Here is a 57671-nt window from a genome sequence, read left to right as displayed (position 1 = left end):
GCAGTGCCGATCACCAATCCATTCGAAACGATCATCCCTGGTCTGGACGCGAAAAAATACGACGCTGTCATTGGAAGCTTGACCGTCACACCTGAACGTCAAAAAGCTGTTTTGTTCACCAATCCATACTACCGTTCCGGTTCGCAAATCTTCGTGCAAGAGGGCAATACAACGATCAAGAGCAAAGAAGATTTGAAAGGCAAAAAGATCGGCGTAGTGAAAGCATCCAACTACTTGGATTGGGCGAAAAAGCTGACCGATGAAGACAAAATCACGCAATATGATAGCGATATCACCGCTTTGCTCGACCTGCCGACAGGACGTCTCGATGCAGTGATTACCGACCAGGTAGTAGGCTTGCGATTCATTAAAGAAGGCGGCGGAAAAGTGATAGACGTAGGCGAACCGCTCAGCTTTGACGAGCAAGCAATCGCTGTGCGCTTGGGTGACCAGGAGGCAGTAGATCGGCTCAACAAGGCGTTGGACGAGATCGTCAAAGACGGCACCTATGAAAAAATCAGCCAAAAATGGTTTGGCCGCAACATCCTGCAAAAACAGTAAGTGGGCAACGGGGTGTCCGGGATGGACGCCCCCCTTTTAACGCTTCATGTGAGGAGGATTGAACGTGATTATTGATATTTTTCTATCCAGTTATCCCCTTTTTCTAAAAGCGACATGGCTCACGGTTCAGTTGACGGCAGTTGCCCTGATGCTCGGTTGTGTGGTAGGTCTTGTCATCGCCTTTTTCCGGATATCCGATAACAAAGCATTGAACTACATCGCGCACACCTACATTACCGTCATTCGCGGAACGCCATTGATCGTACAAATTTGTATTCTGTACTTCGGCTTGGCAAATCTGGTCACGCTCTCGCAGTTTTGGGCAGGGGCCATCGCGCTGGCAGTTCATAACGGTGCGTATATTGCGGAAATCTTCCGAGGCTCCATCCAGTCAATCGACCGCGGGCAGATGGAGGCCTCCCGATCACTCGGAATGTCGTACCCGTTGGCGATGCGCAGAATCATTTTGCCGCAGGCGTTCCGTCGGGCGATTCCATCGCTTGGCAATCAGTTTATTATCGGATTGAAGGATTCGTCGTTGGTCGCCTACGTTGGAATGCAAGATTTATGGGGAACTGGTCTCGGTGAAGCAGCTTCCAACTACAAGCAACTGGAGACGTACATGGTCGTAGGCTTGTACTATCTGGTATTGATCATGATCTTCTCGTATTTTGTAAACAAATTGGAAGCACGATTAGCCAGAGGCAAAGCCCCCAATAAACAAGCGAAAGATAACACAAGTGTGGCAGCGTAACTCTTAGTCATGGAGGAATAAAGAAAGATGGTTCAATCAGTCGAACGGGCGATGAAAATTATTCGGGTGCTGATTTCAGACGAAAAACCTGCTTGGCCTATTTCGGAGCTAGCGAGTGCAACGGGTCTACCAATCAGCACGCTCCACCGTTTTCTCGAATCGATGATCCAGTTCGGATTGGTTGAGCAGGAGCCAGTCACCAAGCATTACAAGCCGGGCTATACATGGATGGAAATCGGTTTTATCCTGCATGAAAAGCTGAACCTGCGGGCTGTGGCGAGACCCTTCATGGAGGAGCTGGCGAATGAAGTCGAGGAGAGTATCTTCCTCAACGTATTGGCAGGGACGGATTCGATGCCGATCGAAAAAGTAGAAAGTCCACTGAAAATACGCATAGACGAGAACCTGGGGGAGCGGATACCTCTCACAATCGGCGCCCCTAGCAAAATCATTCTCGCGTATTTGAAGCAGGATGCGATCACGAAAGTCGTTTCAGCCCAGCTTTCGCTAGACAAGCAGCCGTCATTTTTGGAGCAGCTGAGTGAAGCCAAGAAAAGTGGCTATGCGATCAGCTACGAGGAGAAGACGGAAGGCACCATGGCAGTCGCCGCTCCGATTATCGGCTACGGAAATCAACTCGTCGGAGCGCTCTCGATCAACGCTCCGTGCTTTCGAGTAACCGAAGACCGATTGCCCCTACTCATCGAAAAAGTGAAACGCCAGGCTACGACGATTTCGGCAAGAATCGGCGGAGCATAAGCAAACCCTCCATTCCAGCATTTGTTGGTGGAGGGTTTGCTTTTTTTAATATTAACCATTGGATCTTTCAATTTTTTCGCCCTGAAAAACTGTGTTAGTGTGAAAGAAACAGTGGGGAGGGAAGATAGTGTTTCCATTTCGCGTGATTAATCAGGAAACCACGGAAGATGTGCTGGATATGGCCAGCGTGATTGAAGTGGTCGAGCAAGCCTATCAAATGAAATCGAGTCAGCAGGCGACGCTGTTTCCGCTTATTTTTCATGAGTTCGTAGAGGGTAGAGCTGACATGGATATCAAATCCGGTCATTTGCCGCAAGCCGATATATTTGGACTCAAGCTCGTCTCGTGGTTCGGTGACAATGACAAGAAAGGCCTGCCACAATTAGTTGGAACTGTGATGGTATTGGACAGCCAAACCGGCGTACCGCAGGGGATTTTGAGTGGTGAGCACATTACTTGCATGCGTACGGGAGCTGCGGGTGGAATCGGTGCAAAGTATTTGGCACGTCCCGAATCGGAGAACCTGCTGATTGTCGGGACGGGACACCAGGCTCCTTTTCAAATCATGGCGACACTGATGACGATGACAGAGATCAAGCGGGTGTACATCTGCAATCCACGATCACCAGAAAAGGCGCAAAGCTTTGCCGCCAAAATCAAAGAAAACCTCTTGACCAGATTCGTTTCCAAATATGCAGGAGAAGAGTACGAGCGGTATGCCAGTCGTTGTGACGTGCAGTTCATTGCAGTGGATAACCTCGAAGAAGCGACTAGACAAGCAGATATTATCATCACCGCAACCCCTTCACGTGAACCGATGATCCAAGCGGAGTGGGTGAAGCCGGGGACGCATATTACCTGCATAGGGGCAGATATGGAAGGAAAACAGGAAATCGATGAACGGCTTTTTGCAAAAGCCCGCGTCTGCGTTGATGATGTAGGACAGGCTGTACGCGTGGGAGAGACGCAGGTAGCTGTAAAAAAGGGGCTGATAACAGAAAGCGATATCGCAGCAGAGATCGGCAATGTCATCCCCGGTCATGCCCAAGGACGACAACATGTAGAAGAAATTACGATTTTTGATAGCACCGGGATCGCGTTCCAAGATTTACTGACAGCTGCACACATTTTGAAAGTAGCGGATAAGCGCGGTGTAGGAACGATAGTTGATCTGTAAGGGTGAAAGGATAGTATAAGGAGGGGAACGACAATGAGAATTGCGCCTTTTAAAGTAGAAGAATGGATGAACGCCTACGAGATGGAGGCTGTTTACAATATTGCCGAAACATGCGTCGATTCGCTGACGGTAGAAGAGTTGATCCGCCTTTCCGATGAGCCGGAAGAGTTTTTCCGCGAGATGGCCCAGAAAAAGCTGACGTACGGTCATATCGAGGGTTCGCCGGAATTCCGCAGCCTCGTCGCGAGTATGTATCATACGATGAAGCCGGAGAACATTTTGGCGATGAACGGGGCGATCGGAGCGAATTTTCTCACCTTGTTCTCGCTCGTTGCGCCTGGTGACGAAGTAATTACCGTTCATCCGACTTATCAGCAAATTTATTCGGTACCGGAGTCGTTCGGAGCGCAGGTCAAGCTGCTCAGACTTTTGCCTGAAAATGATTTTCTGCCTGATCTGGATGAGCTGCGCTCGCTCGTTACAGACAAGACCAAGCTGATTTGTATCAACAATCCGAACAATCCATCCGGAGCTTTGATGGGTGAAGGGTTGCTGCGAGAAATCGTAGAGATTGCCCGCTCCGTAGATGCTTACTTGCTGTGTGACGAGGTGTATCGAAACTTGCACCAAGACCCGGAGGTTGTGGTACCATCTATCGTCGACTTGTACGAAAAAGGGATTGCGACAAGCAGCATGTCCAAAGTGTTTTCATTGGCGGGCTTGCGTCTGGGATGGATTGCAGCACCTCAGGATGTGATCAAAAGCTGCTTTACGCACCGCGATTACACGACGATCAGCTGCGGGATGCTGGATGATATGCTGGCTGTCCATGCACTGAAAAACCGCGACAAAATCATGGAGCGCAACCTAAAAATCGTGCGGGACAACTTGCAGATTCTCGATGAGTGGGTAGCAAGGGAGCCGTTGGTCTCTTACGTCAAGCCGCAGGCAGGAACCACCGCAATGCTCAAGTACGAGCTGGATATTCCTTCGGAAACGTTTTGCATTGACCTGTTTAAAACTACAGGGGCGTTTTTGACACCAGGCAGTTGCTTCGACATGGAAGGGTGGTTACGAATCGGGTACGCCTGCTCGACGGAAGTGCTTCAAGTAGGTCTATCAAAAGTATCGGAGTTTTTGGAGTCGCGCAAATAAGGGATAAAGTAGGAGAGGGAGTGTCTCTTCGGTGGAAGAAAAGAGACACTCTTATCCAGAAATTCTAGCATACAGGCATTTCTGATCACGATACCTAACTGGGGGGATATCATGAGTCAGCCTAATGTAGATTTGCAACCGAAAAAACAGAGGAAGCTGTGGGAAGTGAATGTGTTCGCATTACTTTTTGCCGTGATTGCGATTGCGGTTATCCTGACGTATATTTTGCCTGCTGGGGAATACGGACGAGTCGAGGTAAACGGCAGGAGTGTCATTGATCCACAGTCGTTTCAGTGGATTGAATCATCTCCAGTCAAGCCGCTTGGACTGGTAAACAGCGTACATACCGGTTTGGTGGAAGCCTCAGGCATTATCTTTTTTGTATTGATAATTGGCGGAACATTCGGTATTTTAACGGCTACTGGCGCGATTGAAGCTCTCATAGTCACACTATCGCGTCTACTCAGGAATCAAGAGAAGTGGCTGATTCCCATTATGATGCTGTTTTTTGCGACAGGCGGCTCGCTCATGGGAATGGCTGAAGAAACATTGCCCTACATCGCGATCATGATTCCGCTGGCGATTGCTCTTGGTTTTGATGCAATAACTGGAGCTGCCATTGTGCTGGTAGGAGCGTCGGTCGGTTTTACATCTGCACTTATGAATCCGTTTACAGTGGGGGTTGCCCAAGGCATCGCCGAGCTTCCCACTTTTTCGGGAATGGGTTATCGAATTGCTGTTTTTGTCGTGATGTACTTCGTATCGACTACATTCGTCCTGCGGTATGCGTCGAAAGTCAAAAAAGACCGTTCGCAGGGCTTCTTCGGATTGTTTGAAGGGAAAAACACGGCTGAGCTTTTGCGTGAAGATTTGAAGTTGACGGCCAGACATAAAGGAATCTTGGCTTGCTTTGTTCTCAACTTTGTCGTGTTGGTCTTTGGCGTCATTCAATATGGCTGGTATCTCACCGAGCTATCCGGAATCTTTCTGTTGCTGGGCATCATCATCGGAATCGTGGGAAGACTCGGCATCAACGAAATGGTAGACAACTTCATGAAAGGTGCTGCTGGCCTGATAGCCGGGGCCTTGGTCATTGGCGTTGCACGGGCAGTTGTTGTGGTACTTAATGACGGTCATATACTAGATACGATTCTTTACTATTCTGCTGGTGTCTTAAATCAATTGCCTAGTGCACTTACAGCGTTTGGCATGCTCGTCCTCCAAACCGTGATCAGCTTCATTGTTCCGTCCGGCAGTGGAATGGCTGCATTGACGATGCCGATCATGGCGCCTTTGGCAGAATTAGTTGGCGTCACGCGTCAAACCGCGGTTCTTGCTTATCAGTTCGGAGATGGCATATCCAATATCTTCATTCCGACCTCCGGCTATTTCATGGCTGGTTTGGCTTTGGCTGGCATCCCGTGGTTACGCTGGATGAAATGGATTATGCCGCTGATCCTGATGCAGTACGGGATTGCAACAGTCGCTGTCGTTGTCGCGCATCTGATTGGTTATGGACCATATTGACGGGAGGAGATTATGAATGGCACTTTGCACACCAACTCTTGCACAATGGGCCATCAGTGAACGGCGATACTTGCATCAATATCCAGAGCTGTCTAGTCAGGAGTATCAGACAGCGGCCTATATTCGGAAGTATTTGCAGGAATGGAAAATTGAACTGATCCCATGTGAACCGCCGAATGTGGTCGGGATTTTGCGGGGGACGGATGGCAAGAAAACCATTGCGTTAAGGGCGGATATGGATGCACTACCGATAGTTGAAGAGGGAGAGAAGCCCTATCTCTCGAAAAATGAAGGTGTCGCTCATGTATGCGGTCACGATGGACATACGGCCATTTTGCTAGCAGCAGCCAAATGGCTCTCGGAAAACCGCGCAGACGTAGCACCAAATGTGCTTTTTCTATTTCAATCCTCAGAAGAAATGCTCCCTAGTGGAGCGCAAGCTATCGTCCGTCAAGGTGCGATTGATGATGTGGACGCTGTCTTTGGCCTGCATCTATGGCAGCCTCTTGAGAAAGGAAAGATCGGAATCAGTATGGGCGCGATGATGGCGTCTGCTGATGACCTGCGCATCGTCATAACCGGACGTGGAGGACACGGCTCGATGCCGCACGAAACAGTCGATCCGATCTATGTGGCCAGTCAGGTGATTAACGCGGTACAAGGAATCGTGGCGCGCTGCGTCAATCCGATCGAACCTGCGGTCATTTCCATCTGTCGGATGGAAGCTGGTTCTACCTATAACATCATCCCGAATCAGGCCGTTTTATATGGAACACTGCGGGCACAGTCGGAAAAAACGAGGCAGATCTTGGCTCGCGAGCTGAAGCAGACGATTGAGGCATTGTGTTCGGCATGGGGCGCAGATGGTGAAGTCATGGTAGATTGGGGGACCCCGCCTGTTGTCAACGATGAGCGAATGAGTCGATTTGTTGCTGATGTCGTAACCGATCAATTTGGCGAGAGCTGTCTTGCTATTGTGGAGCCGGTTATGGGTGGCGAGGACTTTTCTTATTATTTGGAGCGCAAGCCTGGTAGTTTTATTTTTATAGGAATGCGTGGAGAAAAGAGCAGCTATCCGCACCATCATCCGCGTTTTGACATTGATGAAGATGTCATTCCGACTGCTGTTGAACTATTGATTCAATTAGTGAAAAGATTTTGACAAGGAGGAGTAGTTCATGTCATTGTCCGTGTCCTTTCTCGATATTGTAAAAGCTCACAAGAATCTAAAGGGGAAGGTTATCCATACCCCGTTAATTTCATCACCCGCACTGTCTGCCATCGCGGATGCCGATGTCTGGATGAAGCTGGAATGCCATCAGAAAACGGGTTCATTCAAGGCGCGCGGTGCGCTTAACAAAATCGCATCCTTGACGGAAGAGGAGCTAGCTCGGGGTGTTATTACCGCTTCAGCAGGCAACCATGCGCAAGGGGTCGCGTATGCGGCATCGCTTCGAGGGATGTCGGCCTTGATCGTCGTACCCAATACCGCACCAGAGACCAAAAAAGCGGGGATCAAGCGCTACGGTGCGGAGTTGGTCGTGCATGGAGACAGCTATGATGACGCAGAAAGATATGCCTATGAGCTGGCAAAAGAAACAGGGCGGACATTCGTCCATGCCTTTGAAGACAACGAGATCATAGCAGGGCAGGGCACGGCGGCACTGGAGGCTCTTTTGGAAGAGCCGGATTTTGACGTCATTCTCGTACCTGCTGGCGGCGGAGGGTTAATTTGCGGAGTAGCGCTCGCAGCAAAGGCAATCAATCCGGATGTGCAGGTGATTGGGATTCAGACACATGCGTCTCCGCCATGGTACTACTCGTTCCGCGAAAAGCGGTTGGCTGAGGTGGTATACAGCGATTCACTCGCAGATGGTCTTCATGGGGGTATTACACAAGGCAATCTGGACTTGGCCCTGCAGATCGTCGATGACTTCCTGCTCGTAGAGGAAGAACATGTTGCCCAAGCCATGAGCTGGCTGGCAAAGGAGCATCATCTGATGGTGGAAGGCTCAGGGGCGGTAGGTATTGCTGCACTCATGCAGGGAACGGTACCCGATCTGGCAGGGAAAAAGGTACTGACGATCGTGAGCGGCAGTAATGTAGATGCTCGCAAGCTGGCGGAGATTATAGGGAAGCACGCATAGGGTATCGGTTGAACATAGAGCCACTCTCGGCTACACTTTTTCTAACAGAGGTTGTTCAAAAAGCCGACTTTTTGGACACGCACTTACACGAAGAATGGGTGTCGTTCGGTGAGGGAGTGGATAATCAATCATGGAGTTACGCAATCTGAAGACATTTCAGGTCGTTGCCGAGCATTTGAACTTGACGAAGGCTGCAGAGCAACTCGGATACAGCCAGCCTACAATTACACTCCAGATTCAAGCATTGGAGCGGGAGCTGGGACATCCCTTGCTCAATCGGGTAGGCAAGCGCACGTTTTTGACACCGGCCGGAAAAATAGTGAAACAACATACGGATCAGCTTTTCTACGTTCTCCAGCACATGGCGGAGGGACTTAATCACTTGGACATGCCTGTAGGACCGCTGGTCGTGGCGGCCCCGGAGTTTTATTGCATCCAATACATGCCACAAATTCTGAAAGCATATGTAGAGACACATCCACAGGTCAATCTGCAGGTGATTTCATGCACCAGTCAGGAGACTTTGAAAAAAATCCAAGCCCACGAGGCGGATATTGGGATCATTGCGGGCACCACCTCGCAACCAGGTATTCATTCCAGTGTCGTGGACTTAGAACAATTCACCTTGATTGCTTCTCCTGATTTGATGAAGGACAAGACACTGGCAGATGCACTCGTGACCTTTCCTTTTTTGTCTTATCAGGAGGGGTGCAATCTCGATGAATTTATTACCCAATGCCTGTTGGAGTTAAACTACATCCCACCCTCTGTCATTAAATGTAGCAGCGAAGAAACTATCAAACGGTCAGTCCTGAATCAAACAGGCATAGCCCTGCTCAGTAAGGTTCTCGTGGAAAAAGAACTGCGAACAGGCGAACTGATCGAGCTGTTCCGCTTTTCCAAGAAAGCAGAAACATCGCTAGTCTGTTTGGAACGCCGAAGAGAAGAGCCTGCGATCCAGACCTTCATGGAGCTGGTCAAAGACGTCTGGTTATCGGTAAGAGAAGAGTAGTCATGGCAAGGGGCTGTCCGCTACTTTCAACAAGTTATGTGCGATTACCGAATTCCCAACTCGACATAAGGGCAAATTATCTCTTGGAAACAATACTTGCACCTCCTAGAGCGAGGGTTGTTTGCGTGATATAATTTTGATTTCTTTCATTTGGAACGGCAATGATAGTGTAAAATGACAGAAGGTGAGAAAAATAGGAGATGACAACAAATGAGTAAGCAAGTAAACGAAACCGAACTCGTTTCGCATGTAGCTACGAAAACAAAAGTAGACCCGGAAAAAATCAGGATCGTACTCAAGCATGAGCAAGCGTACATGAACAGTGCGAAGGCAGATGCAAAAGGTGATGTCGACGTTGATTTTGATGATCTCGTAGATTACGTCATGGGTAAGTCAGATGTGAAGCTGGATGAGATCACCGTCGAGAAGATCCTGGATGTAGAGATGGAATACTTGATTAAAAAAGGAGTCGCTGGATACATAGACTAATAGAGGACGTTTGGTTATCAGGAAAAGAAGAGTAGTGTTCCAAGCACATTCCCCTGTAGAGGGTGATGTGCTTTTTTATTCCCACAACGCAAAAGAGTAATCATGGAAAATAATCTAAAAACCATCTGAAAGACGGTGGCTGCGGTGGGGAGAAGAATATTTCCAGTCTAGGCTCCAGGCTCCGTCCCGCTGAGGGTTGAGACTGTCCGCTCCGAAGGGATTCGCGGGGAAACGCAAAAGTGGTAGCCGCTACGTCGCATGGGCACGGTTGCGTTTCTTTTACCCGCGAATCCCTTCTCCGCTCGGTAGGACTCCACAAGTCGCTACGTCTGGAAATATTCTTCTCTGTCGTAACTGATGGTATTTCTTCGTTCTTTTAAATCCTTAAAAGCTCATTTAAACACGGGAAAGCTCGTAGAGGAAACAGGAGAAATAAGCGAAGATCTTTGGTACACCGGCCGAGACGGAATGCAAAAAGCGAAACACGCTCTTAAGCGTCCACCTCTGAAACACATCCTGAATGGACCACTTTGGACGCGGTTTCGCTTTTTGCATGGAGGCGGGCAGTGAATCCCCCAGCGGGTGGGACAAGAAGCTGAGCGTTTTCTCCTGTTTCCTCCCCACCACAACAGCGTAACAACCACATTTTTTAGTATTTTTTAACAATGGGTATATACACTAAAAAACCAAAAAATATATGAAAGACAAATGTAAATTGTTTGACTATTGATGGTCGTCGTGTCTATAATTTGGTTATCTTTGTTAGTAATGTTAACTAACTGTGTGGCGGTGATCGATGAAGCGTGCAAGCTCCCAAAAAAACAGGTAACAGCAAACTCGTGAAAAAACTGAATAAAGAAGAAGTATTGCAACAGGTCGTCTTGCACGGGCAAATTTCCCGCGCGGATATCTCCAAACAGACACAGCTCAGCCGTCCGTGTGTTTCCGCCCTCGTAGATGAAATGATCCAGGAAGGCCTCCTGCAAGAAGTAGGAATGGGCGATTCCAAAGGCGGCCGCAAGCCGATTTTATTGGAGTACAACTATCAGGCCTACGCCATTGCCGGAGCGATTTTTGAAGGATCTACCCTGGACATGGCCATCGCGGATATGAAAGGCGAGTTCTTGGCTCGCTATCGCAAACGGCTGGCACAACCAGCGAATGGCGAAACCGTTATCGAAGATTTGGCAGCGGGACTGGATCGCTTGCTGCGTGAAAGTGGCATCCCGCGAGAGCGTCTACTCGGAATGGGCGTCGGCTTGCAAGGGGTTACACAGCGTGGCAGTGGAACCGTCAGCTTTTCACCCAGCACCGGGTGGATGGGTTCACCGATTCAGCAGACTATCGAAGCGCGACTCGGACTGCCCGTCATTATCGACAATGACGTGAATATGATGACACTGGGCGAGTACGTCCGTGGAGCAGGGGTCGGCCATACCAATGTCGTCTACATGTACGTAGGAACAGGGATTGGGGCCGGGATCATTTTGGATGGACAGTTTTATCGGGGAAGTCGTGAGGCAGCAGGAGAAATCGGCTTCATGATGATCGGCCCGGTACATAATCGCCCGAATGGCGCGTCAGGCGTGTTTGAGACGCATTATTCGATTCCGGGCATCCAAGAGCAGGCTAAGGGATTTCTCTCTGACCTTCAGGAAGGGTCGAGTGTCATAGAAGAGCTGATCCGGCACGCCAAACAAAATGCAGAAGCAAAAGAGCTTCTTGCAGATGTGTATCGACATTGGGCGTACGGAATGGCGAACATCATCAGTATTTTGAACCCGGAAATATTGATCCTGAGCGGGGAGATGGTCCACGTCGATGGTGAAGGGGTGAAGCAAATTCACGAATGGCTGAGAGAGTGGGTGCCTGAGGTGCCTAATCTTGAAAAAGCGAGTCTGGGGGAGCGAGCTGGTTTGATTGGTGCTGTCCATAGTGTTTTGGAAGCGTTTCCTTTCACACGACTGCTTGACAAAGAGTGAGAAGAACAAGAGGGGGAGTTCGTTTTGAAGAAGACAACTAGCAAGCTGAAAACATGGATGAAGGGCGTATTTGTCAGCTCCTTGGCTCTGACTGTAGCTGCGTGCGGCAGTGGAGGACAGGAAGCAAAGCCTGCCGACAACAGCGCAGGCGGCCAATCAGGCACGGCTGCTCAACCTGCTGATTCATCGGGTGACCCACAAAGACTGGTGATTTACACCGGACGGGACAAAAACATTTTTGAAATCGTGTTGCCAAAATTCAAAGAAAAATACCCGAACATTGAAGTGGAAACACTCGAAATGGGTGCCCAACAAATTTTGGAGCGCGTTCGTGCAGAGAAGGCGAACCCGCAGGCTGACTTCTGGTGGGGCGGTACCCAATCTGCTCTAGCGACAGCAGCCAATGAAGATCTGTTGGAGCCTTACAAGCCGACTTTTGCAGACAAGGTTCCAGATTTGTACAAAGATCCGCAAGATCGCTGGTATGGCGAAATGCTTTTGCCAGAGGTTATCATGTACAACTCGCAGGTGCTGAAGCCAGAAGAAGCACCACAAGATTGGGACGAATTGATCGATCCGAAATTCAAAGACAAGATCGTCATCCGAAACGTACTGCCGTCCGGCACGATGCGTACCATTTATTCTGCAATGATCTTCCGTCAAGGGGCGGACACTCCTGAAAAAGGTTTTGAATGGCTGACCAAGCTCGATGCCAATACAAAAGAGTACACACAAGACCCGACAAACCTGTATCTGAAGCTGGATCGTCAAGAGGGTGTCATTTCCTTGTGGAACCTCCAAGACGTTCTGATCCAAAGCAAAAAGAACAACCACCCGTATGACTTCATTTATCCGAAGAGCGGGGCACCGATTCTCGTAGACGGCGTGGCTCTGGTAAAAGGCGCGAAAAATCTGGATGCAGCGAAAACGTTTATGGAATTCTTGATGAGTCCTGAAATCGCTGCTCAATTGGCGAAGGAGCGCTTCCAGTTCCCATCTCGTACAGACATCAGCAAGGACGAATTGCCAGACTTCATGAAAAATCTCGAGCTGAAGCCAATGGAACTCGATTGGGCTGTCATGGCTGAAAAAGAAAAAGAGTGGATGCAGCATTGGGATGAAAACATCAAGGGGAAAGGCAAAAAGTAAGGAAGTTTTTTTCCAAGCAGCTAGGCGGGAAGGCGTTGTCCTTTCCGTCTAGTCACTTATAGAAGTTGTTTGAAAACGGCCGTCAGCTTGAAATGACTTGCGATGAAGGAGGAAACACAACCCGATGAGCAGCGTAACACTTGATCACGTTCACAAAAGGTTTGGCCAAGCAAAAGGGGTCGAAGATGTTCACATTCATATCGAATCAGGAGAGTTTTTTACTTTTCTCGGTCCGAGTGGCTGCGGCAAAACGACTACCCTGCGCATGATTGCCGGCTTTTATTATCCAACGGAAGGCCATATCCGCTTTGGATCACAGGAGGTTACATCTCTTCCTCCCCATAAGCGCAATACCGGGATGGTATTCCAAAACTACGCGTTGTTCCCGCACATGACTGTTTTTGAAAATATCGCGTTTGGCTTGCAGGTTCGGAAAGTGAACAAAACAGATGCAAAAGAGCGCGTAGAACGGATCATGAAGCTGGTCCGTCTGGAAGGCTATGGCGAACGCCGCATTGATCAGCTTTCCGGGGGACAACAGCAACGGGTAGCACTGGCACGGGCGCTGGTCATCGAGCCGCAGATTCTGCTGTTGGATGAGCCGCTGTCCAATCTGGATGCGAAGCTTCGCGAAGAAACGCGTTTCGAGATCAAGAGACTCCAGCTAGAGCTGGGGATTACGACGATTTACGTCACGCACGATCAGGCGGAAGCGATGTCCATGTCAGACCGGATTATGGTCATGCAGAGCGGAGAAGTGCAGCAGATCGGCACACCGCATGAGATTTACCATCGTCCCGTAAACCGTTTTGTCGCTTCTTTTATCGGCGAGACGAATCTGTGGGAAGGGACAGTTACAGGGTTTGAAGGCGATGAAGTGCTGGTTCGCACGGCCTCTGGACAAATGCTCAGCGGCTTTAAGAAAAATGCTTCGCCACGTGCACAGCTGTCAGTTGGGGAGAAAGTGACAATGTCCATTCGTCCTGAATCCGTTCTGGAGAGCACAGGCAACGAGGGACAAAATGTAGTAACAGGCTCTGTTGTCATGTCTGAATTTACAGGGGCGTGTGTCAATTACGTCACGGAAGTAGGAGCGGAAAGCCTGCGTAGCATGTCCATCAACCTGGGACGACCGATTAAACAGCGCGGCGATGTCATCGGCCTACATATACCGAAAGAGAGCATTTATTTTGCCGGATAAGGGGGAAGAAGCTTTTGAGAGCAGAGTTGCAGCAAGCGCCGACAGCAGCCAGACGAAAGTCCATCACCGCTTCACCCGCCTTCGTCTACGTGCTGGTATCGCCACTCTTTTTAATATTGTTGGCTTATGTCATTTATCCATTGTTCGAAACGTTCGTTGCGAGTATCAAAATCGATGAAGAAATTACGTGGAAAAACTACATTCGCTTCTTCAGCCTGGAGCATACCGCCAACCTGGAAGCGTTGTGGAACAGTATCTACATATCGGTTCTGAGTGTCATTACGTGCGGAATTGTTGGCGTCGCGATGGCGTTTTTATTGGAACGCTATGATTTTCCTGGACGAAAAATACTTTCTGTGCTGGCTTTGGTTCCGATGGCGTTGCCTCCACTCATTGGTGTTCTCTCGTTTACCTTTTTGTATGGAGAGAGCGGAATTATTCCACGAGCGATCAAAGAGCTGTTCGGGCTTGCCCAGGTTCCTTTCTCGCTAAAAGGAATTTGGGGTGTGGTCGTCGTTCATACGTTTACGATGTACACCTACTTCTTCATGACAGCTACAGCAGCAATCAAGGGACTCGACCCGTCCTTGGAAGAGGCGGCAGCCAGTCTTGGAGCGAATCGCTTTACCGTTTGGCGGCGCATTATTTTGCCGATGCTTACGCCAGCCATGGTCGCGTCTTCACTCTTGGTTTTCATGATTTCGATGGCTTCTTATACGGCGCCACTCATTTTCGGCATTGACCGGACGATGACGATGCAAATCTATTTGTCTCGCACCAATGGGGATTTGGACATGGCTGCGACACAGTCTACGATTCTTTCGATTGTTTCTGTGGCTTTTCTTTTGATCATGCGTTGGTACCAAGGCGCGCGCAACTACCAGAACTTGAGCAAAGGGGTCAGCGTGCATCGTACCGAGATCAAGAGCAAAGCGGGACGCTACACCACGATTGTGCTGTCTTTTATCGGTACAGTCATTCTGATGCTGCCAATTCTCGTATTGGTACTCATCTCCTTCTCGGTGGATGGTACCTGGACGGTGCAAATATTACCTCCGGAGTATACGTTGTCGCATTACATGGATTTGTTCACGGATAGCAAGACATGGCGTCCGATTCTCAACAGCTTGCAGCTGTCCGCTATCGCGGTAATCGGGATCGTCATTTTCGGTGTAGCTGCGGCATATGCCACGGTTCGCCTCAAGTTTCGCGGGAAAACGCTTCTTGATGTGTTGATCATGCTGCCATGGGCATTGCCAGGGACAGTTGTGGCGATCAACCTGATTGCAGCGTTCAGTGAGCCGAATGCATTCAGCTTTGGTCAGGTATTGATCGGATCGTTCTGGATTATTCCGTTGGCGTATTTTGTCCGACATCTACCACTTGTGTTTCGCTCTACAAATGCGACTTTGATGCAGATGGACCCATCTGTAGAGGAGGCTGCGCGGAATCTGGGTGCTTCCTGGTGGTACAGCTTCAGACGTGTCGTGTTCCCGATGGCTTGGGGTGGAATTCTTGCAGGTACGCTTTTGGCATTTGTTCAGTGTATCGGGGAGTTCGTGGCTTCGATTCTGATCTTCACACCGAAGACAACGCCATTGTCTGTCGCGGTATTCCAACGCATGTACAGTAATGAATTCGGCACCGCTTGCGCCTATGGTGTCTTGCAAATCGTGGTCATCATCATCGTGTTGTTCATCTCCAGAAAACTGACCGGAGATAAAGCGGGAACTGCCGTGTAAAGCTGGATGCCTTCGTGAAAAAGGAGGAGCTTCTCGTGGATGTCAGTGAATCGATGGATAAGAAATCTCCGATGGTACAACCGACTAAACTGCCCTGCCCGCCCATTCCCGCATCTGTTCGCACTATGCAGGGGGAACACGGACTGCTCGATCTGTGGAAAGCGATTAAGCCGCTCGCTACCATTGCCAGTGCCATGAACACAGGTGCCCATCCAGACGATGAGCACAGTGCCATGCTCGCTTACTTGGCGCTGGGGAGAGGCGTGTATACCACGAGTGTGATCGCGACAAGAGGGGAAGGCGGCCAAAACGAAATCGGCTGCGAGCAAGGTGCCGCGCTTGGGATTATCCGCACGCGTGAGCTGGAAGAAGCATCATCGCTCGGCAATGTGACGCTTGGCATCTTAAGCGAAGAGCTGGATGATCCCATCCATGATTTCGGGTTCTCCAAATGCGCCGAAGAAACCTTCCGCAAATGGGGCGAAGAGGTCGTGTACGAGCGATTGATTCGAAAAATCAGGGAGCTGCGCCCTGATGTCGTCATTGCTTGCTTTGAAAATGAACCGACGACACACGGACATCACCGGGCGATTACGTTACTGACACAGCGTGCTTTCCACGAAGCAGCCGATCCACAGATTTTTCCGGAGCATAGGCAAGCTGGACTTTTGCCGTGGCAAATGAAAAAGCTGTATCTGCCTATCATGGACAACGATGATTATCACGTCGCTGTACCCGTGGGGGAATACGACCAAATCTACGGCTCATCCTATGTTCAACTTGGTGAGCGATCGAGGTTTATGCATAAGACACAGGGCATGGGTGTTCATTACGATGAAGGCCCAACCTACAATTACTACCGCTTGGATGCATCTGTTTTTCCTGCACCGGAAAAAGAGCGCGACTTTTTTTCCGGACTGCCCGTCAGTTTTGCTGATCTGGCGCAGAGCATCACTGCAAAAGGCGGGCAAGAACTCGCCGAAGTGCTTCACCGTATGCACGATGCGGCTACAGATGTATTAAATGCCTACCCGCGTTTTGCTGAGGTGGCACAAAGGGTTCATCGCATGAAGGCTTTGCTTGTGACTGCACAACAAGAAGTACAGAAGGCTCCACTCGATGAAGAAACAAAGATTGATTTGATGTATCGGCTAGGACTCAAGGAAGCGCAGCTAAACCGTGCCAGTGCCGAGGCTCTGTCTTTGGTCGTGAAAATCAAGCCGGAGACGGGCGAGTGGGTGGCAGGTCAGACGACAACCGTTACCGTAACGGCTTACAACGGCGGCTCGCTTGAGGTGGAGCATGTGCAGCTGCGTATGCGTGTCCCCGCTGGATGGACAGCGAAACCGCTCACGCCTACTGCGTTTCCACGACTTGCTTACAATCAGACGGTGTGCACCGTATTTGAGGTATCGATTCCTGCACAGACGGAGCTGTTCCATCCTTATAAGCCGCCCGTGCTCGATGTCGAGGTGCTCTATTTCGCCTTCGAGACAGCCAGTACGATTCGCGTGGAGCCGGAAAGCCGTGTAGCTGTGCTTCCGCCGTATGCCGTGACGCTGACACCGTCAGATGTGGTGCGAAACACGCTGCATACGGATGAGACGATCCCGGTTAAGGTAACACTGAAACAGTACCGTCCGGGAAGCTCCACAGCCAAGGTCGCTCTCGTTGTCCCGGCAGGCTGGACAGCGGAGCCAGCCTTTGTCGATGTTCCGTTTTCTTTCCGCAGCGAGACGAAAACGATCGCCTTTACTGTTCATTCCACACCGCAGGTGACGAATGGCAAATATCAGATCAGCGCTACGGTAGCGGGGACAGACGGTGTGACAGAGATCGCGCAAGATGTGCAGGTCATTGAATACCCGCATGTCGGCCGAACGTATTTTATCCGGCCCGCTACGCTGACGGTTCAAGCCTTTGACCTGGCCATCCCGAAAAATCAACGGATCGGCTACGTATCCAGCGGCTTTGACAATATGGATAAATACTTGCGCGCAGTTGGGGTGAATTGCCTCAATCTCGACGCAAACGAAATACAATCGGGCGATTTGTCCCGCTACGACACGATTGTCCTCGGGATTCGCGCATACGGATTCCGCCGCGAATTAATCGAGAGCAACCAGCGTCTTTTGCACTATGTAGAAAACGGCGGAAATCTCGTCGTTCAATATCACAAGCCGGAGGACAAATGGAAGCCGCACTTGGCACCTTACCCCATTTTTATCGGCGAATCGCTGATCGATTGGCGGGTGACCAATGAGCAATCAGACGTCCGTATGCTGGCCCCTGACCATCCGATGTTTCAGGAGCCCAACGTAATTACCCAAGCAGACTGGGATGGATGGGTGCAGGAGCGCTCCATCTACAATCCTTCTCGCTGGGGAAGCGAGTATACCGAGCTGATTGCGACAAGTGATCCGGGAGAACCGGAGTTCCGTGGCATTTTCCTTACGGCGCACTTTGGGAAAGGGACATACACCTACAGCTCGCTTGCCTGGTTCCGCGAGATTCCACAGCTAGTCCCTGGCGCTTTTCGTTTGTTCGTCAACATGATCAGTCAGAAGCAGTAATGCCCCATCCACTCCGGGCCAACCGTGGGTCGATCCATGGCTACATCAATGAGATGCAAACGTACAGACCGCCATGATTGATATAGACATCAATCTGAATGGAATGGAGGAGTTGTTCATTGAGTAAGGGGAAACTTGCCAAGCTGTACACGATTACGACTGCAGCGGTGCTAGCCACGAGTCTGATTATGCCGGTAGCACCCGAGACTGCCCATGCAGATCGCGGGGTTGTCGATCTGTGGAAAGCCATCAAGCCGCTCACCACGATTGCCAGTGCGATGAACACCGGAGCACATCCGGACGATGAGCACAGTTCGATGCTCGCGTATTTGTCGCTTGGGAAAGGGGTGGATACATCCAGTGTCATTGCGAACCGAGGCGAGGGAGGACAGAACGAGATAGGCAGCGAGCTGGGTAATGCGCTGGGGATCATTCGTACCCGCGAATTGCAGGAAGCTTCCAAAATCACGAACATCCATCTGGAGAACCTCAGTGAAAAAATCGACGACCCTATTTTTGACTTCGGCTTTTCCAAAAGCCCGGATGAAACCTTGCAAAAATGGGGCGAGGATGTAGCGTACGAAAAGCTCATCCGCCGTATCCGGACACTGAGACCCGATGTCGTGATTCCCGCATTTTTGAACGAACCTTCGACTCACGGTCATCATCGCGCGATTAATGTCATTACGGTACGGGCATTCAAGGATGCCGCAGATCCAAACGTTTTTCCGCAGCATGCAAAGGAAGGCTTGGCTCCTTGGCAGGTGAAGAAGCTATATCTGCCTGCAAAGGAAAAGGATTACTCAGTCAAGGTGCCTGTTGGCGACTATGACGAAATTTATGGTGCCTCTTACGTCCAACTCGGCGAAGAATCCCGTTTCATGCACAAGAGCCAGGGCATGGGACGTCATTATGATGAGGGGCCAAGCTTCAATTATTACAAGCTCGATCAATCCATCGTAGAGACAAAAGACAAGGAAGCAGACTTTTTTGAGGGAATTGCCTATTCGTTTGACGATTTAGCCAAGGAAGTGGCCAGCCAGTCTGGCGGGGAAAAAGTCGCGGGTGAACTGAAAAAGCTGCAAAAGGATGCCGCAGAGGTCATTGCTGCGTACCCAAGCTTTGCCTCAGTAGCCAAGGAAGCGCATGAAATGCTGGCAGATGTGGAAAAAGCGACGGCAGTAGTCGAAGCGTCCTCCTTGCCAACTGACACGAAATCAGATTTGCGCCATCGTTTGGGAGTGAAGAAATCCCAGCTGAACAAGGCTAGTGCCGAAGCGCTCTCGCTCGTAACCAAGGTAAAGCCTGAGACAACGGAGCTGGTAGCAGGCCAAACGACAAAAGTAACGGTCACGGCTTACAACGGCGGCCAAGCAAAAGTCGGGAAGATCAATCTCGCGCTGCATGTACCAAAAGGCTGGCAAGCCAAGCCGCAATCGACCACCAGTTTCTCATCGCTCGGCTACAATCAGACGGTGAAAACGACATTTGATGTCACGGTTCCGTCAAATGCTGCTCTGTTCCAACCGTACGCCGCTCCAGCCATTACGGCAGACGTCAGCTACAGCTTTGCAGGCTCGACGGCGAATAGCCATGTGACACCAGCAGATGCCATTGCAGTTCTTCCATCTTTTTCTATGGTGCTGAGTCCCAATGCGACGGTTTTGTATACGCAGAAGCCAGAGGAGCCAATCCCGGTCAAGGTTACGGTGAAAAACTACAATCCAGGTGCAGCGAAAACAACGATCTCTCTCGATGTGCCAAAAGGCTGGAGTGTAGAACCACAAGCAGCACCACTCGCCTTTGAGGCCAAGGGAGAAACGAAGTCGGTTGCCTTTACAGTCAAAGCAGATGCTTCGGTCCAACCAGATAAGTATACGGTGACAGCAGTAGCATCTGGCAGTGGTAAAGAGAGTCGACACGGCGCCCAAGTCATCCGTTACCCGCATATCGGCACGACATACTTTGTCCAGCCAGCGGCGCTTGCGATCCAAGCATTTGACCTGAAGGTACCGGAAGGATTGAAGGTCGGTTACGTATCCAGTGGCTTTGACAATATCGATCAGTATTTGTCCCAACTGGGAGTCAATGTGACCAATCTGTCGGCAAAAGACATCGAGTCTGGCAATCTGGATCAATACGATACGATCGTGCTGGGTATTCGCGCTTATGGTTTCCGACCAGAGCTGATTCCTTCCAATGCACGTTTGCTGAAATACGTGGAAAACGGCGGAAATCTGGTCGTGCAATACCACAAGCCAGAGGATAAATGGAAGCCGGAGCTGGCTCCTTATCCGATCAAAATCGGTGCTCCGCTGATTCAATGGCGTGTGACAGACGAAAACTCCAAAGTGACAGTACTGGCGCCTGATCATGCCTTGTTCCATTCGCCAAACAAAATCACAGAGGAAGATTGGGACAACTGGATTCAGGATCGTTCCGCTTACAATCCGTCCGAGTGGGGCAAGGAATACACAGAGCTCATCTCCAATGGAGACGAAGGCGAGAAGGAATTTACGGGTACGTACCTCACTGCCAAGTATGGAAAAGGAACGTATACCTACAGCTCGCTCGTGTGGTATCGCGAAATTCCGTCACTCGTACCGGGTGCGATCCGATTGTTTGTCAACATGATCAGCCCACAGCAGTAATCATAGTAGAAGGGAAGGCGATCGTTCGACGGTCGCCTCCCTCCTAAAAGAAGATCAGACGCAAAAATAGAAGCAGCTTACGAATGGATAGGGAAGGAGATGCAAGAAAGATGAATTACAGAGAGCGAATTTTTCAACAGGAGGGAGCCAGTTTCCCTGGCAAGACATACGTGGAGGCGGTTTTGGAGCCTGCATTCAACGAAGCGAAGCACCATTTGCTGCATCCGATGATGGCGATCAACAAGGCACATCTGATCATGCTTCGTGAACAAGAATTGCTCACAGACGATGAGGCCAAAAGAATTGCTGGTGCACTGTGTGGGATCGAAATGGAAGAGCTGCGCCAATCGCATTACACCGGACAGTTTGAAGATTTGTTCTTTCAGGTAGAGAGCCGTTTGCTGGAACTGGCTCCTGATGTGGCAGGAAATCTGCATCTGGCTCGCAGCCGCAACGACATGGGGATTACCATTTACCGCATGGTGCTGCGTGAAAAATTGTTGGTGACCTTGGCTTCTGCCCTCTATCTGAAAGAGCATTTGCTCCTCTTTGCAAATGAGCATGTGGATACGATTATGATTGGCTACACACACACGCAGCAGGCACAGCCGACGACAATGGCGCATTACATCATGGCGGCTACTGACATGCTCAGCCGTGATATCAAGCGACTGATCCAAGCCTATCACACAGTCAATCGCTCACCGATGGGGGCCGCGGCCTTGACGACTTCTGGCTTTGCGATCAGCCGGGAACGGATGCGCGAATTGCTCGGATTTGATGAGTTGGTGGAAAATTCCTATGATGCCGTCTGCGGCGCGGATTATTTGGGAGAAGTAGCGACAGCCGTACAATTGGCAGCGATTAATTTGGGGCGTACGGTTCAAGATATGTTGCTGTGGTGCACACAAGAATTCGCGGGGTTAAAAGTCGCGAGTCCATACGTGCAGATCAGTTCCATCATGCCGCAAAAGCGAAATCCGGTTTCCTTTGAACATATGCGCTCTCTGTTGTCCAGTGCAGCAGGAAATGCGACGACAGTGCTTACGATGATGCACAATACGCCTTTTGGCGATATCGTGGATACCGAGGATGACATGCAGCCATACGCGTGGCGGAGCATGGGAGTACTCGAGCAGATGTATCGCTTGATGGCGAGTGTTGTGGGGACGATGGAAGTGAACAAGGACGTCCTGTTGGAGCGGGCAAAGGGCAGCTTTGCGACCGTCACAGAGCTGGCGGATACATTGGTGCGCACGGATCAACTTTCGTTCCGTAAATCTCATCACATCGTAAGTCGTGTGGTAAAAGAAGCGATGAGCGAGCAACTCGCTGCGAACCAAATCAGCTTGGAGCTGGTAAACCGTGCAGCCGTGGAAGTAATCGGGCGGGAGCTGTCGCTCACAGCAGAAGAGCTCAGACTGGCGCTTGACCCCGTTCATTTCGTAATGATCCGCAAGCTTCCTGGTGGACCAAATCCAGAGGAAATGAAGCGCATGATCGCCGCTCGCCAAGCGGTTCTCCAGCAGGAAACAGAATGGCTGGCACAGAAAAAGCAGGCGATTGCGAATGTGATGAAAGGGTTAGATCAGATGACAGCTGAATGGAGTGTGGGGTAATGGCAGTGGTGCGAATACCTCTTCTGGCAGTGGACGGAGGGGGCACCAAGTGTCTGGCGGTACTGGTGGACCGCTCCAGAAATGAAATCGGTGCAGGACGCTCCGGTTCATGCAATTATCAAGGGATCGGGGAGGAAGCGGCAGCTCGTGAGTTGGTTGCAGCGATCAGCCAAGCTCTGGACGATGCGATCGCACGTCAAACAGTTGCCCCCTTTATGAGCAGCATTCCGACACCAGATGGACCAATCGAATGGGAAATCGAGTGCGCGGTGTTCGGGATCGCTGGCTTGGACACGGAGTATGATCGACAGGTGATCTCGCGGATGGTGAGCAAGGTGCTGCACCAGCTCGGTATTCGCGTCCAGCATCTGATCGTGGAAAACGACGGGTTTGCGGCATTGCTCGGTGCGACCGGAGGCAAACCCGGCATTCTGGTCATCGCAGGCACAGGCTCGATTGCCTTTGGTGTAAACGATGAACAGGAAACGGCGCGAGCAGGAGGCTGGGGGCATCGGGTCGGTGACGAGGGCAGTGGCTACTGGATCGGCAAGCAAGCGATTATGGCTGTATTAAAGGCAGCGGATGGCCGCGGCGAGCCGACCGTATTGAAGGAGCTGCTCCTCCCGCACGTTGGACTGGGACGCGTAGATGAATTGTTTAACTGGACGTACAGTGAGCATTATTCCGTAGAGAAGGTAGCAGAGCTGTCGCCGTTGGTCAGTCAAGCGGCACTTGCCGGAGATATGGTGGCAGCAGCTATCTTGCGGGTCGCAGGCGAAGAGCTTTTCGACGCTGCTCGGGCTGTCATTGATACGTTGCAAATGAAAGCAAAGCCGTTTCAGATGATCATGCAGGGAGGCGTTTTGCAAAACGATGATCGCGTGCGAGAGATCGTCGTAGAGCGCGTCCGAGAGTACGCTTCGCAGGTTGTCATCGAAAATGCGCAAAACGATCCGATTTACGGTGTCATAGCAAAAGGATTGGCTTATTTAGAACGCCAATTGGACGGCAAGTGAGGTGCCAGAAATGAAAAAAGTAATGGTCGTCTTTCCACATCCGGACGATGAGTCTTTTGCCTGCGGGGGAACGTTGGCAAAGTGCAAGGACGCCGGACATGAAACGTGTTATTTGTGCATTACCTCCGGCTGCAAAGGACGCAGCGGTCCATTCGATATCGATTGCAGAAAAAAGCTGGCAAAACATCGAGAGCTAGAACTGAAAACAGCGGCAGAAGTGCTCGGAATCAGTCGTCTCGACTTGTTCCGGTACCCGGATGGTTCCTTGCAAAATGCCGATCTGGATGAGCTGGTGGGTAAGATTCGGGAAGCGATAGAGGAATGGAAGCCCCATGTCGTCGTTACGTTTCCGCCGGACGGGGTAACGGGTCATCCCGATCATATCGTCACGTGCGAGGCGACGACGCGAGCGGTCGAACAAGCGGAAGCGAGCTTGACTCCGGCAGAATATCCTGATCTGTACTACGTTTCGATCCCGCACTACTACGATCATTGCCCGGATCATGGTCCAAAGCCAGCAGTTCCGATTACAGGCAAGGTCGATATTTCGGGCTATCGGAAACAAAAAGGAGAGGCGCTGAAGGCTCACTTGAGTCAGGAGTATTCCGTGAATCGCGCTTATCCGGGTGTTATCGATGGGGACTTTGGCGTCATTGGCTGCTATGAATATTTTACTTTGGTGCGGTCAGCAGGCAAGGCGATCGAGCCGGTTAGTGTGGGTGGCAGTATTCCTGTCATTGAGCTGTAGTCTAAAAAGTAGAAAGGGCTGACTAGCATGATTCTTGCTTGTCAGCCTTTTTCATTGGATAGCCCATCAGGCGGATTGTTTTACCCTGCTAGATTTGCTTACAATGTGGTCAGAAGCAAATTGGAAATCAAAGGGAGAGAAGACATGTCACACAGAGTATATTTATATAACGTCAGTGAACCTTCTCAAGCACAAGAAAACGACACGATGATGGTGGAATGGGGCTATGAGGTTCCCCTACTCTTGCAGCCGCTCTTCATAGAAGGTGGTTTGATCGCCGGAAATAACTACAACAACCATACCGAACCGGATAATTCCGGACTCTATTACGACGCGCAGGCAGGCATCGAAAACGCGAAGCGATTTTACGATTTCCTGGAGAGACAGGAAGGGTTAATCGGTAACAAAGAAGCATTTTTGGAAGCGAGAAATCAGCTTTTCAGCTATCTGGAAAAACGAACGCTTCCGTATTTTCACATCGATGCCTGGGACGTATTCAATATGGATGACATCCCTCATGACGAGCAGGCGGAAACTTTGCTCGCCAATATTGCCCATAACAACGAGATCATGACAAAGGCAATGGACAACGATGACATCTCGTTATTGAACTACTCCGAATTGATGGACGTGAACCCGGGCTTTGGTTCTTTTGCCGAGCTGCTCAATTATGAGGACTACCAATACGGCTGGGGACACATCTGGCAGCCTTATGAAGAACAGCCCGACGTGGAGATTTTTGAGGAAGCCGGCTTGCTTGGTCTCAAAGACGCAGAGGGAAACGTATTACTTGCCCCTCAGTTCGATGCCTTTTACGATTTCGCTTCCGAAGATCTCGCCGTAGTCGCTAGAGATGGCAAATATGGCTACGTACATAAATCCGGGAGAATCGTCATTCCATTGGAGTGGGAGGATGCCTATGATTTTGAATACGGCTCTGCTGGCGCCATTGTCAGACGAAACGATCGATATGGTTTAATCAATCTCGAAGGCAAAACAATTGTCCCGACCCACTATGAAGAATTGGAACCGCTCGATTACCAAGGATTTTATTCGGCAAAGAAAGACGGAAAATGGGGCGTGCTGGACCAAGCTGGTTCTGTAACGATAGATTTTGAGCATGAAGAAGCTTTCAAGTGTGGGGACGGCTTTTACCATACGGCGGTCAAAGGCAGGAAAAACCGGAAAATCTTTAATGAAGATTGGCAATACGTCGGAGACTTCCCACTGACGGCGGTCGAGCACATCGGCGAAGGACTTCTTCTCGTCAAACCGCACAAGGATGCAAGTCACAGCACCTTGTACAAAAAAGACGGCACTGTTGGCGCATCCGGCTTCGATAAACTGAATCGTCAAACCCATTTTCCAAATCTGCTCGTTCTGCGCAAGGGGAAGAAGTACGCCGCTTATGGCAAGCAGCAGGAGAGCCTTCTGTTGCCGTACGAATACGATGAACTGATTGATTTGCAGGTTTATACGGAGGCAGGGCAGGGCAATCAGGTGCTGGCGAAAAAAGATGGAAAGCTAGGCGTTTTTCATGGAAATGCCGATCAACCAGCGTGGTTATTCCCCTTAGACGATTATGAGAACATTTTTTGGCTGCATCAGGATGCCTATGCCTTGAAGAGAGATGGATTATGGAGCATTGCCTTTTCGCCGGAAAAGCGATGGAGTGATTTCGAATTCGATCTGGTGGTGAAAAAGGCGCTGGTCGAGGGTTTTGCTTATGCCTTCAAGGGTCACGACGTTTATTTAGTAAGCGAGTACGGGCTGTCGCGGGCAGATAAAACGCTCGTGCTGGAGGAAGTGGAAGATCGTTATTACAGCTATTATTTTGATGCCGAGGTTCGCAAGCGACTGCTGGCCTATGCCAATGGAGAGCAATCCGATGGTGACAGCGTAGATCAGTACACGCCAGTAGAAACGCTGTACAACCTGGGCATGGAAGCGTATGAAGCAGGTGATTATGAGAAAGCCATTCTGTACGATACGCTTGCTGCCCAAAAGGGCTATGCCCCATCCATGAACAACCTTGCCCATATGTATTACAGTCTGGAAGGCTTCGAGGATGCTGATAAAGCTTTTTACTGGTATGAATTAGGGGCTGCGGCAGGCAACCATCATGCTATGAATGGATTAGGCTGCTGCTATCGACATGGTATCGGCACGGAGCCTGATGCCGATAAAGCATTGTACTGGATGGGCAAGGCCACAGAATACGGTCATGCGCTGGCACACAACAATCTTGGCGCAACCTATTATGACGGGGAGCTGGTGCCGCAAGATTTGGACAAGGCTCTCTGGCATTATGAACAGGGGGAGTTGTTGGGCTCTCCGGTTTTTGATTGGCTTGGCTATTTGCATGATTCAAAAGGGAATTACGAAAAGGCGCTGCATTATTATCAGCAGGATTACGAAGCAGGCAGCGATTTCAGTGCCTATAATTTGGGGATTTTCTACAGTAATGGGTATGGTACAGCCAAAAATATCGACGCCGCCATCACTTATTTTCATGCTGCTTTGGAAAGAGATTACCCGCATGCACATATCGAACTGGCAAGAATTTACCGGAATGAAGCGCAACATGTGGACGAGCTTCTGGCGAAACATCACCTCGAAGAAGCAGAGAAGGCAGGTCTTGATATCCCTGAGGAGCTCACACAATCGTAGAAAAAGCAAAAAGCGGATCGACAGGAAAAGTCGTCGGTCCGCTTCCAACTAACCAGCATGTTAAACAACGGCTTCCACTTCAATTTCAACGAGCAGACGCGGGTCAATCAATGCCTTGACCTCAACCATCGTAGCGACAGGCTGAATCTCGCGAAAAAACTCTCCGTGTGCTTTTCCGATCTCTTCCCACTTGCTGATATCCGTTACAAACATTCGCGTTCTAACCACATGAGACATATCAGCATCTAATTCTCGCAATGCTTTTTCAATCGTCTCTAGGATGAACCTTGTTTGCTCATAGGCATCGCCCACACCAACGACTTCTCCGTCCTTCATGGCAGTAGTGCCAGCCACTTCAATACGGTCGCCGACTCGAATTGCGCGGCAATAGCCCACGACAGGTTCCCAAGGCGAACCCGTGAATACTTTCTTTCGATTCATAGTAGAAAGCCCCTCTCTTATCCGCAATAATTGGAATATACTACAAAAAAGAAGGCGAGTGGAGCGGATGATGGATTTTTTTCTCACCTTTTTTTCCAAGTACAAATGCTTGATCCACACCGCGTTTGGTTCTGAAGAATACATACGCGTGGTAAACAAGCTAAGTGCTCATGGCATTCGTTTTCGCACACGCATTCACTCTCATGCAGTTCGTCATTTAGGGGGAGACATGGGGATGTTGCCCCCAGAAAAAGACCATAAGCAGTATGACATCTACGTGGAAAAAGAAGAGGAACACCGAGCAAATTTGGCGATTCATTCCCGTTGATGGATACCTATACGATATAATGATTGGGATTAGTCAGAAAATGGTACAACCGAGGAGGAACCAGCATGTCCGTACTAGAGGCACTCAAAAGCAGAAGAGCCGTGCGTAACTATATTCCAAAAGAAGTAGAAACAGAAAAAATCCAAGCGTTGCTAGATTGCGCAGTGTTAGCCCCGAATGACCGCTTGCGTCAGCCGTGGCATTTTTACGTGATCAGAGGAGAAGCAAAGCTGCGGTTCGAGGAAATCGCGAAGGAATTTTTGCTGGAGCGTTTTCCGACCAAGCCGAATCTCGTGCAGGATTCCTTGGCCGTCCTGGAAAAAACACCGCTCGTCATTGTTGCGACTGCTGATGTGATCCCAGGGGATGAAGCATCCTCAGAGGATAACGAATACGCGGTTTGCTGCGCGATTCACTCCATGTGGCTGGCAGCGAAGGAACTGGGACTGGGCATGGTATGGCGCACGAGAGGAATAGGCTTGGTTCGCGACGAACGCTTGCTGCAATTCCTCGGATCGCCTGAAAATAAAAAGGTCGTGGGCACGCTGTTCATTGGCTATCCCGAGGCAGATGCTCCTGAGACCAGTCGGGTGGCAGCGGAAGAAAAGACGACCTGGCTGTAATGCTCCAGCTGACCTCTTTGAAAAACACGGAACGGAAAAGAAAAACTGGGTGAAGCACTGTAGTTGTTTGCAACTAAGTCCCCCCACACACGTATAAATGGTAAGGTTACACCGTACATAACGAGGGGAGCTGTTAGATCATGTTTGGAAAGCTTGCGGCAGACGCGCTTGGCTTGAGCAATGTGGGAATCGTGGTAAAACCAGCAGATTACGACAAGGTGGACGCTGATGATTACATCATGCATGAGGACAATGAGAAGATCTATTTTTTGATCAAATCAAAATCCGATGAGTACTGCTTCACCAATCTAGGGCTGGTTCATCTGGATGGAACGAGTGCCACCAGCAAAAAACGCATGCTGCGCCGCTATTCCTACCAAACACACCCAATCTCTGACGTGTATCTGGAAACAGCCGGAACTGTCGATTTGGATGTAGAAATCAAGTTCACCATGGGCAATGAGCACTACTCGATCGATGTCAACAAAAAGCATTTGGAGGAGCTAAAAGACCTCTACAAAGCTCTTGTGAAGATCGCCTCGATTATGCACGATAACGAACTTGCGCTCCAGCATGCAAAAGAAAGCCTCCACGTCGCTCAAAGCACACTGGGCCGCGTAACAGGCCAACAAGCTGACGTAGCTTCACAATTCAAGTCCATCAACCAATACACCTTCGATTGGCTGGAAGACATCCGATACAAGTATGTCGTTAAAGACTTTGGCAAAGTCTTTGAAAAATATATTCATAACTAAACCGTAGCAACTAAGAGAAAAGAGCCTCTTTAAAGAGGCTCTTTTTGTATTCAAGCGAAATCTTCGGCAAGCCCCACTCCCAAAGCAGTTCGAAACGAGTACCCCGACAGCTGTACGGGAAGGTGTGTCACATGTTTGGAAGGAGACCGCCCGAACGAAGAGAGGAAAAAGGCGACTGGAAAACATGTGGTACGCCTTCCTCCCGACCACAGTAGCAGGAAGACAACATTCTTTCGAGCTTTACTCCTTGTGCAAAAGCTTGCCGATCTTGAGCGCCAGTTGGATTTGAAGCAGCTCCTCCGAGTTTTTCAAATCCATATTCAAAATCTCTTTGATCTTTTCGATCCGGTAAATAAATGTATTGCGGTGAATGAACATCGCTTTCGCCGCTTCACTGACGTTTTGATTGTACAGAAAGTAATTGTCCAAGGTCACCATGAGGCTCGTGCCGAACTCTTGATCATGCTCGTACAGCTTCCCCAGACGTTTCAAAAAGAAGTCTTCCAGTTCAATGTCCTTAATGTTGGAATCCAGAAAATGATAGACGGAATAATCATCGAAATGAGAGACGTCGCCCTTGCTGTTGAACTTCTGCATCAGGCGGATCGCTTCATGTGCTTCGGAAAAGCTTTTATGAAGCGAAGCGATGTTTTTATACTGACGTCCTACCCCAATAAAGAACAACGTTTTCTTGATTTTATCCACGAGAGCGCTGTACAGCTCATTAGCGAATTGCTTGGCTTCACTTGCTGACACCACAGGACGATGTTCATTTTGTCCGATGAGAATGATGATCCGATTGTTTCGATAAAAGCAGGTCACCTCTCCCGGTGCTTTGCTCGCGTAATCATATACGAGATCGACGCATTTTTTGGCGATCCGATCCAGCTCGTACTTGCGATCGATTATATCTTCCAAATTTTCCAGCTCAACTGGCTCGATATTAATGACCATACAAAAATACATGTAGCTCGATTGTAGTCCGTGCAAATCACATAAGGTTTGCAGCGAGTCAGACGACGTAATTTTACCTGTGAGCAAGTCATCGAAAAAGTCTTGTCTGATCTTCAGCTTCACTTCCTCGATTTCCCTCGCCTTGATCCGCTCCAGCGCCACGATGGTGGACGCCTGCTCCAGCACAATGTAGTCAAATTCAGTCAGCTCCCAAACGGTTTGCCAGACGACGATGTATCCGTAGATGTGATTGGCCACAGCAACGGGGAGAATCCTACATTTAATCTCATCATCTTTCGCATGGTAGATACGTTTGATAGACTTTTTGATCTGGCTAATATTTTTCGGGACGGAATCGGTGAAGTCACGGGTAAAAACAGGTCTGTTCTTGATCAAAGTCAGGCAGGAGTCAAGCGGAATCGGATTGTGCCAGATTTCCGTGTAATGAAGCAGATGCCAGTCCTGATCCAGAATAAGGATCGGGTTGTTGATCGTCTCAGACAGCTCGGAAGCGATGCGATCCAGTCCGCCACCTTCCAGCGCAATGCGAAACAGGGCGTTATGCATGTCCAATGTTTTGCGGTTCAACAAATCATAGCGCCCGGAGGCTTTCTCGTTAATAATGGCAATCACTTTAGACAATGTGTATTCAAAAGGGAGGGCCAAGAGCGGGAGTCCATACTTGTTCGCATGATCAATCATGTTTTGCGGGATTTGATCGAAATAGCGATGCATCTTGATAACGAGCCCGGAGCAGTTGATTTCCGCCAGCTCTTTGATGATTTTATTTTGCAGCTCGGGATTGTCCTTGAAAATATATCCGGTGGAGAGCAGTAATTCATTGGAAGACAGCCAGTCAAAAGCATCCGGGTTCTCCATGATATTGACGATGGAGATGACGTTATTGATGCCTTGCTCTCCGGCGATGATTTTGATGCCGTCTATGGATTGAATGGTAAGCAAATCTTTGATGGTCAGCACTCTGTTCACTCCTTTGCCACAAAGGGATTCCTTTAATTGTGCAATGTGCACAAGTGAACCTCAATTTTTTTAGTTTCCATACACAATGACGATTCCATTCATCCTGTCTAAAATAATGATGTAAGTACGGGGTGCTTGTCTAATTGTTTTTTAAAAGAGCAAGCGCTCAGCCAATCTTGGCGGGTTGTTCAATCACGAGAGCATGGAGGGCTTACTATGACAGACAAAAGCGTAGTACAGGCATTTCTTGAGGCAGCGGCTGAGGGGAATATCGAAGCACTGAAAAAGCATCTGGAGCAGGGTGTAGATATTAACGCAAGAAACAGACAAAAGCGTACAGCGATTCTGACTGCTGCTATGAACGACAAATTGGAAGCGGTATCGTTTTTGGTAGAAGCGGGTGCAGACGTTGATTTGCAGGATGAGACATGCTTCAACCCGTTCTTGTTCGGATGCATTAACGGCAAGCTGGAACTCGTCAAAATGATGATCAAAGCAGGAACAAACCTGGAGCTGTTGACTCGTTTTGGTGGAGTGGGGATTACACCAGCGTGTGAAAAAGGTCATGTGGACATCGTACGTGAGCTCGTAACGACGACTGACATCAACGTAAACCATACCAACTTTGTGGGTTGGACACCATTAATCGAAGCGATCATCCTCAATGATGGCGGCGAGAAGCAACAAACGATCATCAAGCTGTTGATTGAGCATGGCTGCAATGTGCACATGGTAGATAAATACGGCGTAACACCGCTAGAACTGGCGAGAAGAAAAGGCTACACCGAAATCGAAAAAATCTTGCTGGAAGCAGGAGCGAAGTAAAGCGTCCCATGTACATCCAGGCGTTGTCTGGCGATGCTGGTTTCCTTGAGCGTTTGGCACGAGCAAACTTTAGCGGGACCGTACACAGTATTTTTGAGCGAACGATCAATCTGACATGCAGCGAAAACGGAGAATTGTACACCATTGGCAACCATCAGCTAGACAATGCACCGAACACGCTCATCGTTGATGTAAAAGGCTTTTCAGAGCTGGGGCTGTCTGTAAACGCTCCGGTCATTACAGAAGATAGCACGCTCGTTATTGGAGCGGATTTACGAATATGGACTCAGCAAGCAACAAAGTGGGAAGGTGAGCTTCCTTCCTATCCTTGTGACATAGAAGGCGTAGATGTTTTGCGCAGAAATGTGGCGTTCACGAAAAACTACGTGGACGTATACGGCAAGACGGGGGGCATGAAAATGTCCTCCCAACCTGCCAGTCCGTTTGAGAAAGAGATGTCCCGTATGCTGATCCAGCGTGCAGGCTTGCTTTCCAACGATCTGGCGAATAACCGCATAGAGTCAGCTACTCAGCATGCGATAAGTCTTATCGGACTGGGGCCGGGGTTAACACCATCGGGTGACGATTTTTTAGTGGGATTGTGCAGTGTATACAAAATGCAAAACATTTCCTCTTGTTTGTCATGCCCATTTTTCGATGAAATCGTCCGTTCATCCCAAACATTAACGAACGAAATCAGTGCGATCACGCTGAAAAAAGCAACCCATGGACAAGTGAGAGAGTCACTAAATGACTTACTTTCATACATGGTGTCCGGTTCCGTGGAAGAGCTTGTCCCTGCCTTAGACAAAATTATCGGGATCGGCTCGTCGTCGGGTACGGATATCCTGCTTGGCATCCTATGTGGTTTGGAACGAAATCTAGAAGCTGGAGGTAACGTATGTCTACCAAAGTCGTAATCAAGCAAAGTACGTATTTTGACTCGGTATCCCTGATGTCTCTATCTACAAAAGCGAATCAAATTGAAGGTGTTGAACAAGCGGTTATCGCGATGGGCACCGATATGAACAAAGAGGTATTGAAAAACGTAGGCTTGCTCACACCTGAGCTGGAAGCAGCGAAAACGAGCGACTTGATGATCGTGGTGAAGGCGGCGACAGACGAGCTGTGCGAGAGCGCTCTCATCGCCATCGAAGAACTGTTCAAGAAAAAAGGCGGCAGCAAATCCGCAACAGAGATCAAATACTCCACGATTGATTCAGCAGCATCAAGCATTCCAGAGGCAAACCTCGCAGTCATCTCGGTAAACGGTGCATTTGCGGCGAGAGAAGCGAGAAAAGCATTGGAAAACGATCTGCACGTCATGCTGTTCAGCGACAACGTGAGCATTGAGGAAGAGATCGCCCTCAAGCAATTCGCGCATGAAAAAGGTCTGTTGATGATGGGACCTGACTGCGGTACAGCGATTATCGGCAATGTGGCACTGTGCTTCGGAAACGCCGTGAGAAAAGGGAACATCGGGATCGTAGGTGCATCCGGTACAGGAAGCCAAGAGGTGAGTGTGCGTATTCACGACTTCGGCGGCGGTATCACGCAGTTGATCGGTACAGGCGGTCGCGACCTCTCTGAGCAAGTCGGCGGCATCATGATGCTCGACGGAATCAAAGCACTGGAAGAGGATGAGGCGACAAAGGTCATCGTGCTCATTTCCAAGCCACCAGCACCAAGCGTTCAGGAAAAAGTATTGGCGCAAGTGAAAAACTGCAAAAAGCCTGTGGTTGTGTACTTCATTGGTGGAGAAGAAACGCCAGTTCAGGAAGCAGGCGGACATTTTGCAAAAACGAGCAAGGAAGCAGCCATCAAAGCAGTTGTGCTGGCTGGCGCCAACGAAGACGAGCTCAACAAGCGCGCTCTCAACTGGCCACTGATTGAAGAAGTGCGGGCAAAGCTGACACCAGAACAAAAATACGTTCGCGGACTGTTCTGCGGCGGTACACTGTGCGACGAAGCGATGTACCTCGCGATGGAAAAGTATGATGACGTATACAGCAACATCCAAAAGAAAGCGGACTACAAGCTGAAAAACATCCATGAGAGCAAGGCACATACCTACCTCGACATGGGCGATGACGATTTTACAAACGGCAAGCCGCATCCAATGATCGACCCGTCCTCGCGTATCGCCAGATTTTTGGAAGAAGCAAAAGATCCTTCCGTCGGCGTCATTCTGATGGACTTCATCTTGGGCTTCGGTTCTCACGAAGATCCTGTAGGTGTTATGCTGCCAGCGATCAACGAAGCAAAAGCACTGGCTGCCAAGGAAGGCAGACACCTGGAAATTTTGGGCTACGTGCTGGGTACTGATCTCGATACACCGAACTTCGATGAGCAAGTGAAGAAGCTGATGGATGCGGGTGTAACGATTGCGAGCAGCAGCACGAACGCGGGTCTTCTGGCTAGAGAATTTGTTGCGAAAGGGGAATAATCATGAGCAAAATCAACGAGCTGTTTAACGGAAAGATTCATGCGATCAACGTAGGGATCGAGTTTTTCAAAGACGATATCATCAAGCAAAATGCGAATGCGTCTCATCTGGATTGGAAGCCTCCGGGCGGCGGAAAGCCTGAGCTGATCAACGCTCTCGACAGACTGGAAAATGCTGCTGTCGCTGAAAAAATTGCTGCGGCAAACAAGATGGCGGTAGAGCGTATCATCAACTCCCAGCCGATGCTCGTCGGCTTCGACCAAGCGATCAATGTGGTACCAGGCATGACGAAAACCACGATTCTGCACGCAGGTCCACCTATTACTTGGGACAAAATGTGCGGAGCGATGAAAGGTGCCGTAACTGGCGCAATCGTATTCGAGGGCTTGGCAAAAGACATCGAGGAAGCTGAACAGGTAGCTGCGTCTGGCGCGATCACGTTCTCTCCATGCCACGAACACAACTGCGTAGGCTCCATGGCAGGTGTCACATCCGCTTCGATGTTCATGCATGTAGTCAAAAACAAAACGTATGGCAACGTCGCATACACCAACCTCAGTGAGCAAATGGCTAAAATTTTGCGCATGGGCGCCAACGATGAAAGCGTCATCGCCCGTCTGAACTGGATGCGCGATGTATTGGGACCAATGCTGCGTGATGCGATGAAGATTGCAGGTGAAATCGATCTGCGTCTCATGCTGGCGCAAGCGCTGCATATGGGCGATGAATGCCACAACCGCAACAACGCAGGTACGAGCTTGTTGATCCAAGCACTGACTCCGTACATTTTGGAGACAGATTTCACAAAAGAACAAAAACGCGAAGTATTCGATTTCGTAGCAAGTAGCGACTACTTCTCCGGCCCGACATGGATGGCGATGTGCAAATGCGCGCTGGATGCAGCACACGGAATCGAGAACAGCACGATTGTCACCACAATGGCACGCAATGGCGTAGAGTTCGGTATCCGAGTAAGCGGCATGGCTGGCAACACATGGTTTACAGGACCTGCACAAAAGGTAATCGGTCCAATGTTTGCAGGCTACAAGCCAGAGGATTCCGGCTTGGATATCGGGGACAGTGCGATCACCGAAACATACGGGATCGGCGGCTTCGCAATGGCGGCAGCTCCGGCGATTGTTGCGCTCGTAGGCGGTACGGTTGAAGAAGCGATCGGCTTCTCCACCACGATGAAGGAAATTACGACGGCAGAAAATCCAAACGTCACGATTCCTCTTCTGGACTTCCGAGGTGTAGCAACAGGTATCGATATTCGACAGGTGATCCAAACAGGCATTCTGCCGATTATCAACACCGCCATTGCGCATAAAGACGCAGGCATCGGCATGATCGGTGCGGGTATTACGTATCCACCGATGGAAGCTTTTGAAAAAGCATTGCTCGCAGTAACGGAAACGATTAGCGAATAGCTTTTCATCCCAGGGGACTCAGCTTTCGCAGCAAAATAAGGTTGCGAAAGCTGGGTTGAAAGAGGAAGGTGAATGAACATGGGACAGGCAAACGTAAAGGAATCATATGAAGAATTCAAGTCCTATGGATACGCGGACGATATTTTGCCAAAGACTTCCGAAAATCGAGATTGGGGCACCTTTAACTACGTGACCGTGTGGATGGGCGCTGTGCATAATCTCATGTCGTACATGACTGTAGCCGGATTCTTTGTCCTTGGATTATCCGTTCCGCAAGTCTTGTGGGCAGTCATGATTGCTGCCTTGATTGTTTCGGCTGGCTATGTGTTGAATGGCTATGCGGGACAGAAGTACGGGATTGGCTATTCGATGCTGTTGCGCAGCTCCTTTGGTGTAAAAGGCTCGATCATTCCTGCTATATGTCGTGGGCTTATCGCTGGTGTTGTGTTTTTTGGGACAAAAACAATTATTGGCGCACAATCCTTTAATGTCATTTTTGAGAAAATATTCCCTGGCTATATGAATATGGTTCCAGGCTTTGATTTTCTCGGATTAGATTTCCCGACGATGCTTTCTTATGTGATCCTCTGGGTCATTACAGTTGGATTGTTTTTAGGCGGAATGAAAATTCTCAGTCTGTTTAGTAAATGGTCTTCACCGATCATCTATATTTTCATCGTGGGTGCAGCGATTTGGGCGATCAGCGTTGCTGGCGGATTTGGTCCGATCTTTGCTTATGCTCCTGCCAAACCGATGGAGAATTGGCTTGTATTTATCGCATGTGTAAGTGCATTGGTATCGAACTGGGGTGGCCCGATTGTAAATATTGCAGACCTTACGCAAAGGGCAAAACACCCGAAAGCTCCGACGATTGGTCTGCCGCTTGGAATGATTGCATCCTACATCCTGTTTGGAATTACGTGTGTAGGATTGTTGGTTGGAACGCAAATCGCGTTTGGCATCACAGACTTTAATGTAGTCGTTGCCATTGATCAAATTGGGAATCCTGTTGCCGTCATTATCTTGTTGCTGGCACTGAATATAGGTTCGACGAGCTATGTTGTGTTTGGGAATTTGCTTCCATCTGGACTGCAAATGACAGCGCTTCTTCCGAAAATGTTTACAGTGAAGTCAGCGGCTATCTTAACAGCTGTATTGGGGACTGTCATTTTACCTTGGAAGCTGGTGAACGGCACGGCCGCGCTCTATATGTTCTATAGCTTTATCGGCTCCATGTACGGTCCTATCACGGGGATCATGCTGGTCAGTTTCTTCATTGAAAGAAAAAGAAAGCTAGATTTATCCAGCATCTATGTAAAACCAGGTGAAAACGGAGAATACAAAAACGGCTTTAATATGGTGGCATGCGGCGTATTGATCGTCAGCTTCTTGATTACGCTATTCGGCTCTTTCTTGCCAAATGTGCCCCTATTGGCAAACATCAGCAAGTCTGCTTTCCTTAGCGGGATGATTATCTCCAGTGTTCTCTATGCACTGAGCTATAAATGGAACAAATCAAGTGCGATCACGCAGCGTGAAACAACTGCAAATGTATCTTAACCAAAGGAGAAGTGCCCAGTGGAAAAACTAGTAATTGTTGCTATCGGCGGCAACTCATTAGTGAAAGATAATGGTCGCAATACCATTCAGGACCAATATGAAGCTGTATGTGAAACCGCGGCAAATATAGCAGATATGGTGCAAGAAGGTTACAACGTTGTCGTTACTCATGGCAACGGACCGCAGGTTGGATTTGCTTTGCAAAGATGCGAAATCGCCAATGAAGTGTCCGGAATGCCTACGATCCCGCTGGTCAATTGCGTGGCGGATACGCAGGGGGGAATCGGCTACCAAATCCAGCAGGCACTCACTAACGAATTTGCCAAAAGAGGAATCAACAAAAAAGTGGCGAGCGTTATCACACAGGTAGAAGTCAGCAAGGATGATCCGAATTTCGAAAATCCAACGAAGCCAGTCGGCTCCTTCTTCACGCTGGAGCAGGCGGAAGAGATGCGCAAAGAGCATCCGGACTGGGTATTTATCGAGGATTCCGGTCGCGGCTACAGAAGAGTGGTTCCTTCCCCGAAGCCAATCGACATCGTGGAAAAAGACGCGATCAAATCGTTGATCGAAGCAGGATATGTGGTAGTCGCTGTTGGCGGCGGCGGTATTCCGGTTGTGAAAACGGGCGAAAATACGTACGATGGGATTGATGCTGTCATCGACAAAGACTTTGCTACCAGCTTGCTGGCAGAGCAAATCGATGCACAGACATTGATCATTACGACAGGTGTTCCGCAGGTATGCATTAACTTCGGCAAGCCGGATCAAAAGGCGCTGGAGCGCATCACGGTAGAGGAAACGAAGCAATACGTTCGTGAAGAGCACTTCGCAAAAGGCAGCATGCTGCCAAAAATCGAGGCCAGCCTGAGCTTTTTGGAGAAAAACGGGTCAAGCGTGATCATTACAAACCCGGAGAGCTTAAAGGATGCGATTACGAACAAAGCAGGGACACACATCGTAAAATAATGGCCTCTTGAGGGAGGATCAAGACAATGGATTACATGAAGCTGGCAGTGGAAAAAACGATGGAAGGCATGAACAACAAGCTCGGTGGGCCTTTTGGAGCGGCTGTGGTGAAAGGGGACGAAATTATCGCCGTATGCAGCAATCGCATGATGGCCGATATGGACCCGTCCCAGCATGCAGAGATGGTAGCCATTCGCGAAGCGTGCAAGACCTTGGGCACGATGGACCTGACAGGCTGCGAAATTTACGCGACTTGTGAGCCTTGCCCGATGTGCGTGGGCGCTATCATCTGGTCTGGCATCAAGGTCGTTCATTACTGCTCGACTGCGGAGGATGCGCATGAGAACGGTTTTTCGGATAAGCATCTTCGCAACTATTTTTCGGGTAAGGATCAGAGCGTTTTGAACATGATCAAGGTGGAGAAGCGTGAGGACTGCGATCAGTTGTTTACCCACTTTCATCAGTTGAACAAAGAGTAGAAGGTAACTGAATAGCAGACAAGCAAGAAACACGGATGTTCGGATTATGAAAAAAAGGGCCTTATAAGGGCCCTTTTTTCATATGTGCCCTGGCGATGTTCTCGAAAGTTGAACAAGGCTACCCCGAATCATTCCCGCACAAATGTAATAAAGTCAACATTAACGGGTTCAATACCAACTGCTCGAAGTCGTGAGTTAATCTGTCCGCGATGATACTGACCATGCAATGCTACATGAGTTAAAATATCCCGTACAGAATACGTAAACTCTCTTCCTTTACTATTCGTGTAGGATATTATTTTATCTAGGTCAGTATTTGCCAAATTCGTAAAAAAAGCTGTGAAGCTCTCTCTATTTTGTTTAATAAGTTCTGCACAGATTTCTAAATCATCCTCCGACCATATGGGAAGTTGTGAACTGTCCATTCCGCGTAATCTAGTTATCCATATTTTTTCAGCATGAAGGATATGGGAAAATAAACGCCATATCTCCTGATTTTCATCTTCAATACTTTGCAGTGTTTCAAAAATACGTTGGTTAGCCCAATTTAAATGCTCATACATTTTTTGGATAGTTTTCAATGCGAATCACCCTCTACCAATTCTTCTGCCCGTTAGTTGAGCAATGCCGTCAGTCTACCTCTTTATTATTTCAGTCTACAACATTATTATCTAGTCTAAAATTTTAATATTTTCGGACAGATAAAATGTGACAATTATTTCCAAATATCGTCTTATTGTGTGAGCTTCAACGTCAAGAAAAGATGGAGGATATACGTATGACCTCTCAAAGGCGTTATCCTGTACTGGCAAGCAGTGCTCTGCTAACAGCCACACTGCTCCTGTCACCAGCCTCGGCCACAGTCATGGCAAATCAGGCAGGCAACCAACAAGCAGCAGCCCACCTTCAGGAAAATCAGTTAAGCGAAAAGGCAAAACGAACGGAGCAAAAGCTGCAAATGCTCGTCCCTGAGCTGGATGACACATCAAGACATATTACCTTGGAAACGAAAGACCAGCCTGTGTACGAAATCCGTTATGAAAAAAATAATGAATTCTTTGCCAGAGCATATATCCATGCAGAAACCGGGAAACTGCTTACGTATTTATTGAATGACAAGGATCTTGAAAATCCTGATGACAAGCTGGCCTATAAGAGCGCCGATACCTTCATGGAGGGGTGGATCGGTGAAATGCGCAGCCTGTACAAGGTAACGCGGGCTCCTGTAGGCGATGTCATTTATAGCCGCTATGTAAATGGCATAGAGGTAGTTGGCGATGAGTTTCGGTTGGCAGTAAACAGTGCGGGACAGGTAACCAACGTTTCGGCAGGAGAAAACACGCTGACAAACGTCAATCACGCTGACTTCCTCCTTCCAGCCCAGGCGATGAAGAAAGATCAGCTCAGTCGTTTTATCCAACCTCAACTGCAACTCATGTACATCCTTGGTGAAAATAAGACCGATCTCGTCTACTCCACTGTACTCTCCCATTATTTGGACGCAGTCACAGGAGCTGAGTTGATCCCTGATCGGCAATACATAACCTGGAGGTGGAAACCAATCTCCCTCACGCCTGGTGGAAGAGTAGTAAAGGTGAAGAATGAGCAGGAGGCAACGCGGATTTACGAAAGCGAGATGGGTATCAGCTTGAAGGGAAGTACATTCAACAGCTACAATAGCGACACGGAAAGGGTCTATGTTTCCCCTGATGAAAATGAGGTTTTGTTTACGAAGGATGGCGTTGTGATCGGTTTTATAAGCTATTCGAACGCCGAACCCCAAAAAGGGAAGGCAACATTGTCGGAAAAGCAGGTTCTTGAGAAAGCTGTTCAGTTCCTGCAAACATATCTCAAACAGGAAGAAAAGGAGTTCTACTACAGGGTGAATCCTGATAGGGAGAATCCACATAAGTATGTAGTAGAGTTTGTGCCATCTGTTGAGGGACTTCCGCTGGTATACGGACGAAGAATTGGTATTAGTATGAATGGAGTCACGGGGAAAATCACCGAGTACAATCAAAAACTCGACCAAAAGCCTGCCAAGCTTCCGGATAAGAGGAAGGCTGTCTCCATAGATGCAGCAGCCAAAGCCTTGCTGGCGAAACCCACTGAACTGTTATACATCTACCCATTCATTAATGGAGAGAGGGTGGCCAAACCGGTTCTTGCCTATTCCATTGATGGTAACGATATCAATGCCCTGACAGGTAAGGTCGAAGAGTAGGTAGAATGAAAATCTTCCACGACATTTAGAACACATAATTTGTGATAATATAAGAAAAATATGAGACGGAACATTAATGAATAGACAGCGAGTGGAAAGAAATCTATTTTCTGCTAGAGTTCTTTTAAACTAGAGGTGGCATCATGTTAAAACGTTTATTTGTTTCAGGATACAAGGCCCATGAGCTGGGCATTTTCAATGAAAAAAATCCGGGGTTAGCCATTATTAAGAAAGCACTGAAGCGGGAACTCGTAAGATTCCTTGAGGAAGAATTGGAATGGGTCATCATATCAGGTCAACTCGGGGTAGAAATGTGGGCAGCCGAAACTGTTCTGGAATTGAAAAAGGAGTATCCACATCTAAAACTGGCGGTAATTACTCCGTTTTTGAATCAAGAGGAAAAGTGGAAAGAAGAAACCCAGGATTACTACCGAAATATTGTGATGCAAGCCGACTATATCAATAGTGTCTATCAAACACCTTACCAGGGAGTTTGGCAGCTTGGAGAGAAAGACAAATTCTTGCTATCCAATTCAGACGGTATCTTGTTAGTTTACGATGAAGAAAACGAAGGCTCACCGAAATTTCTAAGTAAGCTCGCCGCAAAAAAATCGGATATGGGCGATTATCAGTTATTTCGAATTAACGCGTATGACTTACAGACCATTGCAGAGGAACAGCAGCAAGAATTATACAATGACTAGTTCTAAACAAAGAAGCTAGCTATGAAAGCTGGTTTTTATTCTTGGACAGTCTCTCCTATTTATCCAATATCGGTCTATTGCTTTAATTGTCCATTGTCTGGGGCCAACAATCATATTTATGTCACAACATATCAACAAAAGGGGACCTGTCGGGGTCCCTTTTGTTATTCCAGACTAGTTTAGATAACATCTTTTGGAGGGGACGGCTCCTGGTAATTCATCTGCCGCTTTACCTAATACTCCGGGAGTTGCCCTGCTGCCTCTTTCATTTTAACAGGCACATCATCCTGCATTGAATTCCTTGCCCAAATCTTGCAACATACTACGCATCGACTGCGGAAGCATTCGACCTTCAGGAGCTGATCTACTTCACTTTGGCATAATAAAATTTCTGACAAGAAAGCCAAATTATCCACTGTCAACCTCTTGGAATTCCTACTTATTTTTGCTAGATCAATTACATAATGCAAGTCGTTTCTTCTCAAATCACTTTGCTCAAATACTGCCCCATGTGTTCATATTACACGCTCAAAGACTATTTGAAATTAGGTTATGGAGAATATTGTTTTTATAAAGCAATAGACTAAATTCCTAATTTTACAATATGGAAAATATGACATTATTACCATTTTGTATATTAGTAAGTAATGATATCATGTTTACTCATAATAAAATATGGAAAGTGAGGTAGTAATTGTGAAGAGGATCGTTTTTGATTAACAACAATAGTGATTTCTGTGCTTCTAGTCATTAGTCAGTGCTGCTCAAGTCGGGTAGACAGTAGATTCAATTGTAACAAAAGGCCTAATGAATTGATTTGGTAAGAGGGTAAATTACAGCGAAGTTACATATTCGAGTAGGTGAATTTGAATATTGATCGTATAGCTATCATTTTTTAGTTTGGGTTTATTAAATTTCGAAGTATTTTACTGAGATAGTGACTCTTTCTACTGAATGTATATTGAACAATACTCCATTTTCTTTAGCGCTGTTCTCGAATGTCAAACTAGTAGAAACCTAACCAATGAGGAGAGCAAAGTGAACATTAACATGAAAAGATATTTGTCCGTGCTTCTAGTGCTGAGTGTGTTATTGAATATGGTAGTACCCCTTTCATATGCATCTACGAATCTAGATAATCAAATGAACACAGTGCAAACAAATGAAAATACATCTTCAGAAGGTGTAACGAGTACAACAGAAATAGAAGGCGAAGGATCTATAGATAGTAAGTTCCCCATGGACGAGGGAAAGCAAGAAAACGAGGAAGAATTAGAACCAGAAAACGAAATAGTAGAATTGTCGATCCTTCCAGATGAAATTCAATTGAGAGTAAATGAGTCTGTTGCTTTACTTGTTAAGGCAATGTGGGCAAATAAGGTTGTTGAAGATGTAACCCAATCTGTCACGTGGGAAATCGAGAACAAAGAATTGATTCGTATCGAAGAAGGCAAGGTCATTGCTCAAGCTCTGGGCAAAACCACGCTCACTGCTACTTACAAAGACAAAGTGACGAAAGTGAATGTTGAAGTGGTAGATGCTTCTTCAGAAGAGCCAGCTGTAGATGAATTAACCGATGAATCACAAACCGACGAAATAGAAGAGGAAATCCCCAAGCTGATGAGCCGAGTTGCGGGGGAAACATTCGAGCTAACCATTTCCGAAGGTGAGACTTATGTTTTTGAAAATAGTAATCCTAAATCAAGTTCTTCGTTGAAGGCCGACACTTCGAGAAGTGATGGTAGGACGTATGACTATGCTGCGTACAATGCAGAGGGAGAGGGCGTCGCTCATGACCTAGACTCCATTGCTACTTCAAGGTCGATCCCGCTAGATGGAAGGCTTGTTGTTACGGTTACTGGATTTCCTGTAACTTTTACGGGAGATGTAGAAAAGACAACCTATTATTCTGCATCAGAACCCGCTTTATTTAAAAAAACGTTGAGTAAAGATGAAACGTTTATTGCAGTAAATACAAGCTCACAAAGTGAGTCCATTCAATACACTGGTGGGACGAAAAAGAAATTCAGTTACCATATATTCAACAGTGATGGTTCGGTCTACAAACAGGCTGTCGATACGTCTACAGTTTCCTATTCCGTTCCAGCAGGTGGAAAGTTTGTAGCCACTTCGACATCTGATGATCCTGTAACATTTGGTGGTTATTATGACATCTTCAAAGAAGAGGACACCTCCGATGGAACTGTCATCAGTCACAAACTGAATCAAGGCGAGTCCTATCGTTTTGTCAATAATAGTGAAAAGACATTAAGGTTAGATACCGATGCTGCGTATTCGACAGATACGAGATTTGATTTTGCTATTTACAAAAGCGATGGCACAGTACATTCCCAGGCTGCTAATTCATATGCAAGATCGAATGCTGTCTCCGCAGGTGGAGAGATAGTCGTAACGGTTAAGTCTAGCACGCCAATCACGTTCCAAGTATATGACCCTATCTTTGTCGGAACCCCCAGTGTTGATCCTGCTCTTTGGGAAAGAACGGTTACCAAAAATGAAACAGTCAGTGTGAGAAATACAAGCTCATTCGACCTTAAAGCTCTAACAGATGCTGGCCCAAATAAAGTATTTACTTACCAAGTTACAAGTCGTGATGGGTCTATCGTGAGTCAACAGGACAATTCCTCCTTGAGAAGCATACCTGTTCCAGCTGGTGCGACGTTGACTGCAACAGTAACCAAAGATAATCCGGTAACATTTCACGGATATTTTGATCATTTTAAAGAAGAACAGGTAGAAGAGCTTCTATTCAAACAAGAAGTCAAACAAGGCGAATCTTATATCTTTACGAATGTTAGTGGAAAGATTCAAGAGATTGAAACAGATGCTTCTTCTTCAAAAGGAAATCGATTTGAATACACCGTTTATAATAGCGACGGCACTGGCAATTCGTATGCCCTGGATACAACTTTGAGATCGAAGTATATTCCAGTCGGTGGAAAAATGGTCGTTACGGTCACGTCTTCCATACCTGTGACCTTCCAAGGATTTGAGAAAGGTGTAAAAAGAAGCCCCAGCGCAAATCCTGCACTATTTAAGCGCCAAGTGTTTAATGGTGAGACGGTAAGCTTTTTAAACACAAGCACGAAAGAATTGAAGATTGAAACGAATGCGTCAAGTAGGAATAAATACAGTTATCAGATTGCCTCTAATACTGGTTCTGTCGTCAAACAGCAAAACGATGCAACTGCGACAAGCTTGGAGATACCAGCAGGTGGAAAGCTGACGGTTACCATTCCCTCCGATCAGAGCGTTACCTTTTATGGATATTATGACCTCTTTAAAGAAGATGGTTCTAGTTCGATACGCTTTAAACTACAGCTGAACCAAGGCGAGTCTTATGTATTCACAAACACGAGTACGAACAAATACCAGTATATAGATACAGATGCTTATTCCTCTCAGGATAAGAAATACGATTATACCTTGTACTATCAAGGAGCTCCAACACGTCAGTCTGCAAGTGATAATGGAAGACAAATTTCAATGCCTCCGGGCAGTAGAGTAGTGGTCACCGTCATATCTTTAAAACCTGTGACATTCGAAGGTTTTAAAGATGGATTGGAAGCAAGAGTGAGTCCTACCCCTGCTCTTTTCAAACGAACAGCGGGTAAAAATGAAACAATTGGGATTCGGAATTCAAGTCAAGATACCGTACAAGTTCTAACAGATGCAACCTACAACAAAAATCGATTTACTTATCAAGTGATGAAGAGTGACGGTTCTATTAGTATGGAGGCCAACGACACTTCTCAGCTCCAAGTATCCGTACCACCAGGGGGTAAGCTGACAGCAACAGTGACCACTGACCTGCCGGTTACGTTCGCAGGTTACTATGACATTTTAAAAGAAGAGTCAGCGGTTTCTTTAACATTTAACCAACAAGTACAACAAGGTCAATCTTATGTCTTTGTAAACAAAAGTGATGTAACACGAGAAATAAAGACAGATGTTACATATGAGTCTGGGAATACATTTGATTATGCCATGTACGAAGTGGATGGAACCAGTCATAGTCTAGAACGTGATTTCTCTAAAGATTTACTTGAAATTCCCGCAGGTGGAAAGGTAGTTGTAACGGTTACTTCGGCTTCTCCAGTGACGTTCAGCGGATTTGAAAGCACGATAGCAAGAAGTGAAAGTTTGCAACCCGCCTTGTTAAAACGAACCCTTTTAAAGAATGAAAGTGTAAGCATTCTTAATCAGAGTAAAAAAAGTTCGAAAATCAAAACAACTGCTACACGTTATGATCCCTATCGTCTTGAAGTCAAGAGTCCAGACGGTAAGATCACAGACAGTGATAAAAAAAGCACGTCAAAGAGTGAAACAATTAAGGCTGGTCATACCTTTACCGCGACAGTCATCAATGATAATCCCATTACTTATTATGGGGCCTATGAGCATTTTGTCGTAACTTCAGATCCAGTCCCGATCATTGAGAATGTAGCGGTCAACACTTTTGTCGATGTGACGAAGAATACAAAAGAGGTCATCTATCAGTTCACCACAGAAAAAGAGGGATTGCATCGCTTGTTTACATCTCCGTATCAAGAGAGTGGTGGAGAGGTAGACACGGCTCTTACCTTGTACAGCGATTCTGCCATGCAGAATGTGATTGTGCAAAATGATGATCATGATGGCCCTTTCGGTTCGCTATTCTCCATGGTGGAAGCAAAGCTTGCGCCGAATACGACGTATTATGTAAAGATTACCGCAAAGGCAAATGCAAATTTATTGACCAGATTGACAGTAGAGTCAGATTTCGACAATTCTCGCGAAACAGCTACCGTAGCGGAATGGGATGGGATTTATTCCGACCGTTTGTCTTCACCATACGATGTTGATTATTTCAAGCTTACGCTGGATGAGATTGCCGATATGAATTTATATGTCGACAACAACATTCTAACGTTAGAAGATAAAGACGGAAATGAGCTCCAGACGTTTTATGCGAATCAGGAAGACGTGTTATTTATTCCAGGCGACATAGGCGTATTTTATGCGAAAGTATGGAAGCAAAATCCAAGGAAAGAGAAAAGAGCGGCTCTACGCTCGTTACAGACTGCTCCAACTCCCATCTACCATACAAAGTTTCATAAAGTAGTACGGGATACGGGGTATATGGCTATAGATCCAGCCTTAAACATTGTCGGAGCGATTTCATGGAAATACTACGAAGATCATCAGGAAACGGTTATTACCGTAGCACCTAAAGATAATCCAACTCATGTAGTTTACCTAGAAACGAGAAGGTTTTTGGCGAAGAATGTGAAGCATACCTTTACGTGGGATGGTTCCATCAATATGCCGACTACCCAGCCAATCTTAAAAAATGGAACTTACATTGTAAAAATTCGAGCAAAAGACGTTGAAGAAAGATATACAATTGATTCATGGTTTAGATTCTACAATTCCAAAGATACAGAACCTCTTAATATTGATGAACTAGTTAAGACATACAACCAGGAAGTATCTACCGAATACATTAAAACGATGCAAAGAACGCTTAAAAACATGAAAATGTATCATGGCGAACAAACAGGCTCTTACGATAAAGATTTACTGATGTCCGTAATTATGTATGAGGTAGTTACCAACAGATGGAGCGGATTAGTTGCCGCGCAAGAAATGGATGCAAAAAATAACGGAACATACTATGAGCCTATTACTGAAAGGGGAAAAATAACGAAGAGATTGGTTAGCAATTCTATTAAAGACGAACACCGAGACTTCTCGGGGGCAAGAATTGAGTTTATGCTGGAAGGCGATGCAATCATCTTTTCGCTTGCAGGGGGGGCGGCCGTGCGTGTCATGCGTATCGGGTCTACTCTCACTGTCAAATTAAGTAAAACAATTAAGGAATTAATTGACGAAATAAATGATGTCTATGATTGTAATTGTTTCATAGCTGGGACTAAGGTTCTTACAGATAAAGGTGAGAAGGCTATCGAGAAAATCGAGGTAGGTGACAAAGTCTTAGCTAAGGATGATAAAACAGGGGAGATGGATTATAAGGAAGTTCAATGGCTTTTCCAACGTGAAGTTGATAAGACATTTAATATTACTGTTGGTGGGGTACTCATTACGACAACCGAAGAGCATCCGTTCTGGATTGTAGACAAAGGTTGGGTGGAAGCCCAGCATCTTGTTGAGGGCGATGTTCTGACTACCTCAAACGGTAATGAGTTAGCTATTGAAAATATTGAGGTTAAGACGGAACACGCAACGGTTTATAATTTCATGGTAAAGGACTTCCATACCTACTTCGTTTCAAATCTTGGAATATGGACGCATAATTCATGTGTAGATTTAAACGCAGTCGCTAAGTATATTAAAAAGCATGGGAAGTTACCCGATAACTATATTACTAAAGATGAAGCAAGAGCATTAGGGTGGAACTCAAGGCTGGGGAATTTGAACGAAGTTGCTCCAGGAAAAAGTATTGGTGGCGATATTTATTCTAATGTGGAGGGCGTTGTACCGGAGGCTAAAGGAAGGGTATGGTTTGAGGCTGATGTCGAGTATCAAGGTGGTTATAGAAAACAAGCCCGATTACTTTATTCTAATGATGGTCTTTTCTACTTATGGAATCATGGAACCAAAGCAATACCGATAACTATCAAATAATTTGGGGGCAATATGAAAACCATACAAATTAATGGTGAGGAGTTTACTTCTAGGGATACTTTACACAACATCTTAAGAAGTAAACTAGTAGAGCCTGAGCATTATGATCATACGTATTGGGGAAATAATCTCGACTCTTTATTGGAGTGTTTAACTGCTTGGATTGAGTTACCTCTAATAATTGAATGGTTGAATTATGATAAAAGTGTTGAACATCTCGGGGAATATTCAGAGAAATTACTCAAAACCTTTTCTATTGCGGAGAAAGAAGGAAGAGGATTTAAAGTGGTAGTAAAATGACAACTGGTTTGAGTTCCAATTAATATGAATGCCCTTGAGGTAATATGAAGTGATCCCTGTCAAGTAGACAGTGAAAAAACAAAAAGCTTAGACACCAATCTGAACTTAGGTTGGTGTCTTTTTTAGTGCGCCCAGCATGGGCGATAGCTCTAGGGTGAAAGTCCCGAACGGGGATTGGCTGTACCAACCGTTAGCTCAAGGCAAGGGTGTCCACCGTGAGGTGGAATCTGAAGGAAGCCGGCGGCAAAGTCCCGACCTGAGGTACACGAATCTAATTTGAGGCTGTTGTACTCGGACGAGTTTGCTAAACAAAACGAAGTCCAATACAGCCAAGGGGTATAGCAGTAAATTAGGCAGGTACATGGGATGAAAGTTATCGTTCTTACCTGGGGAGGTCTGCATGAAGTGCCTTCAAATGTTGGTAACCGTCTCTGTAAGGAGTCGCTGAACATGCAGAAGTCCAGAAGAAGCTATAGTACCCAAGTAAAGGACGCTTGAACGGGGAAGGGATGAACATTAAGTAAACACACCCACTAATCACTTTCGTGATGATACGGTGAAGCAGAACTCCGTAAGGATCTACTCTTGGAGAATAAGGGTGAAGCCCTGAGGGTACAAGAGAGAGCTGAGTATTATTCGCTTGCAGTGGGGGCGGCCGTGCGTGTCATGCGTATCGGGTCTACTCTCACTGTCAAATTAAGTAAAACAATTAAGGAATTAATTGACGAAATAAATGATGTCTATGATTGTAATTGTTTTACTGCTGGAACAAAGGTTCTAACAGACGAAGGGGAGAAACCTATTGAGGAAATCGAGGTAGGGGATAAGGTTCTTTCAAAAGATGAAGAGACTGGTGAGGTAGCTTATAAAGAAGTTGTAGGGCTGTTCCAAAAACAAGCTGATGAAATTTATAAAATTTATATCGGCGACGAGATCATTGAAGCTACTGCTGAACATCCAATTTGGTTGAATGGTAAAGGATGGACGCTTGTAAAAGATCTTAAAGTTAATGATTTGCTTGTTTCAAGCGACGGTAATACACTCGCAATAGATAAGATTGAGAATGAGAAGCGCGAAGCTACAGTTTATAATTTTGAAGTAGCGGATTTTCATTCTTACTTTGTATCTAATCTTGGTATATGGGTGCATAATTGTGCTATTAATAGAGTTACTAGACTTTTAGACAAAATGCCCGAATTTACTGGTTCTACTAGAGAAAAATTGTTATCTGCTGTTCAAAATGAAGATTTAAGAAAAATAGTAAATGAACTTTATAGACCAGGTGCAAAAGAAGGGGATGGCGGAACTGCTTATATACTAACAAAGGAGTTTTACGAAGGTTCTTCAACGCATCTACAAAAAGCAAAGGACCGGGTAAAGCAGTTAAATGATCTAGGGAAATCCGGGAAACTTGGTCTTAATGACTTAGATATACTTGATGCTTTAAGAGAAGATTTAGAGGATGCAATAAGACTGTTTAAATAGAGGAGTTGGTGGTTATGAATAAAAAATCGGAAGAATTCTTGAGAATAATGTTAGATTTCTTACCGTCAGCTGATGATGCGTATAGAAAATCAATCGCGGATTACGGTGAGGTGCTAGAAACTGTCATAATTGAGGACATCTTCATGCCTGAAATAATTAAACTATTAAGTGAGGAAAGGAACATCAATTTGTTAGAAAGTATTTTTAAATATTTTGAAGAAGTATCTAATGACGAAGATGCTCACTTAAAGAACATTTTTTCAATTACGGTGTTGGAAATACTCGGAAATGACAGATCGATTCTAGGGACTGCACAGAAATACATGGGAACTAAAACGATACAACTTCAAATAGAAGCTGATAGAGCATTAGGTAGAATCTAGTCAGTACAGACTCATAAGATATTGACGGTTATCCATAATGGATAACCGTTTTGCTTTATTCCGAGGCAGAGGGGGCCAGTGCCGAATGTACTCATCATTCAACCAATAACACATATAACCCATGTAATACCCATAAAAAGATTTCGTCATTTCGTTAGTACGTACATCAATGCTTGAATTTATTCCCTAAATAACGCTATGCCGATACAACAAACAGGTCGATTATGGTTAGATGCTACCATGATTGACCTATTTTTTGTTACCTTCGTTTTCTTACGGTTTTTTCAAATTCATTCGCAAATTTTAAGATGGATAGTGCGACAACTATAGTAAGGGCGGTTATACAAAGAATTGCATTTTATCCGTAACATAACTTGACTATTGCAACGATGATTACTGTGTCAATAACAAACTGGTAAAGTGCCAGTTGACATATACAGGTAAGGCAACGTGAAGGCTAGCCACCTTGCCCTCTAATTATAGACGGAAATTCGTTATAAAATTTCCGGTGAGGGCTGAAGGGTGTTTCTTTGTAAGTGAAGCTCTATTTCAAGCGATCTTGGGGATTATCAACACCTATTTCACAACTAATCCGAAAAGGTAACTTTTCGGACTAGTTGTTATTATTTCTAAGGATCCATGGTATTGGGGCCAGGCCGTCGTACAGCACACAAGGATAGCGGGATGATTCATTGTGTTACACAACAACCGGTGACTCAAGATAATGGTTTCATCTGAACGGGCAGGATAGAGAAATAGCGACAGGACCTATCCCAGCAATTCTTTGGCTCCGTTCATCACTAAGGGCATTGTCTGTTGAACGAATGATTCCGCACTAATTAGACGCCCCTCATTGTTCCAAACGTAAGCCGCCCCATACATCCCCCAACTTAACATGATAGAAGCTGTATTTATTAAGAATTGCGCGTTTGGACTCGATAGCATCTTGTCTTTGTCTATAAAGGAAAGAAGTATCGTTTGAATTTTTTCCTTTATTTGAATTTCGAATACAGGTCCAAGCGATTCATACCTTCTTTTGCACATAGTGCTTAGACCCTTGTGAAAATCGCATACACCCAGAAAAATACTCTGAATTGTTTCTTCATTTAATACTTCATGACCGCTTATTCTACGATTTATGATTGTCATAAATGATTCCATTAGTTTGGCCTCAAGAATTTCGAACTTATCTACAAAGTGCGCATAAAAAGTCGTTCTGTTAACAGTAGCCCGCTCTGCAATATCCCTAACGGTTATCGATTCAAAATCTTTCTCTTGAATTAGTGAATCAAAAGCGTCTTGAAGGAGTCGTCGTGTACGTACCACACGAGGATCAGCTTCATTCTTTTTCATTGTCATGGTTAGGATCTCCCCCATAAAAACGACATTATAGAGATGGTGTTGTCTATACAACGGTTTACGGTTATTGATGATTGTGCATCAATCAGTTGTTATTATAACCTACAAATACAACAAGTGTTGTTCAAACAACCAGTGTTGTATTTGAACGAAAAACTGCATGCAGCTTTTCCAAACCAAAAGGAGGAGAGAACCATGTCAATTTCACAACCATCGCAAACGATGGAGCACCCACCTTTTTTCGATGTTATTCAAGAACGCCGGTCGGTTCGTAGTTATAATCCCGAGGTCAAAATTTCGCGGGAGGAATTGGTCGAAATACTGCGGCAAGCCACGCTGGCTCCTTCAGCTGCTAACCTGCAGCCGTGGCGGTTTCTCGTTATCGACACGCCGGAGTTGAAACAGAAGCTGCTTCCGATCGCATTCAATCAACAGCAAGTGGTCGAAGCTTCGGCTGTCGTCGCCGTTCTTGGAGACCTGGAGAACATCCGGATGGCCGAGAAGATTTACGGTCAAGCTGTCGATGCGGGCTTCATGCCTGCGGATACGGCAAAATCGATGGTTGAACACTATACCGGCATGTATTCGAGCATGCCGCCCGAGGCCATCCGCCAAATCGCTTATACCGACGGCGGGCTAGTATCGATGCAACTCATGCTTGTCGCCCGCGCTAAAGGATACGACACGGTACCGATTGGCGGCTACGACAAACAAAAGTTCATGGAAGCTTTCCGCATATCAGAACGCTACACTTCGATTATGCTGATCGCCATCGGCAAGGCGGCGAAGCCCGGTCATCCGACGGTGAGGCTGGCAGTCGATGATGTAGCTTTCTTTAACGAAATGTCTAAGGAATAACAAACTGTAAAAGGGGGACCGCCAGCATTTTAACGAAAATATACGCTAAGCCGCCAACCATACCGGATTGGCGTTTTTTATTCCTTTAAGTTTTTGGATGATCCAGACTGATAGCCTGGTGTTCAAAGATAATAAAGTTTATTGGGATCCCCGTTTTTATTGTTACTGGGGGAAGCCGTATCTCTTCGCACTCCACGCGATAATCAAAGCAACAATCAGCAGAATCAACAGCACTCCTGGAAACGATTGTACTCCAACAAGGCTTAAGCAAGGCACCACCTACAATGCCTCCACCAGCGATGGCCAAATTCCATACAGTGGTATTAATCGGCATTGCTATATCAACGCCTTCTTCACCACTTGCATTGGCTTGCGCGGTTTGCAGTAGCGTAGCGGCACCGCCGAAGGTCAGGCCCCATAACACCACTACCGTATAGACTATCGGTGCAGATGTGCCGCCCACCCATAGGGCAATGGGCGCAAGCGCAAAACCCATCAGGCTGATTAATACAAGTGGGCGCAGCATACGGTCAATTAACAGGCCGACAATCCAGATTGAGATAAGTGCGGCTAATCCAAAGACCAGCAAGACAAGATCGACACCGTGAAGCTGCGGTTTTTTGCATGGCCGAATACGTGCAATGGCCTGACGGTTTCAAACTCAACCGATTTAGGTAATCCAGGTGGAGGCGGCTCCGAGGTTAAGACGGAACACGCAACGGTTTATAATTTCATGGTAAAGGACTTCCATACCTACTTCGTTTCAAATCTTAAAGTATGGACGCATAATTCATGTGTAGATTTAAACGCAGTCGCTACGTATATTAAAAAGCATGGGAAGTTACCGGATAACTATATTACTAAAGATGAGGCAACTGCACTTGGGTGGGACCCAAGGAGAGGGAATTTGAGCCAAGTTGCTCCTGGAAAAAGTATCGGAGGCGATATATACAATAATTATGGGGGTGTAGTACCAGACGCTAAAGGGAGAGTATGGTACGAGGCTGATGTAGAGTATCAAGGTGGTTATAGAAAGCAAGCTCGATTGTTCTATTCTAATGACGGTCTATTTTACTTATGGAATCACGGGACTAAGGCAATACCGATAACCATCAAATAGTTTTGGAGGTAGAATGCCAAAATGAAGATCATAAAAATTAACGGTGAGGAATTAACTTCTAGGGATAATTTACACAGCATCCTGAGAAGCAAACTAGTAGAACCTGAACATTATGACCATACGTATTGGGGAAATAATCTCGATTCGTTATGGGAATGTTTAACTGCATGGATTGAATTACCTCTAACGATTGAATGGTTGAATTATGAAAAAAGTGTTGAATATCTAGGCGATTATTCAGAAAAATTACTCCAAATCTTTACTAATGCAGAGAAAAATGACAGAGGATTTAAAGTGATAGTAAAATGAAAACTAGTTTGAGTTCAAATTAATATGAAGGCTCAAGGTTTTTTCAATTGCACGTGAAGCGGTTTGAGTAATTTAAGTATATAGAAAGCTGATGAAATAGGAGAGATGGCTTATTTTGAACCAGAACAGCTCTTCCAATGTAATCTTAAAGAAACCTATTCATTATTTCCAAAAAAGATGTAATCGATCCTAACTAATATGTCCCGCCTCACTTTCAATATATTATCACAGGAAGAACTAGATCAGACCAACATTTCTATTTCAACGATTAGGAGTATAGAGCATGGAACTTAACTTAATAAAATCAATTGGAATGTTAAAACATAATGTGTCAACTGAGGAAGTTGCTCAAATTCTTAGTTTTCTAATAGAAAACGATTCCTTCCTATTATTTTCTTTCTATGAGAGAAATATTCATTTATTCGAGTCGGAGATTCAAGAATTCATCAATGAAAGACGTCTATTTACTAATACAGAATGGGTATTGCCGTGGGAAGAGACAATTCCTCACTGGGACCAACCAAATAATACACCACCAAATATTATTTGGTTCTCAGTAAAGACAAAGGACGAGATTATAAAAGCAATAGATATCGACAGTTTATTTCGATGTGTTGTAGTGAAGGAGGGCGACGACTTTAATAAATACTCGAATGTGATATTCCAACAAGAATATTATGCAACTTTTGACGAAGAAAATTTTGAGCATTATATTGGGTTTACGAACAAGGTTGAATTTCTTAACGCCACATGGTCAGAATTAAAGAACCGATTTCATGTAAACTTAGTTGAATAGAGTAGAGGACCTTGTTGGATAAATTCTAACAAGGTCCTCGGGTCTGTCAAGATTCATCCCCTAATTGGGACATTCTTTCACGGAACCAACAGGGTCAAGGACGTAAGGCGAATATTCATGTCACAACATATCAACAATAAGGGACCTATCGGGGTCCCTTTTGTTATTCCAGACTAGTTTAGATAATAATCCATTATATCAATTATGAATATGTGCGACGAATTATTAGTCTCAACCTAATTGGCTTTATCCAGCAGCCATTTTCCTACATACTTCAGGGGAGCGGCTACTTTACATTTAGATAGAGTGAAGTCGTGTAACAACTAATCCGAAAAGATAACTTTATTTTCACGGAACAATACGCGCTTGAATTTCGATCAACAACACTTTATCCTTTTCAACAACAAGACGGTGAACGGCGGTGCATAGCATGATTGGCGGAAAGAAAATAGGGATCGGGCTGATGCTCGGAGTGATTCTGCTCATGACTATCGGCATGACGATCCCCAGCGAGGTACATCAGGAAAAAGTCATTCGCATCGCAGGGGACAATAATTTTCCGCCCTTCGAGTACTTTGCCCAGACTGGCGTTTTCAGCGGCTTTAATGTAGACATCATGAACGCCATTTCGATTGAGACGGGTATGCGAATTGAATTCGTGCCCTTGCCCTGGAATGTAGCTCTCGATGCCTTGCGAAACGGACATGTCGATGCCGTGCAAGGAATGAAATACAGTCCTGCGCGTGACAAGCTGTACGATTTCTCAGCTCCATACTTTTTAAGCTCCCAGGGGATATTCGTGCGAACAGACAATGTGCACATCTTCGGGATCGGAGACCTGACTGGTCGGAGAGTCGCCATCCAAAAAGCAGACATCGCGGCTGATCTTTTCCTTGAGCTTCAAAATACCAGCTTCATCGAGACAGACAGTCAGGAAGAAGCTGTGCAATTGCTCCTCGACGGAAAGGTAGACGCGTTTGTCGGTAATCGCATCACGGGGCAGTACTTCCTGCAAAAAAACAACCAGCAATCCCAAATCAAAATCGTAGGCGACCCGATCGATCCGACTGATTATGGAGTCGCGGTTCTTCCTAAAAACGTGCAGCTACTGACTGAGATCAACAAGGCTATCACCAAGATCAAACAAAACGGAACATATGACAAAATCGAACGAAAATGGTTCGGACAGTACATCAGACCAAACACGCCTAACTTGGAGCGCCTTCGCCTCTATCTAGAGTGGGGCTCCGGCATTGGCCTACTGATCGTCCTCGGGATTTTATGGTGGAATCGCATGTTGAAAAAGGAAGTGCAGAGAAGAACCTCCCAGATCCACGAAATCAATCGGGAGCTGAAAGAAAAAATGGCGCTGCTCGAGGAGAATCTGCAATTTCAACAGCAGCTGCTCAACAGCACCTACAGCTTTTATGTCACACTCACCCAGCACGGCCGCATTTTTTTGATGAATCGAAAAGCAGTCGACTTTCTCGACGTAGATCACCATTTAACTGGCCTTCCCCTGAGCGGAACGATTCTTGCAGAGTTTATTCCCAAAAATCAGGTCGAGGATGTCCTAATGCAGGGTAGTACGTATCTGGAGCAGGAGATCGTTTGGGAAAGGGAACGAGACGGGCAAGCCCAACGGCTGGTGATCCGCTACAATATTTTTCCGATTATTTCTCCTGCAAAGGAAATCACAGGAGCCATCATCAACTTTCATGACGTGACCAAGCAAAAGGACATGGAAAAGAAGCTGGAGAGCGAAAACAGATTGCGTTCGTTAGGGCAATTGATTTTGGGGATTGCACACGAAATCCGCAACCCCCTGACCTCTATTCTCACCTATACCCAGCTTTTGCCGACCAAATTTGACAACCCCAAATTTCGCAATTTCTTCGCGCAGCAGGTGCCTGGCGAAATCCTGCGCCTGAATGATCTCGTGAATGATCTGTTGGAGTACGCCCGGCCAAAACCGCCGCATCCAGCCCGTTTCCGTGTCGCTGACCTGATGGAAGCGGTCCTGCAGCTGTGCAGCCAGAAGATCAAAGAGAAAAAGGTTCAGGTGTCACTCAGCCTTCCCCCTCACTTGTGTATTGAGGCTGACGTCAACCAAACCAAGCAGATTTGGATCAATGTCGTGCTCAACGCCATAGAATCGATGGACGCGCAAGGCAAATTGAATATTCGCGGATATACAGAGGGGCAGATGGTCGTCGTCGAAGTAGAAGACAATGGGCATGGCATGTCACCAGAAGACAAGTACCGCATTTTCGAGCCCTTTTTTAGTACCAAAGCAAATGGGGTAGGTCTCGGACTCTCGATCACCTATCAATTAGTCAAAGAAAATGGAGGGGCCATCGACCTGCACAGTCAGCTTGATCACGGCACCACCATGATTATTCGTTTGCCGATGCCACAGCAAGAAACAGAAGGGAAGGACTCTTATGCACCATCTGTTAGTCATTGATGATGAACCTGCCATCTGTCAGTCACTTGAATTTGCCTTGGAGGAAAAGTATCTGGTCAATACCTTCACCGACCCAGAAGCGGCGCTGCCTTTCCTCCAGCAGGTAGAGATCGCTCTCGTCCTGCTCGATTTAAAAATCGGGGCTCATGACGGAACAGAAGTGCTCAAGGAAATCAAACGGCTGTCACCGGATACCGTAGTGATCATGATGACTGCCTTCGGAAGCATCTCTTCGTCCGTGGAAGCCATGCGGCACGGTGCCTTCTACTATTTGACCAAACCCTTGATGATGGAC

The 57671-nt window shown here is 47.0% G+C and carries 46 protein-coding genes and 1 pseudogene (2 of these 47 only partly in view); 42 read left to right on the top strand and 5 right to left on the bottom strand.

Annotation, left to right across the window (positions count from 1 at the left end):
- From ACKKE8_RS24250 to ACKKE8_RS24155, 20 genes are all read left to right on the top strand, one after another.
- Positions 1–561, top strand: the 3' portion of a protein-coding gene (locus tag ACKKE8_RS24250) for an ABC transporter substrate-binding protein (protein ID WP_409175267.1). 252 nt of this gene lie to the left of the window's left edge; the window shows 561 of its 813 coding nt (coding positions 253–813); its start codon lies off the left edge, out of view; its stop codon occupies positions 559–561.
- A gap of 64 nt (positions 562–625) precedes the next feature.
- Positions 626–1315, top strand: a complete 690-nt coding sequence (locus ACKKE8_RS24245; protein ID WP_409175266.1) for an amino acid ABC transporter permease — start codon at positions 626–628, stop codon at positions 1313–1315.
- A gap of 27 nt (positions 1316–1342) precedes the next feature.
- Positions 1343–2074 carry an IclR family transcriptional regulator gene (locus ACKKE8_RS24240; protein ID WP_409175265.1) on the top strand — a complete coding sequence of 244 codons (732 nt, stop codon included), beginning with the start codon at positions 1343–1345 and terminating at the stop codon, positions 2072–2074.
- A 127-nt stretch (positions 2075–2201) separates the two neighbouring features.
- A complete protein-coding gene (locus ACKKE8_RS24235; RefSeq protein ID WP_409175264.1) occupies positions 2202–3251 on the top strand; it encodes an ornithine cyclodeaminase family protein in 1050 nt (349 codons plus the stop codon).
- A 33-nt stretch (positions 3252–3284) separates the two neighbouring features.
- Entirely contained in the window at positions 3285–4406 is a 1122-nt protein-coding gene (locus tag ACKKE8_RS24230; RefSeq protein ID WP_409175263.1) for an aminotransferase, read from the top strand.
- 111 nt (positions 4407–4517) lie between these two features.
- Complete coding sequence (locus ACKKE8_RS24225; RefSeq protein ID WP_409175262.1) at positions 4518–5933, top strand: YfcC family protein; 1416 nt, start codon at positions 4518–4520, stop codon at positions 5931–5933.
- A gap of 16 nt (positions 5934–5949) precedes the next feature.
- On the top strand, positions 5950–7095 hold the full coding sequence (locus tag ACKKE8_RS24220) for a M20 family metallopeptidase (protein ID WP_409175261.1): 1146 nt from the start codon (positions 5950–5952) through the stop codon (positions 7093–7095).
- Between the two features lie 16 nt (positions 7096–7111).
- The gene (locus tag ACKKE8_RS24215; protein ID WP_409175260.1) at positions 7112–8080 is read left to right on the top strand and encodes a threonine/serine dehydratase; all 969 of its coding nucleotides are present in this window, start codon (positions 7112–7114) and stop codon (positions 8078–8080) included.
- Positions 8081–8210: 130 nt separating this feature from the next.
- Positions 8211–9092 (top strand): LysR family transcriptional regulator, encoded by an 882-nt coding sequence (locus ACKKE8_RS24210; protein ID WP_409175259.1) that lies wholly within the window; start codon positions 8211–8213, stop codon positions 9090–9092.
- A 210-nt stretch (positions 9093–9302) separates the two neighbouring features.
- Entirely contained in the window at positions 9303–9581 is a 279-nt protein-coding gene (locus ACKKE8_RS24205) for a hypothetical protein (RefSeq protein ID WP_106778703.1), read from the top strand.
- Positions 9582–10384: 803 nt separating this feature from the next.
- On the top strand, positions 10385–11563 hold the full coding sequence (locus tag ACKKE8_RS24200) for an ROK family protein (protein ID WP_007726551.1): 1179 nt from the start codon (positions 10385–10387) through the stop codon (positions 11561–11563).
- Between the two features lie 24 nt (positions 11564–11587).
- On the top strand, positions 11588–12712 hold the full coding sequence (locus ACKKE8_RS24195; protein ID WP_409175258.1) for an extracellular solute-binding protein: 1125 nt from the start codon (positions 11588–11590) through the stop codon (positions 12710–12712).
- A gap of 124 nt (positions 12713–12836) precedes the next feature.
- The gene (locus ACKKE8_RS24190; RefSeq protein ID WP_409175257.1) at positions 12837–13913 is read left to right on the top strand and encodes an ABC transporter ATP-binding protein; all 1077 of its coding nucleotides are present in this window, start codon (positions 12837–12839) and stop codon (positions 13911–13913) included.
- A 14-nt stretch (positions 13914–13927) separates the two neighbouring features.
- Positions 13928–15655 (top strand): ABC transporter permease, encoded by a 1728-nt coding sequence (locus ACKKE8_RS24185; protein WP_409175256.1) that lies wholly within the window; start codon positions 13928–13930, stop codon positions 15653–15655.
- A gap of 53 nt (positions 15656–15708) precedes the next feature.
- On the top strand, positions 15709–18228 hold the full coding sequence (locus tag ACKKE8_RS24180) for an NEW3 domain-containing protein (protein ID WP_409179190.1): 2520 nt from the start codon (positions 15709–15711) through the stop codon (positions 18226–18228).
- A 119-nt stretch (positions 18229–18347) separates the two neighbouring features.
- Positions 18348–20879 (top strand): NEW3 domain-containing protein, encoded by a 2532-nt coding sequence (locus ACKKE8_RS24175; RefSeq protein WP_409175255.1) that lies wholly within the window; start codon positions 18348–18350, stop codon positions 20877–20879.
- A 110-nt stretch (positions 20880–20989) separates the two neighbouring features.
- Positions 20990–22498 carry an argininosuccinate lyase gene (gene argH, locus ACKKE8_RS24170; RefSeq protein WP_409175254.1) on the top strand — a complete coding sequence of 503 codons (1509 nt, stop codon included), beginning with the start codon at positions 20990–20992 and terminating at the stop codon, positions 22496–22498.
- Complete coding sequence (locus tag ACKKE8_RS24165) at positions 22498–23514, top strand: N-acetylglucosamine kinase (protein ID WP_409175253.1); 1017 nt, start codon at positions 22498–22500, stop codon at positions 23512–23514. Before argH ends, ACKKE8_RS24165 begins: the two co-directional genes overlap by 1 nt.
- A 10-nt stretch (positions 23515–23524) precedes the next feature.
- The gene (locus ACKKE8_RS24160) at positions 23525–24262 is read left to right on the top strand and encodes a PIG-L deacetylase family protein (protein ID WP_409175252.1); all 738 of its coding nucleotides are present in this window, start codon (positions 23525–23527) and stop codon (positions 24260–24262) included.
- A 144-nt stretch (positions 24263–24406) separates the two neighbouring features.
- Entirely contained in the window at positions 24407–26932 is a 2526-nt protein-coding gene (locus tag ACKKE8_RS24155; RefSeq protein ID WP_409175251.1) for an SEL1-like repeat protein, read from the top strand.
- A gap of 60 nt (positions 26933–26992) precedes the next feature.
- Here the strand turns inward: ACKKE8_RS24155 and ACKKE8_RS24150 are convergent, their stop codons facing one another.
- Positions 26993–27373: a RidA family protein gene (locus ACKKE8_RS24150; RefSeq protein ID WP_409175250.1), complete on the bottom strand. Its 381-nt coding sequence runs from the start codon at positions 27371–27373 to the stop codon at positions 26993–26995.
- Between the two features lie 67 nt (positions 27374–27440).
- On the opposite strand from ACKKE8_RS24150, the gene ACKKE8_RS24145 reads away from it, so the two are divergent.
- The 3 genes from ACKKE8_RS24145 to ACKKE8_RS24135 all read left to right on the top strand — a co-directional run bounded on the left by ACKKE8_RS24145 (position 27441) and on the right by ACKKE8_RS24135 (position 29079).
- Positions 27441–27701 (top strand): hypothetical protein, encoded by a 261-nt coding sequence (locus ACKKE8_RS24145; protein WP_409175249.1) that lies wholly within the window; start codon positions 27441–27443, stop codon positions 27699–27701.
- Positions 27702–27766: 65 nt separating this feature from the next.
- Positions 27767–28324: a nitroreductase gene (locus tag ACKKE8_RS24140; protein ID WP_409175248.1), complete on the top strand. Its 558-nt coding sequence runs from the start codon at positions 27767–27769 to the stop codon at positions 28322–28324.
- Positions 28325–28464: 140 nt separating this feature from the next.
- Positions 28465–29079: a PH domain-containing protein gene (locus tag ACKKE8_RS24135; protein ID WP_409175247.1), complete on the top strand. Its 615-nt coding sequence runs from the start codon at positions 28465–28467 to the stop codon at positions 29077–29079.
- A gap of 240 nt (positions 29080–29319) precedes the next feature.
- Here the strand turns inward: ACKKE8_RS24135 and ACKKE8_RS24130 are convergent, their stop codons facing one another.
- Positions 29320–31014 carry a PucR family transcriptional regulator gene (locus ACKKE8_RS24130; RefSeq protein ID WP_409175246.1) on the bottom strand — a complete coding sequence of 565 codons (1695 nt, stop codon included), beginning with the start codon at positions 31012–31014 and terminating at the stop codon, positions 29320–29322.
- 216 nt (positions 31015–31230) lie between these two features.
- Here ACKKE8_RS24130 and ACKKE8_RS24125 point away from each other — a divergent pair, with 216 nt between their 5' ends.
- From ACKKE8_RS24125 to ACKKE8_RS24095, 7 genes are all read left to right on the top strand, one after another.
- Positions 31231–31839 carry an ankyrin repeat domain-containing protein gene (locus tag ACKKE8_RS24125; RefSeq protein ID WP_069848155.1) on the top strand — a complete coding sequence of 203 codons (609 nt, stop codon included), beginning with the start codon at positions 31231–31233 and terminating at the stop codon, positions 31837–31839.
- 8 nt (positions 31840–31847) lie between these two features.
- Positions 31848–32759 carry a DUF2877 domain-containing protein gene (locus ACKKE8_RS24120; RefSeq protein WP_409175245.1) on the top strand — a complete coding sequence of 304 codons (912 nt, stop codon included), beginning with the start codon at positions 31848–31850 and terminating at the stop codon, positions 32757–32759.
- Positions 32741–34285, top strand: a complete 1545-nt coding sequence (fdrA, locus tag ACKKE8_RS24115; RefSeq protein ID WP_409175244.1) for an acyl-CoA synthetase FdrA — start codon at positions 32741–32743, stop codon at positions 34283–34285. The genes ACKKE8_RS24120 and fdrA overlap by 19 nt, the downstream gene beginning before the upstream one ends.
- 2 nt (positions 34286–34287) lie before the next feature.
- Complete coding sequence (locus ACKKE8_RS24110; RefSeq protein ID WP_409175243.1) at positions 34288–35715, top strand: DUF1116 domain-containing protein; 1428 nt, start codon at positions 34288–34290, stop codon at positions 35713–35715.
- Between the two features lie 78 nt (positions 35716–35793).
- Complete coding sequence (locus tag ACKKE8_RS24105) at positions 35794–37275, top strand: cytosine permease (RefSeq protein ID WP_409179189.1); 1482 nt, start codon at positions 35794–35796, stop codon at positions 37273–37275.
- Positions 37276–37293: 18 nt separating this feature from the next.
- A complete protein-coding gene (arcC, locus tag ACKKE8_RS24100) occupies positions 37294–38244 on the top strand; it encodes a carbamate kinase (protein ID WP_409175242.1) in 951 nt (316 codons plus the stop codon).
- A gap of 26 nt (positions 38245–38270) precedes the next feature.
- Entirely contained in the window at positions 38271–38723 is a 453-nt protein-coding gene (locus ACKKE8_RS24095; protein ID WP_409175241.1) for a nucleoside deaminase, read from the top strand.
- Between the two features lie 128 nt (positions 38724–38851).
- Here the strand turns inward: ACKKE8_RS24095 and ACKKE8_RS24090 are convergent, their stop codons facing one another.
- Positions 38852–39304 carry a DinB family protein gene (locus tag ACKKE8_RS24090; protein WP_409175240.1) on the bottom strand — a complete coding sequence of 151 codons (453 nt, stop codon included), beginning with the start codon at positions 39302–39304 and terminating at the stop codon, positions 38852–38854.
- 197 nt (positions 39305–39501) lie between these two features.
- Between ACKKE8_RS24090 and ACKKE8_RS24085 the strand changes: the two genes are divergently transcribed.
- The 6 genes and pseudogenes from ACKKE8_RS24085 (at position 39502) to ACKKE8_RS24060 (ending at position 50467) form a co-directional block, all read left to right on the top strand.
- Positions 39502–40947 carry a YcdB/YcdC domain-containing protein gene (locus tag ACKKE8_RS24085; protein WP_409175239.1) on the top strand — a complete coding sequence of 482 codons (1446 nt, stop codon included), beginning with the start codon at positions 39502–39504 and terminating at the stop codon, positions 40945–40947.
- Positions 40948–41090: 143 nt separating this feature from the next.
- Complete coding sequence (locus ACKKE8_RS24080) at positions 41091–41651, top strand: DUF1273 domain-containing protein (RefSeq protein ID WP_409175238.1); 561 nt, start codon at positions 41091–41093, stop codon at positions 41649–41651.
- 1038 nt (positions 41652–42689) lie between these two features.
- Positions 42690–48299, top strand: a complete 5610-nt coding sequence (locus ACKKE8_RS24075; protein WP_409175237.1) for a polymorphic toxin-type HINT domain-containing protein — start codon at positions 42690–42692, stop codon at positions 48297–48299.
- 12 nt (positions 48300–48311) lie between these two features.
- Positions 48312–48599 carry a barstar family protein gene (locus tag ACKKE8_RS24070; RefSeq protein WP_409175236.1) on the top strand — a complete coding sequence of 96 codons (288 nt, stop codon included), beginning with the start codon at positions 48312–48314 and terminating at the stop codon, positions 48597–48599.
- Between the two features lie 639 nt (positions 48600–49238).
- Positions 49239–50084: pseudogene (locus ACKKE8_RS24065) on the top strand (polymorphic toxin-type HINT domain-containing protein); the annotation flags it as partial.
- Between the two features lie 14 nt (positions 50085–50098).
- Complete coding sequence (locus ACKKE8_RS24060; RefSeq protein WP_409175235.1) at positions 50099–50467, top strand: resolvase; 369 nt, start codon at positions 50099–50101, stop codon at positions 50465–50467.
- 768 nt (positions 50468–51235) lie between these two features.
- Here the strand turns inward: ACKKE8_RS24060 and ACKKE8_RS24055 are convergent.
- Positions 51236–51826, bottom strand: a complete 591-nt coding sequence (locus tag ACKKE8_RS24055; RefSeq protein WP_409175234.1) for a TetR/AcrR family transcriptional regulator — start codon at positions 51824–51826, stop codon at positions 51236–51238.
- Between the two features lie 195 nt (positions 51827–52021).
- Here ACKKE8_RS24055 and ACKKE8_RS24050 point away from each other — a divergent pair, with 195 nt between their 5' ends.
- Entirely contained in the window at positions 52022–52684 is a 663-nt protein-coding gene (locus ACKKE8_RS24050) for a nitroreductase family protein (protein ID WP_409175233.1), read from the top strand.
- A gap of 85 nt (positions 52685–52769) precedes the next feature.
- Here the strand turns inward: ACKKE8_RS24050 and ACKKE8_RS24045 are convergent, their stop codons facing one another.
- Positions 52770–53273, bottom strand: a complete 504-nt coding sequence (locus tag ACKKE8_RS24045; RefSeq protein WP_409175232.1) for a hypothetical protein — start codon at positions 53271–53273, stop codon at positions 52770–52772.
- 144 nt (positions 53274–53417) lie between these two features.
- Between ACKKE8_RS24045 and ACKKE8_RS24040 the strand changes: the two genes are divergently transcribed.
- The 5 genes from ACKKE8_RS24040 to ACKKE8_RS24020 all read left to right on the top strand — a co-directional run.
- Positions 53418–53804 (top strand): ribonuclease domain-containing protein, encoded by a 387-nt coding sequence (locus tag ACKKE8_RS24040; protein WP_409179188.1) that lies wholly within the window; start codon positions 53418–53420, stop codon positions 53802–53804.
- A gap of 21 nt (positions 53805–53825) precedes the next feature.
- Entirely contained in the window at positions 53826–54113 is a 288-nt protein-coding gene (locus ACKKE8_RS24035) for a barstar family protein (protein ID WP_409175231.1), read from the top strand.
- Between the two features lie 283 nt (positions 54114–54396).
- A complete protein-coding gene (locus ACKKE8_RS24030; protein WP_409175230.1) occupies positions 54397–54909 on the top strand; it encodes a hypothetical protein in 513 nt (170 codons plus the stop codon).
- Between the two features lie 430 nt (positions 54910–55339).
- Entirely contained in the window at positions 55340–57376 is a 2037-nt protein-coding gene (locus ACKKE8_RS24025) for a transporter substrate-binding domain-containing protein (RefSeq protein WP_409179187.1), read from the top strand.
- A protein-coding gene (locus ACKKE8_RS24020) for a sigma-54-dependent transcriptional regulator (protein ID WP_390235534.1) crosses the window boundary here: on the top strand, positions 57354–57671 show its beginning. The gene runs 1053 nt beyond the window's last position; 318 of the gene's 1371 nt are visible here — the first part of the coding sequence; the start codon lies at positions 57354–57356; its stop codon lies beyond the right edge, outside the window. Before ACKKE8_RS24025 ends, ACKKE8_RS24020 begins: the two co-directional genes overlap by 23 nt.

It is taken from the genome of Brevibacillus fortis, assembly GCF_046196545.1.
Taxonomy (GTDB): domain Bacteria; phylum Bacillota; class Bacilli; order Brevibacillales; family Brevibacillaceae; genus Brevibacillus; species Brevibacillus fortis_A.
The sequence above is the reverse complement of the archived record's forward strand: the minus strand, read 5'-3'. Positions and strand labels throughout refer to the sequence as shown.

What these genes read in the sequence shown, in the direction of transcription:
- ACKKE8_RS24095 (WP_409175241.1), top strand. Translation starts at nt 38,271, where the DNA reads ATGGATTACATGAAGCTGGCAGTGGAAAAAACGATGGAAGGCATGAAC.
- ACKKE8_RS24055 (WP_409175234.1), bottom strand. Translation starts at nt 51,826, where the DNA reads ATGACAATGAAAAAGAATGAAGCTGATCCTCGTGTGGTACGTACACGA.
- ACKKE8_RS24205 (WP_106778703.1), top strand. Translation starts at nt 9,303, where the DNA reads ATGAGTAAGCAAGTAAACGAAACCGAACTCGTTTCGCATGTAGCTACG.
- ACKKE8_RS24110 (WP_409175243.1), top strand. Translation starts at nt 34,288, where the DNA reads ATGAGCAAAATCAACGAGCTGTTTAACGGAAAGATTCATGCGATCAAC.
- ACKKE8_RS24180 (WP_409179190.1), top strand. Translation starts at nt 15,709, where the DNA reads ATGGATAAGAAATCTCCGATGGTACAACCGACTAAACTGCCCTGCCCG.
- ACKKE8_RS24085 (WP_409175239.1), top strand. Translation starts at nt 39,502, where the DNA reads ATGACCTCTCAAAGGCGTTATCCTGTACTGGCAAGCAGTGCTCTGCTA.
- ACKKE8_RS24125 (WP_069848155.1), top strand. Translation starts at nt 31,231, where the DNA reads ATGACAGACAAAAGCGTAGTACAGGCATTTCTTGAGGCAGCGGCTGAG.
- ACKKE8_RS24155 (WP_409175251.1), top strand. Translation starts at nt 24,407, where the DNA reads ATGTCACACAGAGTATATTTATATAACGTCAGTGAACCTTCTCAAGCA.
- ACKKE8_RS24145 (WP_409175249.1), top strand. Translation starts at nt 27,441, where the DNA reads ATGATGGATTTTTTTCTCACCTTTTTTTCCAAGTACAAATGCTTGATC.
- ACKKE8_RS24140 (WP_409175248.1), top strand. Translation starts at nt 27,767, where the DNA reads ATGTCCGTACTAGAGGCACTCAAAAGCAGAAGAGCCGTGCGTAACTAT.
- ACKKE8_RS24080 (WP_409175238.1), top strand. Translation starts at nt 41,091, where the DNA reads ATGTTAAAACGTTTATTTGTTTCAGGATACAAGGCCCATGAGCTGGGC.
- ACKKE8_RS24230 (WP_409175263.1), top strand. Translation starts at nt 3,285, where the DNA reads ATGAGAATTGCGCCTTTTAAAGTAGAAGAATGGATGAACGCCTACGAG.
- ACKKE8_RS24160 (WP_409175252.1), top strand. Translation starts at nt 23,525, where the DNA reads ATGAAAAAAGTAATGGTCGTCTTTCCACATCCGGACGATGAGTCTTTT.
- ACKKE8_RS24210 (WP_409175259.1), top strand. Translation starts at nt 8,211, where the DNA reads ATGGAGTTACGCAATCTGAAGACATTTCAGGTCGTTGCCGAGCATTTG.
- ACKKE8_RS24215 (WP_409175260.1), top strand. Translation starts at nt 7,112, where the DNA reads ATGTCATTGTCCGTGTCCTTTCTCGATATTGTAAAAGCTCACAAGAAT.
- ACKKE8_RS24105 (WP_409179189.1), top strand. Translation starts at nt 35,794, where the DNA reads ATGGGACAGGCAAACGTAAAGGAATCATATGAAGAATTCAAGTCCTAT.
- ACKKE8_RS24120 (WP_409175245.1), top strand. Translation starts at nt 31,848, where the DNA reads ATGTACATCCAGGCGTTGTCTGGCGATGCTGGTTTCCTTGAGCGTTTG.
- ACKKE8_RS24220 (WP_409175261.1), top strand. Translation starts at nt 5,950, where the DNA reads ATGGCACTTTGCACACCAACTCTTGCACAATGGGCCATCAGTGAACGG.
- argH (WP_409175254.1), top strand. Translation starts at nt 20,990, where the DNA reads ATGAATTACAGAGAGCGAATTTTTCAACAGGAGGGAGCCAGTTTCCCT.
- ACKKE8_RS24030 (WP_409175230.1), top strand. Translation starts at nt 54,397, where the DNA reads ATGGAACTTAACTTAATAAAATCAATTGGAATGTTAAAACATAATGTG.
- ACKKE8_RS24240 (WP_409175265.1), top strand. Translation starts at nt 1,343, where the DNA reads ATGGTTCAATCAGTCGAACGGGCGATGAAAATTATTCGGGTGCTGATT.
- ACKKE8_RS24150 (WP_409175250.1), bottom strand. Translation starts at nt 27,373, where the DNA reads ATGAATCGAAAGAAAGTATTCACGGGTTCGCCTTGGGAACCTGTCGTG.
- ACKKE8_RS24035 (WP_409175231.1), top strand. Translation starts at nt 53,826, where the DNA reads ATGAAGATCATAAAAATTAACGGTGAGGAATTAACTTCTAGGGATAAT.
- ACKKE8_RS24050 (WP_409175233.1), top strand. Translation starts at nt 52,022, where the DNA reads ATGTCAATTTCACAACCATCGCAAACGATGGAGCACCCACCTTTTTTC.
- ACKKE8_RS24135 (WP_409175247.1), top strand. Translation starts at nt 28,465, where the DNA reads ATGTTTGGAAAGCTTGCGGCAGACGCGCTTGGCTTGAGCAATGTGGGA.
- ACKKE8_RS24040 (WP_409179188.1), top strand. Translation starts at nt 53,418, where the DNA reads ATGGTAAAGGACTTCCATACCTACTTCGTTTCAAATCTTAAAGTATGG.
- ACKKE8_RS24070 (WP_409175236.1), top strand. Translation starts at nt 48,312, where the DNA reads ATGAAAACCATACAAATTAATGGTGAGGAGTTTACTTCTAGGGATACT.
- ACKKE8_RS24025 (WP_409179187.1), top strand. Translation starts at nt 55,340, where the DNA reads ATGATTGGCGGAAAGAAAATAGGGATCGGGCTGATGCTCGGAGTGATT.
- ACKKE8_RS24225 (WP_409175262.1), top strand. Translation starts at nt 4,518, where the DNA reads ATGAGTCAGCCTAATGTAGATTTGCAACCGAAAAAACAGAGGAAGCTG.
- ACKKE8_RS24165 (WP_409175253.1), top strand. Translation starts at nt 22,498, where the DNA reads ATGGCAGTGGTGCGAATACCTCTTCTGGCAGTGGACGGAGGGGGCACC.
- fdrA (WP_409175244.1), top strand. Translation starts at nt 32,741, where the DNA reads ATGTCTACCAAAGTCGTAATCAAGCAAAGTACGTATTTTGACTCGGTA.
- ACKKE8_RS24060 (WP_409175235.1), top strand. Translation starts at nt 50,099, where the DNA reads ATGAATAAAAAATCGGAAGAATTCTTGAGAATAATGTTAGATTTCTTA.
- ACKKE8_RS24190 (WP_409175257.1), top strand. Translation starts at nt 12,837, where the DNA reads ATGAGCAGCGTAACACTTGATCACGTTCACAAAAGGTTTGGCCAAGCA.